51 protein-coding genes (1 of these 51 cut by a window edge) are annotated in these 57,671 nt (G+C 71.8%); 31 read left to right on the plus strand and 20 right to left on the minus strand.

What is annotated here, in order from left to right:
* Positions 1–195: 195 nt before the first annotated feature.
* The 5 genes from F5972_RS39020 to F5972_RS29230 all read right to left on the minus strand — a co-directional run bounded on the left by F5972_RS39020 (position 196) and on the right by F5972_RS29230 (position 4,933).
* Positions 196–816 (minus strand): hypothetical protein, encoded by a 621-nt coding sequence (locus F5972_RS39020; RefSeq protein ID WP_150937981.1) that lies wholly within the window; start codon positions 814–816, stop codon positions 196–198.
* A gap of 716 nt (positions 817–1,532) precedes the next feature.
* Entirely contained in the window at positions 1,533–2,045 is a 513-nt protein-coding gene (locus F5972_RS29215) for a hypothetical protein (protein ID WP_150937983.1), read from the minus strand.
* A 333-nt stretch (positions 2,046–2,378) separates the two neighbouring features.
* Entirely contained in the window at positions 2,379–2,849 is a 471-nt protein-coding gene (locus tag F5972_RS29220; protein ID WP_150937985.1) for a hypothetical protein, read from the minus strand.
* A 490-nt stretch (positions 2,850–3,339) separates the two neighbouring features.
* A complete protein-coding gene (locus F5972_RS29225) occupies positions 3,340–3,948 on the minus strand; it encodes a hypothetical protein (protein WP_150937987.1) in 609 nt (202 codons plus the stop codon).
* 400 nt (positions 3,949–4,348) lie between these two features.
* Positions 4,349–4,933, minus strand: a complete 585-nt coding sequence (locus tag F5972_RS29230) for a hypothetical protein (protein WP_150937989.1) — start codon at positions 4,931–4,933, stop codon at positions 4,349–4,351.
* Positions 4,934–5,325: 392 nt separating this feature from the next.
* On the opposite strand from F5972_RS29230, the gene F5972_RS29235 reads away from it, so the two are divergent.
* Both F5972_RS29235 and moeZ read left to right on the plus strand, forming a co-directional pair.
* A complete protein-coding gene (locus F5972_RS29235; RefSeq protein ID WP_150937992.1) occupies positions 5,326–6,243 on the plus strand; it encodes an alpha/beta fold hydrolase in 918 nt (305 codons plus the stop codon).
* A gap of 112 nt (positions 6,244–6,355) precedes the next feature.
* Complete coding sequence (gene moeZ / locus F5972_RS29240) at positions 6,356–7,534, plus strand: adenylyltransferase/sulfurtransferase MoeZ (RefSeq protein WP_150937994.1); 1,179 nt, start codon at positions 6,356–6,358, stop codon at positions 7,532–7,534.
* A gap of 72 nt (positions 7,535–7,606) precedes the next feature.
* Here moeZ and F5972_RS29245 read toward each other — a convergent pair whose 3' ends face one another.
* Positions 7,607–7,939 (minus strand): winged helix-turn-helix domain-containing protein, encoded by a 333-nt coding sequence (locus F5972_RS29245; protein ID WP_150938112.1) that lies wholly within the window; start codon positions 7,937–7,939, stop codon positions 7,607–7,609.
* Complete coding sequence (locus F5972_RS29250) at positions 7,939–8,406, minus strand: hypothetical protein (protein WP_150937996.1); 468 nt, start codon at positions 8,404–8,406, stop codon at positions 7,939–7,941. Before F5972_RS29250 ends, F5972_RS29245 begins: the two co-directional genes overlap by 1 nt.
* Positions 8,407–8,563: 157 nt before the next feature.
* Between F5972_RS29250 and F5972_RS29255 the strand changes: the two genes are divergently transcribed.
* The 11 genes from F5972_RS29255 to F5972_RS29305 all read left to right on the plus strand — a co-directional run bounded on the left by F5972_RS29255 (position 8,564) and on the right by F5972_RS29305 (position 24,390).
* Positions 8,564–9,283: a hypothetical protein gene (locus tag F5972_RS29255; RefSeq protein ID WP_150937998.1), complete on the plus strand. Its 720-nt coding sequence runs from the start codon at positions 8,564–8,566 to the stop codon at positions 9,281–9,283.
* The gene (locus tag F5972_RS29260) at positions 9,277–10,557 is read left to right on the plus strand and encodes a S8 family serine peptidase (protein ID WP_225311999.1); all 1,281 of its coding nucleotides are present in this window, start codon (positions 9,277–9,279) and stop codon (positions 10,555–10,557) included. The genes F5972_RS29255 and F5972_RS29260 overlap by 7 nt, the downstream gene beginning before the upstream one ends.
* Before the next feature lie 9 nt (positions 10,558–10,566).
* Positions 10,567–11,457, plus strand: coding sequence for a hypothetical protein (locus F5972_RS29265; protein ID WP_150938000.1), 891 nt, complete (start codon positions 10,567–10,569; stop codon positions 11,455–11,457).
* A complete protein-coding gene (locus tag F5972_RS29270) occupies positions 11,451–12,635 on the plus strand; it encodes a S8 family serine peptidase (RefSeq protein ID WP_150938002.1) in 1,185 nt (394 codons plus the stop codon). The genes F5972_RS29265 and F5972_RS29270 overlap by 7 nt, the downstream gene beginning before the upstream one ends.
* A gap of 101 nt (positions 12,636–12,736) precedes the next feature.
* The gene (locus tag F5972_RS29275; protein ID WP_150938004.1) at positions 12,737–13,105 is read left to right on the plus strand and encodes a hypothetical protein; all 369 of its coding nucleotides are present in this window, start codon (positions 12,737–12,739) and stop codon (positions 13,103–13,105) included.
* Complete coding sequence (locus F5972_RS29280; protein ID WP_150938006.1) at positions 13,098–13,409, plus strand: MGMT family protein; 312 nt, start codon at positions 13,098–13,100, stop codon at positions 13,407–13,409. Before F5972_RS29275 ends, F5972_RS29280 begins: the two co-directional genes overlap by 8 nt.
* A 202-nt stretch (positions 13,410–13,611) precedes the next feature.
* Entirely contained in the window at positions 13,612–16,470 is a 2,859-nt protein-coding gene (locus tag F5972_RS29285; protein ID WP_225312000.1) for a CDP-glycerol glycerophosphotransferase family protein, read from the plus strand.
* Positions 16,471–16,487: 17 nt separating this feature from the next.
* Complete coding sequence (locus F5972_RS29290) at positions 16,488–17,006, plus strand: signal peptidase II (protein ID WP_225312001.1); 519 nt, start codon at positions 16,488–16,490, stop codon at positions 17,004–17,006.
* 76 nt (positions 17,007–17,082) lie between these two features.
* A complete protein-coding gene (locus F5972_RS29295) occupies positions 17,083–17,652 on the plus strand; it encodes a Uma2 family endonuclease (RefSeq protein ID WP_225312014.1) in 570 nt (189 codons plus the stop codon).
* Between the two features lie 235 nt (positions 17,653–17,887).
* Positions 17,888–21,121, plus strand: a complete 3,234-nt coding sequence (locus F5972_RS29300) for an ATP-dependent helicase (RefSeq protein WP_150938012.1) — start codon at positions 17,888–17,890, stop codon at positions 21,119–21,121.
* On the plus strand, positions 21,115–24,390 hold the full coding sequence (locus F5972_RS29305) for an ATP-dependent helicase (protein ID WP_150938013.1): 3,276 nt from the start codon (positions 21,115–21,117) through the stop codon (positions 24,388–24,390). The genes F5972_RS29300 and F5972_RS29305 overlap by 7 nt, the downstream gene beginning before the upstream one ends.
* Here F5972_RS29305 and F5972_RS29310 read toward each other — a convergent pair.
* Positions 24,365–25,066, minus strand: coding sequence for a Uma2 family endonuclease (locus F5972_RS29310; protein WP_191910364.1), 702 nt, complete (start codon positions 25,064–25,066; stop codon positions 24,365–24,367). The two genes, F5972_RS29305 and F5972_RS29310, sit on opposite strands and share 26 nt — an antisense overlap.
* 244 nt (positions 25,067–25,310) lie before the next feature.
* On the opposite strand from F5972_RS29310, the gene F5972_RS29315 reads away from it, so the two are divergent.
* On the plus strand, positions 25,311–26,192 hold the full coding sequence (locus F5972_RS29315; protein WP_150938017.1) for a hypothetical protein: 882 nt from the start codon (positions 25,311–25,313) through the stop codon (positions 26,190–26,192).
* Between the two features lie 49 nt (positions 26,193–26,241).
* Here the strand turns inward: F5972_RS29315 and F5972_RS29320 are convergent, their stop codons facing one another.
* Positions 26,242–26,670: a hypothetical protein gene (locus F5972_RS29320; RefSeq protein WP_150938019.1), complete on the minus strand. Its 429-nt coding sequence runs from the start codon at positions 26,668–26,670 to the stop codon at positions 26,242–26,244.
* Between the two features lie 51 nt (positions 26,671–26,721).
* Between F5972_RS29320 and F5972_RS29325 the strand changes: the two genes are divergently transcribed.
* The 5 genes from F5972_RS29325 to F5972_RS29345 all read left to right on the plus strand — a co-directional run bounded on the left by F5972_RS29325 (position 26,722) and on the right by F5972_RS29345 (position 33,867).
* Positions 26,722–26,940: a hypothetical protein gene (locus tag F5972_RS29325; protein ID WP_150938021.1), complete on the plus strand. Its 219-nt coding sequence runs from the start codon at positions 26,722–26,724 to the stop codon at positions 26,938–26,940.
* A 630-nt stretch (positions 26,941–27,570) separates the two neighbouring features.
* On the plus strand, positions 27,571–29,730 hold the full coding sequence (locus F5972_RS29330; RefSeq protein ID WP_225312002.1) for a hypothetical protein: 2,160 nt from the start codon (positions 27,571–27,573) through the stop codon (positions 29,728–29,730).
* Positions 29,731–29,877: 147 nt separating this feature from the next.
* On the plus strand, positions 29,878–31,254 hold the full coding sequence (locus F5972_RS29335; RefSeq protein ID WP_150938023.1) for a multicopper oxidase domain-containing protein: 1,377 nt from the start codon (positions 29,878–29,880) through the stop codon (positions 31,252–31,254).
* A 97-nt stretch (positions 31,255–31,351) separates the two neighbouring features.
* Positions 31,352–32,095, plus strand: a complete 744-nt coding sequence (locus F5972_RS29340; protein ID WP_150938025.1) for a YcnI family copper-binding membrane protein — start codon at positions 31,352–31,354, stop codon at positions 32,093–32,095.
* Positions 32,092–33,867, plus strand: a complete 1,776-nt coding sequence (locus tag F5972_RS29345; protein WP_150938027.1) for a copper resistance CopC/CopD family protein — start codon at positions 32,092–32,094, stop codon at positions 33,865–33,867. Before F5972_RS29340 ends, F5972_RS29345 begins: the two co-directional genes overlap by 4 nt.
* Before the next feature lie 52 nt (positions 33,868–33,919).
* On the opposite strand, the gene F5972_RS29350 is transcribed toward F5972_RS29345, so the two are convergent.
* From F5972_RS29350 to F5972_RS29360, 3 genes are read right to left on the minus strand one after another with little or no spacing between them, the layout of a single operon-like run.
* Positions 33,920–35,152 carry a type III PLP-dependent enzyme domain-containing protein gene (locus F5972_RS29350; RefSeq protein WP_225312003.1) on the minus strand — a complete coding sequence of 411 codons (1,233 nt, stop codon included), beginning with the start codon at positions 35,150–35,152 and terminating at the stop codon, positions 33,920–33,922.
* Positions 35,149–38,484, minus strand: coding sequence for an IucA/IucC family protein (locus F5972_RS38455; RefSeq protein WP_225312004.1), 3,336 nt, complete (start codon positions 38,482–38,484; stop codon positions 35,149–35,151). Before F5972_RS38455 ends, F5972_RS29350 begins: the two co-directional genes overlap by 4 nt.
* The gene (locus tag F5972_RS29360) at positions 38,469–39,854 is read right to left on the minus strand and encodes an ATP-grasp domain-containing protein (protein WP_150938029.1); all 1,386 of its coding nucleotides are present in this window, start codon (positions 39,852–39,854) and stop codon (positions 38,469–38,471) included. The genes F5972_RS38455 and F5972_RS29360 overlap by 16 nt, the downstream gene beginning before the upstream one ends.
* Before the next feature lie 117 nt (positions 39,855–39,971).
* Here F5972_RS29360 and nudC point away from each other — a divergent pair, with 117 nt between their 5' ends.
* Positions 39,972–40,886: an NAD(+) diphosphatase gene (gene nudC, locus F5972_RS29365; protein WP_404803086.1), complete on the plus strand. Its 915-nt coding sequence runs from the start codon at positions 39,972–39,974 to the stop codon at positions 40,884–40,886.
* A 3-nt stretch (positions 40,887–40,889) separates the two neighbouring features.
* Here the strand turns inward: nudC and F5972_RS29370 are convergent, their stop codons facing one another.
* Positions 40,890–41,129, minus strand: coding sequence for a mycoredoxin (locus F5972_RS29370; protein WP_150938033.1), 240 nt, complete (start codon positions 41,127–41,129; stop codon positions 40,890–40,892).
* Between the two features lie 144 nt (positions 41,130–41,273).
* Entirely contained in the window at positions 41,274–42,311 is a 1,038-nt protein-coding gene (locus tag F5972_RS29375; protein WP_225312005.1) for an alpha/beta hydrolase, read from the minus strand.
* Positions 42,312–42,397: 86 nt separating this feature from the next.
* Between F5972_RS29375 and F5972_RS29380 the strand changes: the two genes are divergently transcribed.
* The 5 genes from F5972_RS29380 to F5972_RS37530 all read left to right on the plus strand — a co-directional run bounded on the left by F5972_RS29380 (position 42,398) and on the right by F5972_RS37530 (position 46,473).
* Positions 42,398–44,494, plus strand: coding sequence for an ATP-dependent DNA helicase UvrD2 (locus tag F5972_RS29380; protein WP_150938126.1), 2,097 nt, complete (start codon positions 42,398–42,400; stop codon positions 44,492–44,494).
* Between the two features lie 27 nt (positions 44,495–44,521).
* Positions 44,522–45,418, plus strand: coding sequence for an acyl-CoA thioesterase (locus tag F5972_RS29385; RefSeq protein ID WP_150938035.1), 897 nt, complete (start codon positions 44,522–44,524; stop codon positions 45,416–45,418).
* 141 nt (positions 45,419–45,559) lie between these two features.
* Positions 45,560–45,868, plus strand: coding sequence for a hypothetical protein (locus F5972_RS29390; protein WP_150938037.1), 309 nt, complete (start codon positions 45,560–45,562; stop codon positions 45,866–45,868).
* A gap of 121 nt (positions 45,869–45,989) precedes the next feature.
* Complete coding sequence (locus F5972_RS29395; protein ID WP_111697892.1) at positions 45,990–46,253, plus strand: WhiB family transcriptional regulator; 264 nt, start codon at positions 45,990–45,992, stop codon at positions 46,251–46,253.
* A gap of 52 nt (positions 46,254–46,305) precedes the next feature.
* The gene (locus F5972_RS37530) at positions 46,306–46,473 is read left to right on the plus strand and encodes a hypothetical protein (protein WP_191910369.1); all 168 of its coding nucleotides are present in this window, start codon (positions 46,306–46,308) and stop codon (positions 46,471–46,473) included.
* 552 nt (positions 46,474–47,025) lie between these two features.
* Here the strand turns inward: F5972_RS37530 and F5972_RS29400 are convergent.
* The 3 genes from F5972_RS29400 to F5972_RS29410 all read right to left on the minus strand — a co-directional run bounded on the left by F5972_RS29400 (position 47,026) and on the right by F5972_RS29410 (position 50,132).
* Positions 47,026–47,259: a hypothetical protein gene (locus tag F5972_RS29400; RefSeq protein WP_150938039.1), complete on the minus strand. Its 234-nt coding sequence runs from the start codon at positions 47,257–47,259 to the stop codon at positions 47,026–47,028.
* A 327-nt stretch (positions 47,260–47,586) separates the two neighbouring features.
* On the minus strand, positions 47,587–48,930 hold the full coding sequence (locus F5972_RS29405; RefSeq protein ID WP_150938041.1) for an ABC1 kinase family protein: 1,344 nt from the start codon (positions 48,928–48,930) through the stop codon (positions 47,587–47,589).
* Positions 48,931–49,049: 119 nt separating this feature from the next.
* Positions 49,050–50,132: a ThiF family adenylyltransferase gene (locus F5972_RS29410; RefSeq protein ID WP_225312006.1), complete on the minus strand. Its 1,083-nt coding sequence runs from the start codon at positions 50,130–50,132 to the stop codon at positions 49,050–49,052.
* 200 nt (positions 50,133–50,332) lie between these two features.
* On the opposite strand from F5972_RS29410, the gene F5972_RS29415 reads away from it, so the two are divergent.
* Complete coding sequence (locus F5972_RS29415) at positions 50,333–50,848, plus strand: M48 metallopeptidase family protein (protein ID WP_150938043.1); 516 nt, start codon at positions 50,333–50,335, stop codon at positions 50,846–50,848.
* Entirely contained in the window at positions 50,842–51,444 is a 603-nt protein-coding gene (locus F5972_RS29420) for a glycosyltransferase family protein (RefSeq protein ID WP_225312007.1), read from the plus strand. Before F5972_RS29415 ends, F5972_RS29420 begins: the two co-directional genes overlap by 7 nt.
* A 21-nt stretch (positions 51,445–51,465) precedes the next feature.
* Here F5972_RS29420 and F5972_RS29425 read toward each other — a convergent pair whose 3' ends face one another.
* From F5972_RS29425 to F5972_RS29435, 3 genes are all read right to left on the minus strand, one after another.
* A complete protein-coding gene (locus F5972_RS29425) occupies positions 51,466–52,464 on the minus strand; it encodes an endonuclease/exonuclease/phosphatase family protein (protein ID WP_150938044.1) in 999 nt (332 codons plus the stop codon).
* A 70-nt stretch (positions 52,465–52,534) separates the two neighbouring features.
* A complete protein-coding gene (locus tag F5972_RS29430; RefSeq protein WP_150938046.1) occupies positions 52,535–53,077 on the minus strand; it encodes an NUDIX hydrolase in 543 nt (180 codons plus the stop codon).
* A 30-nt stretch (positions 53,078–53,107) separates the two neighbouring features.
* Positions 53,108–54,382, minus strand: coding sequence for a zinc-dependent metalloprotease (locus F5972_RS29435; RefSeq protein ID WP_404803085.1), 1,275 nt, complete (start codon positions 54,380–54,382; stop codon positions 53,108–53,110).
* Positions 54,383–54,464: 82 nt separating this feature from the next.
* Here F5972_RS29435 and F5972_RS29440 point away from each other — a divergent pair, with 82 nt between their 5' ends.
* From F5972_RS29440 to F5972_RS29455, 4 genes are all read left to right on the plus strand, one after another.
* A complete protein-coding gene (locus F5972_RS29440; RefSeq protein WP_225312008.1) occupies positions 54,465–55,535 on the plus strand; it encodes an NAD-dependent epimerase/dehydratase family protein in 1,071 nt (356 codons plus the stop codon).
* A gap of 72 nt (positions 55,536–55,607) precedes the next feature.
* Positions 55,608–56,036, plus strand: coding sequence for a molybdenum cofactor biosynthesis protein MoaE (locus tag F5972_RS29445; protein WP_150938051.1), 429 nt, complete (start codon positions 55,608–55,610; stop codon positions 56,034–56,036).
* Between the two features lie 28 nt (positions 56,037–56,064).
* Entirely contained in the window at positions 56,065–57,117 is a 1,053-nt protein-coding gene (locus tag F5972_RS29450; protein WP_150938053.1) for a YlbL family protein, read from the plus strand.
* A 251-nt stretch (positions 57,118–57,368) separates the two neighbouring features.
* Positions 57,369–57,671: the 5' end (the start) of a UPF0182 family membrane protein gene (locus F5972_RS29455; RefSeq protein WP_225312009.1), read on the plus strand. The gene runs 2,688 nt beyond the window's last position; the window shows 303 of its 2,991 coding nt (coding positions 1–303); the start codon lies at positions 57,369–57,371; its stop codon lies off the right edge, out of view.

The following is a 57,671-nucleotide window of genomic DNA, read 5'->3' on the forward strand; positions in this document are numbered from 1 at the left end:
AACCTCCGCCGGAGCCCTTGTCTCATGCCACAGAGAATCGATGGACGATTATCCGCGCCGGACGCCCGGCACAGCGGAAATCGCTTGTCTGCACTCTTCTTCGTTTTCGTCGCGGGACGGAGGCGGGAGAGCGGGACCACTCACCCGCCCCTCCGTGCCCCGTTGAAGCGATACCGCGAGAACGGAGCAGCCCCGTTACTGGCGCAGGCGGTTCCAGTTGTTCCGGTCGAACCGGTCGTTGTTGTTGTACCAGCCGTTGTTCTGCCACCAGTTGTTGTGGAACCAGTTGTTGTCCCGGTTCGTCTTGTCCTGGAAGCCGAGGGCGACGTCCTTGGCGACGACGCCAAACGCGGAGTGGTCGTCCTTGCCGTCCTTGTAGAGGTTCTGGCCCCACCACCCCCGCTGGTCCCACCACCAGTTGTTGCCGTTGTTGAACTGGTTGTTGTTGAAGTGGTTGTTGTTGTTGGCGTTGTTGTTCCGGTTGTTGCCGTCGACGAAGGGGTTGGCGGTGGCGAAGGCAGGGAAGCCCCGGCCGTCACCGAGGCCGGTGTTCCCCTGGGCGATGCCGCCCGTGCCGCCCCGGTTGCCGTTGGAGACGCCGTTGTTGTCGGTGCCCGTGGTGAAGCCGGGGAAGAGCCCGTTGCCCAGGCCGGTGTTCCCCTGGGCGATGCCGCCCGTGCCGCCCCGGTTGCCGTCGGCGACACCGTCCCGGTCCCCGTCCCCGGCGCTGGCGGCCGTGGTCCCGAGGGCGATGGCGCCGCCGACGACCGCGGTGCTCAGAACGAGGCCGGTGATGACCTTCTTGAGGTTGGGCATTATGTGTCCTCCTTGACAGGATTCGATTGTCGATTGCCCGTAGTACCTGGCATTTCTCGCACATATTCCGGTTGTGAGAATTGCCAATATGGCCCTTATCGAGCCTTACTTCCGACGCTAGGGTGATTTCCTCTGTGCGGGTCTGACAAACGAGGATCTGATGCTTTTGGGTAATGATTAGCTGCCTATAGGATTGATTCGAGGGATAATGCGCCTTATGTGGAGAAAGGTACGATTTGCACCCAGCCTCTGAAGGGGGCGTCCGCGTCTCGTGCCGGCGGCGCGAACCGGGACGGGCCGGCGTGTGGCGGGGAGTGGTGCCGAGGCGGCGGTCACGGACCGGCGGTGCGCCGTACGAGGAGGGCCCTGAGGCGCGGCAGCGGTGGGGCCTGCGCCTGTGGGCCTGGGGTGGGGCGGGGATGGGGCTTGCGGGAGGACTGGGGGAGGGCTTCGGGAGGCTTCGAAAGGGGGTCCTACGAGGCAGGGCTCCGGCGGAAGGTCCCGCCGGAGCCCTTGGTGGTGCGTCGAGAGTCGGACGGCTGTCCTCGGTTCTCAGGCCGCTCCGGGAGCGGCCGATGTGCCGAGAGACCTGTTTCTGCACTCAACGGCGCCGGTCCGCCGGTCCGGGGCCGGAAGTTCCCGATGGCGCGTGGCTTCTTCCGTCACCTTCGCAGCGCGGCGTGGTCGTCTCGCAGGGCCGCTGGGAACCTGCCCTCTCAGCGCACGTTCTCGTTGTTGTTCCACCAGTTGTTCCGCTGGTCGCGGTTGTTCCACCAGTTGTTGTTCTGCCACCAGTTGTTGTTGAAGAAGGTGTTGTCGCGGTTGGTCTTGTCCTGGAAGCCGATGGCGACGCCCTTGCACACGATGCCGAAGCCGGAGGTGTCGTTCCGCCGGTCGGCGAACAGGCCCTGGTTCCAGAAGCCCTGCTGACCCCACAGCGAGTTGTTGTCGTTGTTGTTCTGGTTCTGCTGCAGGTTGTTCCGGTTGTTGTTCAGGTTGTTGTTCTCGACGGGCACCGCGAAGACCGGGAAGGCGTTCCTGCCGACCAGGTTGTCCTGGGCGATGCCGCCGGTGCCGCCCCGGTCGCCGTTGGCGATGCCGTCGGTGCCCGAGTCGCAGTCGCCGGACCCGCAGGAAGCGCTTGCGGCCGTGATGCCCATGGCGAGTGTGCCCCCGGCGACGGCGGCGCCGAGCGCGAAACCTGCGACGATCGTGGTGAGCTTGGGCATTGCGTGTCCCCCTTGACAGGATTCGATGTGCCCTGATTTCCCGGGGCCTTTCTCCGACGGTCCGGAGAAAGTGCCTCGGAGTCCCCGTGAGGCTTGAGGTCGTGTGGAGGTCAGGGCTCCGGCGAGAGAGAACCGCCGGAGCCCTTGTGAGTCACGCGTCGGATCGAACGGCCGTTCCCGTCTTTCCTGGGAACGTGTGACTGCGCTCAACTCGGGGCGCCGCGCCGGCGCCGGAGGGCGGGAGAACTCCGCGAGTGCCTGTCCGGGTCGTCCCGTCACCCGTCCGGAGCCCGAACGGCGCGGTTGTCTCGCAGGCCGTTGTGGCGGAGTGGTTTAGAAGCCGTTGCCGAGGTTGTTGTTCCAGCAGTTGTTATTGTTGTTGTTCCACCAGTTGTTGTTCTGCCACCAGCCGCTGTTGAAGAAGTTGCTGTTCCGCTTGGTGGAGTCCTGGAACGCGATGGCGGCGTCCTTGCCGATGACGGCGAAGCTGGAGTCGTCGTCGACGTTGTCGGTGAAGGCGCTCTGGTTCCAGAACGACTGGTTGTTCCAGAACTGGTTGTTGTTGTTGTTATTGTTCCAGCAACCGTTGCCGTTGCCGAGGTTGTTCCCGCAGTTGTTGTTGTTGTTGTTGCAGTCGGTGAACGGGATGAAGTTGTTGTTCATCATGGGCGGGCTTGAGAAGGCGAAGGTGCCGAGCCCGTTGTCGGTCCCCGCGCTCGCCGCCGTCGCGCCCATGGCGATGGCGCCGCCCGCGGCCGCGGTGCCGAGTGCGAGCCCGGCGATGACCCTCGTGAACTTGCGCATTGCTGTCCCCCTAAAGGATTGGATTTCCCCCGCATCCTTCGATATCTCTCGCCTGTCCGGCCGGAAGATATCTTTGAGGCCCCTCACGGGGCCGGGTTCCTGCGCTACGTTGATGTCCGTCGGTATCCTCGGACAAACTCTGCTCTATGCCTTTTGATCAGCCGATAGCTCTTTATGGCGCGAATTAGAGGATAAAAGTGTGACTTGTCCCCTAATGTCCGATTCTCGGGGTGGGTGGACCATCGGACGCAGGAACGGGGAGCGGGGCTCGGGCATCGGGGAGTCGGGGCGGGGAAGGCCGGGAGGGGCGGGAAAAGCCGGGGAAGACGAAAGTGCCCGTGCTCGGGATGTGGCCGGGAAACCGGTCCACACCGCGGCGAGCACGGGCACGTCCGTCCGGCGCCCGGGCCGGTGGCCCGGGGCCAGACGTGCTTGACACTCCCTGGGCGCGGCCGGTCGTCCCGGCCGGCCGCGCGGTGGTCGTTCAGGATCAGGGAACGGCCTCGAAGTCGTCCGCAGCCATGCCGTCCCTCTTCTTCATCTCCTTCTTGTCGATGTCGATGTCGGCGTCGACGTCGAGCTTCTTCGCCTTCACGTTGGGGTTGATCTCGGTCGCCTGGTTCGTCTTCGGGTCGGCGATCGAGGCCTGGCCCTGGCGCGGCAGGTTCTGCGACTGCGTGTTGTCGTACTGGCTCGAGTAGGGCAGCGCCTGCGTCTGGCTCCACTGGGCGTTGTACGGCAGCGCGGCCGAGCCGTTGGACGACTTCTGGAACGGCGTGAGCACGAGCGTGAAGTCCCGCATCAGGAACTGGTCCTGGAACTCGGACTGACGAGCGTGCTGCCACTCGTGGTTCTTGTTCTTGTTCTTGTTCTTGTTGCGGTTGGCCGCCTTGTGGCCCTGCCGCTGCGAGTTGTGGTTCCAGTTGGTGTTGTAGCTGCGCGGGTAGTAGCGGGCCGGAGCGCTCGGGGCGGGGATGTAGCCGCCCATGACGGTCGTCGCGCCGGCCGCGGCGCCGACGGCGCCGCCGAGCACGACGGCCGCGCCGCCCAGCGCGGTGCCGAGGGCAAGAGCCCCGGCGATGTTCTTCAACACGGACATCTGGTTGGTTCTCCTCTGAATATCGCGACCCCGCCCGGCCCCGTACGGAGACGGGCGGGGTGACAGCAGGTATGTCGCCGCCGTGAGGCGGCGCGATGCGATGACCCACGTCGGCGGCCCTCTCCTCGGAAACCCGCCGCCGGCGCTTGTTCCTCAACTGCTCACGCGTCCGCGTACGGAGTGGCGGCCCGGGTGACGCCGGTCCGCATCCGCGGGTCTCGGTCGCCGCCCGTCCCGCTCCCGCGGGTACGCCACCGCTCCGCCGCTCGCGCGTGTGTCTCCCCGGTCCGCGACCGCGGCCCCTCGCGAGGACTGCGGTCACGGGCACGGGGTGGGGCGCCCGGATGACGCGTCACCCGCCGGAGCGGGGACGTTCACCGGGCCGCCGGTCCGGGTCGCGTCAGGGCACGAACACGGGGTCCGGGTCCATGTCCCTCTTCTTCTGGATGTCCGCGTCCACGTCGAGGTCGACGTCCGCCTCCTTCTTCTTGATGCGCGGGTCGATCTCGGTGGCCTGGTTGGTCCTCGGCGTGGCCTGGGACGCCTGGCCCTGACGCGGGTTGTTGAGGGAGTCGGCGTTCGTGTACATGCGGTTCCACGGAATCGCCTGCGAGTTGCCGTTCTGCCAGTTGTACGGCAGGGCCCGCGAGTCGGTCTCCGACTTCTGGAACGGCGTGAGGACGAGCGTGAAGTCACGCAGCAGGAACTGGTGCTGGCCCTGGTTCTGCCGCTCGTGCTGCCACTGCTTCGTCTTGTTCTTGTTCTTGTTCTTGTTGCCGTTCAGCGCCTTGTGCTTCTGCCGCTGCGAATTGCGGTTCGAGTTGAAGTTGCCGTAGGGGTACGGGTAGCCACCGCCGCCCACGTAGCCGCCCATGACGGTCGCCGCGTTCGCGCTGCCGGCGACCGCGGTACCCAGCGTGACGGCACCACCGGTGAGTGCGGCGCTGATCGCGAGGATCCCGACCAGGTTGTTGAACTTGGGCATTTCATGTCCTCCTTGAAGGATTGTTGCCCCGACACTCCGGCGTTTTCCAAGTCGTTCGGAAAATGCCCTTACTGATGACCCTTGGTGGATCATCCCTGCATTGTCTTGATTTCCTCGGTGTCCGAGCGACAAACGGCGATCGGCGGCTTTTGCCTTCTGCTTATCGCTTTATTGGCTCCGTTGAACCGCTAGCGCTTGGTTTGCGTGGAATGTCATTCATATCCGCATTTCGAAATGTCCGAATGGGGTGGATATTGGGCTTATGTCGCGCCCGTCTGATCGGGACGAACCGGATGATCGTTCCCGTTCCGTCTGGGTAGGGGGAGCACCCGCCGAGGCGTCGTACGGGCGGGGTTATGGTCGGAAACGCGAGGTGAAGCGGGGGAGGACGCGTGGGAGACGAGCCGATTCCGGTGTGGCCCGGCCGGTTCATCGACGTGGAGGGCGGCGGCCGCCTCCATCTCCGGGCGACTCCGGAGGGGCCGCGGGAGACCGCCGTCTACGTCCACGGGCTGGCGGGCTCGGCGACGAACTGGACGGACCTGATGGGCGAGCTCGCCGGCGACGTGCGGGGCGTCGCGGTCGACCTGCCCGGGGCCGGGCACTCCCCGGAGCCGCCGGACGGCGACTACTCCGTCGCGGCCAGCGCCACCGCCGTGGTCAGGCTCGTCGAGGCGCTCGGGGACGGCCCGGTCCACCTCTTCGGTCACTCCATGGGCGGCGCGGTCTCGGTCCGGGTCGCGGCCACCCGGCCCGACCTGGTCAGGTCGCTGACGCTGGTCTCACCGGCGCTGCCCGACCTGCGGCCGAGGTACGGCCCGGCCAGGATCGCCCTGTCGGCCGCCCCGTCCATCGGCGAACTGGCCGTCAGGTGGCTGAGCGCCCTCCCGCCGGAGCGGCGCGTGCTGGCGACGGTGAGCATGTGCTACGCCGACACGGGCCGGGTGCATCCGGACCGGCTGCGCGAGGCGGTCGAGGAACTGCGCCGCCGCGACGCGCTGCCGCACGCGGTGATGTCCATGGTCGGCTGCACCCGCGCGATCGTGCGGGAGTACTTCAGGTTCGGCGACGACAACCTCTGGCGGCAGGCCGGGCGGGTGGCCGCGCCCACCCTCGTCGTGTACGGCCTGCGCGACCGCCTGATCCACGCGCGCATGGTGCACCGGTCGGGCCGGGCCTTCCGTGACGTGCGCCTCGTCACACTCCCGCACGCCGGGCACGTGGCGCAGATGGAGTATCCCGAGCTCGTCGCGCGTGAGGCGCGCCGCCTGCTGGCCTACACGAGGATGTCCCCCCGCCGAACAGCGTGATTGGGGAATGCGGGGCCACCCCGGTTAAGTTGTGAGAAGAGCTTGTGATGGGCCCATGGAGCCGAGCGCGACCATTGGCACGAAGACGGACACGCAAAGCAGGAGTGGAACTGTGTCGTTGCCACCGCTGGTAGAGCCGGCAGCAGAGCTGACGGTCGACGAGGTGCGCCGCTACTCGCGCCACCTGATCATCCCCGATGTGGGCATGGCGGGTCAGAAGCGGCTCAAGAACGCCAAGGTGCTGTGTGTGGGCGCCGGCGGCCTGGGCTCTCCCGCCCTGCTGTACCTGGCCGCGGCGGGGGTGGGCACCCTCGGCATCGTCGACTTCGACGTCGTCGACGAGTCGAACCTCCAGCGGCAGGTGATCCACGGTCAGTCGGACGTGGGCCGGCTGAAGGCCGAGTCGGCCGCCGCCAGCGTGCGTGAGGTCAACCCGCTGGTCAACGTCATCATCCACAACGTCGCTCTGACGACCGACAACGTGATGGACATCTTCTCCGGCTACGACCTGATCGTGGACGGCACGGACAACTTCGCCACCCGCTACATGGTCAACGACGCGGCCGTGCTGCTGGGCAAGCCGTACGTGTGGGGGTCCATCTACCGCTTCGACGGGCAGGCGAGCGTCTTCTGGGCCGAGCACGGGCCGTGCTACCGCTGCCTCTACCCCGAGCCCCCGCCGCCGGGCATGGTGCCGAGCTGCGCCGAGGGCGGCGTGCTCGGCGTGCTGTGCGCGTCGATCGGCTCGATCCAGGTGAACGAGGCCATCAAGGTCCTCACCGGCGTCGGCGAGCCTCTCGTCGGCCGTCTGATGATCTACGACGCCCTGGAGATGAAGTACCGCGACGTCAAGGTCCGCAAGGACCCCGAGTGCCCGCTGTGCGGCAAGAACCCCTCGATCACCGAGCTGATCGACTACGAGGCGTTCTGCGGCACGATCTCCGACGAGGCCCAGCAGGCCGCCGCGGGCAGCACGATCACCGCGGCCGAGCTCGAGGCGATGCGCGACCGCGGCGACGACATCATGATCATCGATGTCCGCGAGCCGAACGAGTACGAGATCGTCAGCATCCCCGGCGCCGTGCTGATCCCCAAGGGCGAGTTCCTGAACGGCTCGGCCCTGGAAGGGCTCCCGCAGAACCGGAAGATCGTGCTGCACTGCAAGTCGGGCGCCCGCTCGGCGGAGGTCCTCGCGGTGCTGAAGAACGCCGGCTTCTCCGACGCCGTCCACGTGGGCGGCGGCGTGCTGAGCTGGATCAAGACGGTCGACCCCAGCCTGCCGACCTACTGATCGCCGCAACGGCGATCCGCCACGACGGCCGCCGCCTCCACCCCGAGGCGGCGGCCGTCGCCGTCCCCGCTCTCAGCGCGGCCTGCCGGCCGCCTGGCCGCGTTCCTCCGGCGCCACGGTGAGACCGCTGGGCGAGACGATGCGCTGCAGGTTCGCGACGTACGCCGTGAACGCCGCCCGTCCCCGGTCCGTGAGCTTGAACCAGGTCTTGGGCCGCTTGCCCACGTAGCCCTTCCGCACCTGTATGTATCCCGCGGTCTCCAGCGCGCTGCCCTGCTTGGACAGGACCGAGTCGCTGACACCCAGGGTGTCGCGGACGAACCCGAACTCCGCCTCCTCGGCCGCGGCGAGCAGCGAGACGATCTGAAGCCGGGTCGGCGGATGAATGACGGGGTCGAGTTCCATCACGAGCCGCTCTCGATCCGGCGCGCCAGCAGCGCCGACATCCACCTGCCGACGAACGGCCCGGTGACCAGCAGGAACGCGGTCATGACCAGCCCGGCGTACGTCCGCGCGTAGGCCACCTCCGCCGCGTCGAGCCGGAAGGCGACGGCGAGGCAGAGCCCGACGCCCAGCGCGAGCCAGAGCATGAAGATGGCCATGACATTCGCCCGCACCAGGCTGCGGTGGGCCGTCATGGTGCGGGTGCGCACCAGCAGGGCGACCAGCGCACCCATGCCGGCGGCCAGCAGGAGGCCCGTGGCCACCGTCACCACGACGGGCGTGCCGGGCTCGGTGACGAACTGCACACCGGTCACGAACAGCCCGACCCCGGCGGCGTACCAGGTGGGGAACCAGGGCCGCGACCTGACCGCCTTCGCCTGGGTCCGCCGGATGAGCGCCAGGCTCCGCTCCGCTTCCTCGACGTTCATGGGGGCTCCGTTCGCGTGACAACCACTTTCCAGTATGGAAAGTACTTTCCACTTTCCATCACGTCAAGTACTTTCCTGTCGCATTTGGGGGTATGGCGGGCGGTTGGTCGCGTTAAGGTCACGTAGGAGAGGAGGCCGAGACGCGAACGGAGGCGCAGTGGGCGAGACCCGCACCTGGCCGGCCGTCGCCGTGGCCTCCGCGATCACCCTGATCTGCGCGATCGCCGGTGGCATCGCGGCGAGCGCGGCGGTCGCCGAGCTCACCCGGGGGCCCAGCCAGGCCGAGCTGCGCGAGGCGCAGGCGGCCGAGACGGCGCTGCGCTGGGAACGCTGGCCGGTGGGGCGCGTCTTCCCCGCGAGCCTGGCCTACAACAGCGAGCAGGGTGGCCGTGAGCTGGCGCGGCGGGTGGGCGTCTCCACCCGCACCGACTGCCGGTCGGCCGTCGACACCGCCGCCGTCAAGGCGCTGCGCGCGGCCGGGTGCCGGGCGGTCCTGCGGGCCACCTACCTCGACGGCCTGCAGGGCGTCGTGGTCACGATCGGCGTGGCGGCCTTCCCCGACGCGGCCCGGGCGCGCACCGCGCTCGCCGCCTTCCCCCGCGAGGGGGCGCCCGTCCCGGGCCTGCGCGCCCTCCCGTTCCCCGGCACCGTGACCGACCGCTTCACCGCGGGCGGGCGGCAGGCCGCGACCGTACGGCAGGCCGGGCCCTATCTCGTGCTCACGACGGCGGGCCAGGTCGACGGGCGGCCGGCCCGCGGGGTCGGGCAGCAGCGGGCGACGATCTTCTCGTTCGCGGGCGACCTGTCCGGGGACGTCGCCGCGATCCTGACCGCGCCGGTGTCCCCGGACTGCAGGGCCCGGGAGTGGCAGTGCTGACCCGGCGCGCACGTACGAGGATCAGGAGGTGCGTCCTGGCCGCGCTCGCGGCCGGGGCGCTCACCCTGCCCGGCGGGGCGTTCCTTCAGCCGGGGGCGGCCCGGGCCGACGACGTACGGCTCAGCCAGCAGGACGTGCTGCGGACCCTCGACGTCGACGACGCGTGGCAGCTGACGAAGGGCGCGGGCGTCACCGTGGCGGTCCTGGACTCGGGCGTGGACCCCGACCACCGCGACCTCGCCGGCTCGGTCGTCACCGGCAGGGACTTCACGACCGGCGCCAACCCCCGGGGGGTGCAGCCGGTGCGGCTGCACGGCACGTACATGGCCTCGCTCATCGCCGGGCACGGACACGGGCCGGACGGGGCCGACGGCATCATCGGCGTGGCGCCTGAGGCCCGGGTGCTGTCCGTACGGGTGATCCTGGAGGACGAGGAGCCCGGGTTCCGCACGTTCAACTCCGACGCGCGCTACGAGGGCGTGGTCGCCAAGGGCATCAGGTACGCCGTGGACCACGGCGCCGAGGTCGTCAACCTGTCGTTGTCGAAGGACATGCCGACGGAGGACGAGCGCGCGGCCATCCGGTACGCGATTTCCAAGGGCGTCGTCCTGGTCGCCGCGGCGGGCAACGACGGCGCGGGCAAGCAGACCGCGCCGTACTCCTACCCCGCGGCGATCCCCGGCGTGATCTCCGTGGCCGCGGTCACCTCCACGCTGCGGCGGGCCTCGTTCTCCAACCGCAACTCCTCGGTCATGGTGGCCGCCCCCGGCGTGGACGTCCTCGGGGCGGGCCCGGGCGACGAGTACTGGGTCGGCCGGGGGACCTCGCAGGCGACCGCGCTCGTCTCCGGGATCGCCGCGCTCATCAAGTCGCGCCATCCCCGGATGTCGCCCGCGCTCGTCGCGCAGGCGCTCACCTCGTCGCCCGCCCGCAAGGGGCCCTACAACACGGGCACCGGCTTCGGGGTGGTCAACGCGTACCGCGCGCTGAGCGTCGCGGCCACCCTCGCGCGGCATCGCGCCGTCGCGTCCGGCGCCGGCGTGCTGAACCCCGCGCGTCCCCTCCGTACGGCGGCAGGCGGCCAGGAGCCCATCGTGGTCGTACGGCGCGACACCGGCGCGATCCTGCTCTACGGCGGCATCGCGCTCGCCGCGTTCGCGGGCTCGGGCGCGGGGCTCGCGGTCCTGCTCGTGCTCGCGCGGAGGGCGAGCCGGCGGGAGCGGGAGGACGACGCGCTGCCTCCGGCTCCTTGGCCGTCGCGCCTGCCGACGTAGCATCGGAGTATGCCGCCCGAGCAGCCCCACAGTCCCAGGAGGGCCGGCCCCAGGAAGGCGCGGGTCCCGCAGACGGCCCGGCTGCCGCGCCGCGCCGCGCGGGCGCGGCCCTGGACGGCCTCGCGGGGACGCGCCGCCGCGGCGCTGGCGGCCCGCGAGCGGGCGGAGCTGGCGCGCGGTGTCCGGTTCCGGTCGGCCTACCTCACGATCATGGGTGTCGTCCTCGCCGTGGCCGCGCTCAACGTGCTGCTGGGGGCGTTCGGGCTCGTCCGCGAGACCCGGTCGAGGCCGCTCACCGACGCCGAGCGCGCCCGCTACGTCGCGCAGGACGTGGCCCGCCGATGGCGGGCCTGGCCCGCGGGCATGGTCTTCCCGGAGGAACTTCCGTACACCGGCCTCGGCCGGACCCAGCAGTACGCGCGCAGGGTAGGCATCGCGCCCGAGGCGGCGTGCGGGTCGGTGGTCGACGCGCCGGTGGCGCCGGTGCTGGGCGAGCACGGCTGCCGGACCCTGCTGCGCGCCACGTACGTCGACCAGACCGCCACGTTCGCCGTCACCGTGGGCGTCGCCGTCATGCCGAGCGAGGACGCCCGCGCCGACGCGGCGGCCGACCTGCCCGTGGACGACCGGGTGGGGGTGCGGCCGGTGGCCTTCCCCGGCACGGTCACCGACTCGTTCGGCGCGGCCCAGCGGCAGCGCACCGGCTGGGTGGGCGCGGGACCGTACATCGTCTTCCTCACAGTGGGGTACACAGACGGAAGGACACGCGCGTCCGTCCCCCTGGAGGAACAGGTGAACAGCGAGATGTGGCCCCTGGCGCAGACACTGGCCGGGCGCATCGCGCGTGCCCTCGGAGAGCCCCCGGACGTTCCCCGCTGTACCCAGGGGAACGCGTGCTGAGGGCGGTCTCGCTCGGCGCGGCGCTGGCGGCCCTCCTGCTCGGGACCGGCCCGGCGGTCTCCGCGGCGGCCCTGCCGGCGGCCACTCCTGGCGGCGGGGAGGAGCGCTGGGCGCTCGACGTCGTCAACGCCGCCGACGCCTGGAAGGTGACCAAGGGCGCCGGGGTGGTCGTGGCCCTCCTCGGCGGGGGCCAGCCCGACCCCGGGCTGCCCGAACTGGCCGGCCGGGTGGAGCGCGGCCCGGACATGACGGGCACGGTGCTCGGCGACGAGACGCAGCGTCCGGGCGACGACGCGACCGCGCTGGCGTCGGTGATCGCGGGGAGCGGAAGCGGCGGCGGGCTCTCGGGCGTCGCGCCGGAGGCGCGGGTGCTGTCCCTTCCCGTCGTGGTGAACCGGCCGGAGCGCGACTACGTCGATCCGGAGGAACGGCCGGAGGAGACGCGCGACAGCCCGCTCGCCCGGGGCATCCGGTACGCCGCCGCCCAGGGCGCGAAGGTCATCTGCCTGCCCGTCCCGGCGTACGGCGTCGACCGGGTGGAGCGCGACGCCATCTCGTTCGCGCTGGCCAGGGGCGCCGTGCTCGTGGCCGCGGTGGGCGACGCGGGCCAGTCGGCGTACGCGCGGCAGAACGGCACCTCCTTCTGGGCGTTCCCGGCGGGATATCCCGGAGTGGTGGGCGTGGGCGCGGTCGACCGGCGGGGCGGCAAGACCTCCGGCAGCAGCGACAACCTCTCGGTCCTGGTCGCCGCGCCGGGAGAGCGGGTGCCGGTCGCGCTTCCCGGCGGACGCCGGGGCACGGCGTCGGGCACCGGGGTGGCCAGCGCGATTGTCGCGGGAACCATCGCGCTTATTAAGGCGAAATATCCGGATTTGCCGCCGGAATTGGTGTCACGGGCGTTGACCGCGACGTCACGTCCCCATCCGCCCGCCGGTTATGACGACAAAGTCGGATTCGGCGTAGTGGACGCGGCGGCGGCTCTCGCGAAAGCCGGAGAGCTGGTCGGATACGGCCAGGCGTCGGCGGTCCAGGACGACGCGCACTTCGGCAAGGGCCCGGTCTCACGGGCGCCCGCGCGCCCGGGGCCGGATCCGGTTAGGCTCTGGGTCTACGGCATCGCCATCGTCCTCGGGATCGGCGGTTTCTGCGCCGGCGCACTCGCGCTCAGCCGCCGGTGATCACATGTTGGCCGCCGTTTGGCCGCATTTCGGGCGCGGTCTTCCTGTTGTTCGCGTTTCCCGTCACTAAGCCGGGTCAATTTTCGCTAAGGTCGCGGCTCATGGGGTACGAGCTGCGCGTAGAGCGTGATGCACCGCTCGCCTACGCCGAACTCGCGAGCATCTCGGCGCAGGCCGGATTCGAGCTGCGCGGGTCGCACGAGGCGGGCGAGGTCCTGGCGCGCCACGGCGACTCCGCACACCAGATCGCGACCTGGTCCGGACGGCTTGTGGGACAGCCGGGGTCGGACTGGCAGGTCGCCCAGCTCGCCCGGCTCACCGATCTCATGGGAGCCCGGCTGGTGGGCGAGGACGGCGAGGCGTACGGCATCCGGAACGGCGTCGTCGAGCAGATCAACGGGGCGGCGACCTACGAGTTCGGCAAGCTCGAAGAGATCATCGCGGCAGGGCCCGCCGACTGGAGTGTCTGAGACCGGCCGCGAGCCCCCGCCGTACGCGGAACGGGTGCTCGACGTGGTGGACCGGATCCCGGCCGGCAAGGTCATGTCGTACGGAGACGTCGCCGAGTATCTCGGCGAGGGCGGTCCCCGGCAGGTCGGCCGGGTGATGTCCCTGTGGGGCGGCGCCGTGCCGTGGTGGCGGGTCATCCGCGCCGACGGGACCCCGGCGGCCGGTCTGGAGGCCGAGTGCCTGGCGAGATGGCGGGCCGAGGGCACCCCGACCCGGGGCGCGCGGGCCGACATGCGCACGGCCCGCTGGGACGGCCGCGAGTGACGCTCCGGATCCGGCCGGGACCCTGACAGGTCACCCTTCGCCGTCGGCGCGTCACGCGCCGGATCACACGATATTCACAGGCTGTCCCAAGTCAGGTCTGGCAGTGTCCTGACAGCATTACCATTTTCTGAACACAGGTCTGGCGAAGGGCGGTGCCTCCCTTATGACACCCGCACCCACGAGCGACGCCGTCGCTGAACGATTGCGGGCTGTCCAGGAGCTTTACGACCGGGGCGAGCCCATCGACGCGTTGGTCGCGCTCGTGCGCGCGGAGGGCCTGAGCCCCGCGCAGCGCCGCGAGCTCGACCGTGAGGCGATCGTCGGCCCCCTGGGCCTGCGCCTCGACGCCGCGGCCAAGCGCGGGGCGGCCCGCCGCCGCCAGGCCGTCGACGTGCTCCGGCCGTACCTGGCGCAGGTCGATCCGAAGGTCAAGCGGGAGCTTCCGGTCGGGCGCCGGGTCGCCTGCCACCTCATCGAGACCCAGGATCCGGGCGCGCTCGCCGAGGGCGACGCGCTGGTCAAGCTGGCCGCCGCCGCGGCCGAGCCGTCCCGCCGGGTCCGCCGGGGCCTGCGGTGGTACGCCGACCTGCCGGTGGAGGTCGGCGATCCCTCGCTGCTGCGCCTGCGCGCGGCCGACCTCGTGCCGGTGACCCAGATCGACGACATCACCTGGGTGGGCAACCGGCTGCGGATCACCGGGCACGCCTACATCGCGGGCCTGTCGGTCCGCGGCCGGCGCTTCAACCACGCCACCGTCGTGCTGCGCGGCCCCCGCTGGCTGCCCCGGGTCACGCTGCGGACCCGGCGGATCTACCGCCCGGAGGCCACCCACGCCGCCCGCGAGCCCGGGTGCAACTACGACTGGGCGGGCTTCAGCGCCGACCTGCACCCGTTCTCGCTGCGCTGGCGGGCGGGGGTGCGGGCCCTGGTGCGCGGCGCCAAGCGCCTGCTGCGCCGCCGCCACACCGTCCAGGACACGACCACCTGGCGGGCCGAGATCGTCATCTGGAGCCGCGCCGCCCGGTCCAGGGGCGTGCTGCGCGGCCCCGTGATCGGCCGCACCGAGCGCCCGGCCGGCCTGCGGGTGCGCCCGCGCTGGTGGGTGCGCCCGGTGTGGACCTCCGACAAGGCGCTCCAGGTGGTCTACCAGCCCACCCGCGCGGAGCTCACCGGCGTCCGGCTGGACGGTGAGTGCGTCGAGCTCACCGGCTTCCTGCCGGGCCGGCCGGTCACCAGGGGCAAGGCCCGCGTCGGCGGGCACCGGATGTCGGCCGACTTCACCCCGGCCGAGGGCGGCAGCCGCTTCTCGCTCTCGCTCGCCGTCCACACCCTGCTCAGCGCCGAGTCCCGGCGGCTGTGGGTCGAGCCGAAGGGCGACCCCGCGGCGGCGGTGATGCTGGAGGGCGCGGAGGAGACCCGGCTGCTCGTGGGCGACCGCGAGATCACCGTGCAGGGCGACCGGCGCGACCGCGTCGTCATCTCCGGCCACAAGATCCTGCCCGTGGTCACCTCCGCCGTGTGGCAGGACGAGTCGCTCACGCTGACCGGGCGCTACCCCGACCCGGACCACGGCCCGCGCGACCTCGTGCTGCGGCACCGGGGCGGGCTCACCATCCGCGTCCCGCTGGAGCGCGACGGCGAGCGGTTCACCGTACGGCTGTCGCCCGGCGCGATGCCGCGCTTCGGCACAGCCGTGCCGCTGGCCGAGGGCACCTGGAACATCTCGGTGGCCCCGCCCGGCAAGTACGGCCCCGCCATGGTGCCCACCCGGTTCGACCACGCGGCGCTCGACGGGCTGGACGAGGGGCCCCGGACGATCGGCGGCCGGGTCTACCGGTTCGTCGCCACCCGGTTCGACGTGCCGGTGCTGGTCGCGGCCGAGGACCGGCCCGGCGACGAGCGCAGCGCGGCGGGCGTGTGGGCGCTCAGCCGCACGTTCTACCCCGCCGAGCGGGCCCGGCCGGTGCGCGACGCCACCGTCTACGTCTCCTTCGACGGCCGCGCCTACTCCGACAACCCCCGGGCGATCTACGAGGAGCGGCTGCGCCGCGGCGACGAGAGCGAGCACATCTGGGTCGTCAGGGACGGCGCGTTCGTCCCGCCGGGCACGCGCGAACTGGGGCTCGGCGACGGCGTGACGCCCACCGTCGTCCGCGAGGGCAGCCGGGAGCACTACGAGGCGCTCGCCCGGGCGCGGTACGTCGTCTCCAACGGCTTCCTGCCGCAGTGGTTCCGCGCCCGTGAGGAGCAGGTGTGCGTGCAGACCTGGCACGGCACGCCGGTCAAGCACATCGGCCGCGACCAGGCCCACATGAAGCGCGAGCCCCGGCCCCCGGTCTGGCACCGCCAGGCCGTCGAGGTGCGCGGATGGGACCTGCTGCTGTCGCAGAGCCCCTGGGCGTCGTCGGTGCTCCGCAAGGCGTTCGGCTACGAGGGTGAGATCCTCGAGTCGGGCTACCCCCGCAACGACGTGCTGCTCGCCGGGGACCGCGACGTCGTCGCGGCCGAGATCAGGCGGCGCATCGGCGTCCCAGAGGGCAAGCGGGTCGTCCTGTACGCGCCGACCTTCCGGGACTGGGACCGCAGGAACGCGGCGGTCAAGCTCGACCTGGCCGACGCGAGGCAGGCACTCGGCGACGACCACGTCGTGCTGGTGCGCGGGCACATGATGCAGGCCTTCCCGCACGTGAACGCGCAGGGCGGCTTCGCGATCGACGTCACGACCTACCCCGACACCGCCGACCTGATGCTGATCGCCGACGTGCTGGTGACCGACTACTCGTCGGTGATGTTCGACTTCGTGGCGACCGGCCGGCCAGTGGTGCTGTTCACGCCGGACCTGGGCAAGTACCGCTCGTCCAGGGGTATGTACCTCGACCTGGAGTCGCAGCGGCCGGGGCCGCGCCTGGAGACCTCCGCCGAGGTGGTGGAGACGCTCCGCCACATCGACACGGTCACCGCGAAGCTGCACGACCGCTACGCCGCCTTCGTCCGCACCTACGCCCCCCACGACAACGGCAAGGCCGCCGCCCGCGTCATCGACCACGTCTTCACGTCCTGACCGGCACCGAGAACATCGTGAACGAGGAGACGGGACCAGGATCGCGGCCGTACGGGCGGATGCTCGTGCTGGCCGCGGTGGTCCTCCTCCTGGACCAGGCCTCCAAGCTGTGGGCGGTCTCCGCGCTCTCCGGCGGCGCGGCCATCACGGTGATCCCGCGGCTGCTCCGCTTCCGGCTGCTGCTGAACCCCGGCGCCGCCTTCTCGATCGGCGAGGGCGCGACGTGGGTGTTCACCCTGGCCGCGGCCGCCGCGGTCGGCGGCATCCTGTACGTCGGGCGGCGGCTGCGTTCACCGGCCTGGACCCTGGTGCTGGGCGCGTTGCTGGGAGGCGCCACCTCCCATCTGCTCGACCGCCTCTTCCGTCCGCCCGCCTTCGCCCAGGGCCATGTCGTGGACTTCATCGACTACGGCGGCCTGTTCGTCGGCAACGTGGCGGACATCGCGCTGGTCGGGGGCTGCGCCCTCCTCCTGCTGCTCACCCTCCGCGACGTCCCCCTCGGAGCCGCGCCCGACAAGGCCCACCCATCCCCATAAGCGGGCCACCCCATTCGCCTGACCGAATCTCCGCGGCTGTTCGGTAACGGTAAGTAATATTGAGCGTGTGGCGTTCATGAAGCAGGACGACATCCAGCGTTTGTGCCAGGAGCTTAACGACGCCGGCTATACGGCCGAGATCACCTATGGCCGGGTCGTCGTGAGCCCGAAGGTCAGCCGGGAGCAGTCGAACATCACCTTCCGGCTGATGAACCAGCTTTTCGACTCGGTTCGTGAGAATCGGTGGGTTATCCACTCGAACTGGGGCGTTCACCTCCCGCCGTTCCCCGACATGCGGCTTCCCGACCTCATGATCGCGCCGCAGGACGCCGAGCAGTACGACGACATGCACATTTTCGGTGACGGCGCGTTGCTGGTGGTCGAGGTGTGCTCCAAGGGGACCCGGTCGATCGACTGGGACGAGAAGCCGCTGGAGTACGCCCGGGCGGGCGTGCCGCTTCTCCTGATCGTCGACCCCGTGACCGACCCAGCGACCGTCACGCTGATGCACGAGCCGCGCAAGGATCTCGCGGTGGACGACCTCCGCGAACCGTACCAGCGGGTCAGCGTGGCCGACGCCGGAGAAACACTCCGGCTGCCGGCGCCGTTCGACATCGACCTGGACACCGGGACGGTGTTCGCCTGACCGGGTCCGCCGCCGGGCCGTCGATGCGTGGACGGCGCGGCGGCGGGGCGGCCTATGAGGGGAACGGTCAGGCGGGAGAGCGCGGCGGGATGTCCATGAGGCCAGGCCGGGTCGATCTGGAGGCGGGTGGCCTGGGGTGATGACCATGGGATTCCGGGCGTCGGGCGAGACCGGATAGCGCTGTACTGGGCATTCGGGCACGATCTGCCGCAGGGATCTGGTGGAATGCTGTGTTGTGAGTGGTCAGAACTACCGGCTGGTGCGGCGTGGGGGCGTGGGGCGCCGCGTGGCTCCCGTGCTGGACGAGCACCAGAGGGCCGTCGTCGAGCATGAGAGCGGGCCGCTGCTCGTGCTCGCGGGGCCGGGGACCGGAAAGACCACAACGATAGTGGAGACCGTCGTCGACCGGGTCGAACGGCGAGGCGTGGATCCCGAACGGGTGCTGGTGCTCACGTTCAGCCGCAAGGCCGCCGGGGAGCTGCGCGAGCGGATCACCGCCCGGATGCGCCGGACCACCAGGACGCCGCTGGCCCTCACCTTCCACAGCTACGCGTACGCGCTGCTGCGGCGGGAGGCGGTGCTGGCCGGTGAGCCGCCGCCGCGTCTGCTGACCGGTCCCGAGCAGTTGCTGGAGATCCGGCGGCTGCTGCACGGCGAGCTTGAGGACGGCGCCCGCCACTGGCCGCCGGACATGCGGGAGCTGCTCAAGACCCGGGGGTTCGCCGAGGAGTTGCGCGACTTCCTGTCCCGGGCCGCCGAGCGGGGCCTGTACGGCGACGCGCTGGTGCGGCTGGGACGTGAGCACGGCAGGCCCGACTGGGAGGCCGCCGGGCTGTTCTCCTTCCGCTACCAGGACCGGTTCGACCTCGATCCCGTGCCCGCGCTGGACTACTCGGAGCTGATCCGGGAGGCGGCCGGGCTGCTGACGGACGGGGAGGTGCGGGAGCGCGAGCGGGCGGCCTACGACGTGGTGCTCGTGGACGAGTACCAGGACACCGACCCGGCGCAGGAGTTCCTGCTCAGGCAGCTCGCCGGGGACGGCCGCGACCTCATCGCCGTGGGCGACCCCGACCAGTCCATCTACGGCTTCCGCGGCGCCGACGTGCAGGGCATCCTGCGGTTCCCCGAGCGGTTCCCGGCCCGGGACGGCCGTGACGCGCCGGTGGTCGCGCTACGCGTGTGCCGCCGCAGCGGCCCCGCCCTGCTGGAGGCCTCCCGCCGCGTCGCCTCCCGCCTGCCCGCCGTACCCGGGCATGACAACAGGGCCGGCGGGCACCGCGACCTGATCCCGGTCGGGGACGCGGACCCGGGCGAGCTCAAGGTCCTCCTGGCCGACAGCGTCAGCCAGGAGGCCGCGGTGGTGGCCGACACACTCCGCCGGGCGCACCTGCTCGACGGGGTGCCGTGGTCGCGCATGGCGGTGCTCGTACGCAGCGCCACGCGGCAGGTGCCGCTGTTGCGGCGGGCGCTGGTGTCGGCGGGGGTGCCGGTCGTGGTCGCGGGCGACGAACTCCCGCTCGTGCAGGAGCCCGGCGTACGGCCGCTGATCACGCTGCTGCGGGTCGCCGTCTCGCCGCCCGCGCTCGACGTGGCGACCGCCGAGGAGCTGCTGACCGGTCCGCTCGGCGGCACCGACATGATCGGCGTACGGCGTCTGCGCCGCGCCCTGCGGATCGCCGAGCACGAGGCGGTCGCCGCGGAGGCCGCCAAGCAGGAGACCGCCGAGGGGGCGACGGCCCAGCCGGCGCTGCCCTTCACCCCGCGCTCGTCGGACGAGCTGCTGGTCGCGGCGCTGCGCGACGCCCGGGAGCTGACCGGGGTCGAGCCGCACGTCGCGGCCCCCGCGGATCGCCTCGCCCGGCTCCTCGCGACCGCCCGCGACGCCGTACGGCACGGCCGGGGCGCGGAGGAGGCGCTGTGGGAGATCTGGCAGGCCAGCGGGCTCGCGGAGCGCTGGAGTGAGGCCAGCCTCGCGGGCGGGGCGCGGGGCGCGCAGGCCGACCGGGACCTCGACGCCGTCGTGGCCCTGTTCGACCACGTCGCCCGCTTCGCCGACCGGCTGCCCAAGGCCGGGGTCGCGGTCTTCCTCGACGACCTGACGTCCCAGGAGATCGCCGGTGACTCGCTGGCCGAGTCGGCCCCCGAGGGCGACGCCGTACGGATCCTGACCGCGCACCGGTCCAAGGGCCTGGAGTGGGACGTGGTGGTGGTCGCGGGCGTGCAGGAGGGCCTGTGGCCCGACCTGCGGCTGCGCGGCTCGCTCCTCGGCACCGAGGCGCTGGTGGAGTTCGCGGGCGGGTCGGCGCTCGACAGCACCCAGGCCGCGGCGGCCGCGCTGGCGTCGAAGCTGCTCGCCGAGGAACGGCGGCTGTTCTACGTGGCGGCGACCCGGGCGCGCCGGAGGCTCGTCGTCACCGCCGTCGGCGGCGAGGACACCGACGAGCGGCCCTCGCGCTTCCTCACCGAACTGCTGCCCGGCGGCGTCGAGGCGGCGACCGTGGACGACCGGGCGCGGTGGCTCAGCATGTCCGCGCTGGTCGCGGACCTGCGCGCGGCCGTGTGCGACACGACCAAGCCGGAGGCGGTGCGCCGGGAGGCCGCCGCGCACCTCGCCCGGCTGGCCCAGGCCGGGGTGCCGGGGGCGAACCCCGGCGAGTGGTACGCCCTGACCCCGATCTCCGACGACCGGCCGCTCGGCTGGCCGGACGACATCGTGCAGATCTCGCCGTCGTCGGTGGAGAACTTCACCAAGTGCGGGCTGCGCTGGATGCTGGAGACGGCGGTCGGGGCGGGGTCGAGCAACGTCACCCAGAGCCTCGGCACGGTCGTCCACGCGATCGCCGCGATGGCCACCGAGGACGGGACCGACTACGTGAAGCGGCTCGACGACATCTGGGACCGGTTCGACTTCGGCGGGCTGTGGTTCAACCGCAAGCAGCGCCGCGTCGCCGAGCAGATGGTCGACCGCTTCGTCCGGTGGCAGAAGGACAAGCAGCGCGACCTGGTCGCGGTCGAGGAGGCCTTCACCGTACGGGTGCCGGGCCACGACATCCAGATCACCGGCCGGGTGGACCGGGTGGAGCGGGACGGCGCCGGCCGGGCCGTCATCATCGACATCAAGACCGGCGGCGGCAGGCCCAAGGACACCGAGATCGACCGGCATCCGCAGCTCGGGGTCTACCAGCTCGCCACGACGCTCGGGGCGTTCGAGCGGCACGGCCTCACGCAGCCGGGCGGCGCGTCGCTGCTGCACCTGGGCAAGGCGGCGGGCCAGGGCGCGGACGCGCGGGAGCAGGCGCAGCGGGCGCTCGCCGACGACTCCGCCCCCGGCTGGGCGGACGACCTGGTCAAGACGGTGGCGACCGGGATGTCCGCCAACGTGTTCGTCGCCACGGTCAACGACGGCTGCCGCAACTGCGCCGCCCGGATCGCCTGCCCGGTGAACGACAACGGAGGACAGGTGTGCTGACGCCGGGCGAGCTGGCCGGCCGGCTCGGGATCCTCCCGCCCACCCCCGAGCAGGCCGCCGTCATCGAGGCGCCGCTGGAGCCGATGGTGGTCGTGGCCGGCGCGGGCTCGGGCAAGAGCGAGACGATGGCCGGACGGGTGGTCTGGCTCGTCGCCAACGGCTACGCGCGCCCCGAGCAGATCCTCGGCCTCACATTCACCCGCAAGGCCGCCGCCGAACTCGCCGAGCGGGTGCGCCGGCGGCTGGCCGGGCTGGCGGAGGCCGGGCTGGTCGAGCCGGAGATGCTCGACTCCGAGCCGACGGTCTCCACCTACCACGCGTACGCCGCGCGTCTGGTGACCGACCACGCGCTGCGCGAGGGCCTGGAGCCCACGATGCGCCTCGTCACACCCGCCGTGGCCTGGCAGATGGCGGCACGGGTGGTCGGCCAGTACGACGGGCCGATGGACCGGGTGGATCTCTCCCCGCCCAGCGTCACCGCCGCCGTCCTCGACCTGGCCGGGGAGCTGGCCGAGCACCTGCGCGAGCCGGGGGAGGTGCGCGAGGTCGGCGACTGGCTGCGCGAGCGCCTCGCCTCGCTCACCGGGCGGATCATCAAGGACCAGCGCAAACCGGTCGACACCCAGGCCGTACGCGAGCAGTTGTTGCCGATGGTCGAGGCGTACGGACGGCTCAAGCGCGGCCGGGAGGTCATCGACTACGGCGACCAGATGGCGCTGGCGGCCCGGATCGCCTCCCGGCACCCGGAGGTCGGCGCGTCCGAGCGGTCGCGGTTCTCGGTCGTGCTGCTCGACGAGTATCAGGACACCAGCCACGCCCAGCTCGTGCTGCTGCGGTCCCTGTACGCCGGGGGCCACCCGGTCACCTCGGTCGGCGACCCCTGCCAGTCGATCTACGGCTGGCGCGGCGCGTCGGCGGGCAACCTTTCCCGCTTCCCGCAGGACTTCCCGGCGGCGTCCGGCGAACCGGCGCAGGTGCGACGTCTCTCGGTCAGCTTCCGCAACGGCGAACACGTGCTCGGCGTCGCGGCCCGGATCCAGGCGCCCCTGCGGCGGGAGGCCCGGGACGTGCCGGTGCTGGTGCCGGGCGGCAACCGGACCGGGCGCGGACGGGTGGTCTGCGCCTTCCATGAGACGGCCGAGGACGAGGCGGAGTGGATCGCCGAGGGCCTGGCCGCGATGCTGCACGGCGAGGGCGCCCCGGACGGGCTGCCCTGGGGTGAGGGCGAGCGGGCCAAGCGCGGCCCGGCCCTGCAGCCGCAGGACGTCGCGATCCTCGCCCGCAAGAGGTCGCAGTTCCCCGCGCTGCGCCGGTCCCTGGAGGCGCGGGGCATCCCGGTCGAGGTCGTCGGGCTCGGCGGGCTGCTGACCGTGCCCGAGGTGGCCGACATCGTGGCGACGCTGCGGACGCTGTACGACCCGACCGCCGGGGACGCGCTGGTCCGGCTGCTCGCCGGGCCGCGCCGGCGGATCGGCCCGGCCGATCTCAAGGTGCTCGGCGACCTGGCCCGCGAGCTCAACCGCGAGATCAGGGCGGCCAGGGGAGGGCCGCGGCCGGAGGACCCGCTCGACCAGGTCGTGGCCGACCTCGCCGAGGAGCGCGGCAGCCTGGTCGACGCGCTCGACGAGCTGCCCGACCGGCCCGACTGGCTGGCGCGGTTCTCCCCGCTCGCCCAGGAGCGGCTGCCCGCCGCCGCCCGCGAGCTGCGTCAGCTGCGCGCCCACGCGGGGCAGCCGCTGCCGGACCTCATCAGCGAGATCGAACGCCGCCTCGGGCTCGACGTCGAGGTGGCCGCCCGGGGCCGCGGCGGCGGCCCGCTGGCCGCCCGCGCCGACCTGGACGCCTTTCTCGACGCGGCGTCGCGGTTCGCCGGCGACTCGGAGGACCCGACGCTCGGCGCGTTCCTCGCGTACCTGAAGGCGGCCGAGAGCGAGGAGTTCGGCCTGGAGGCCGGGCGGGTCGGCGACAGCAACACCGTCAAGCTGATGACCGTCCACGCGTCCAAGGGCCTGGAGTGGCCGGTCGTGGTGGTGCCGGGGCTGTCGCAGCTCACCTCGCAGAAGGGCGGGCTGATCAAGGGCAGCGTGTTCCCGGCGACCCCGGTCACCAACTCCCGCTGGACGGAGAACCCGCGCAAGCTGCCGTACCCGCTGCGGGGGGACAGCTCCGACCTGCCCGAGCTGGCCGGGCTCGACCGGGAGGCACTCGGCGCGTTCGACGAGCGCTGCCGCGACCGCGACCTCATGGAGGAGCGGCGGCTGGCGTACGTCGCCGTGACCCGGGCGCACTATCTGCTCATCGCCTCCGGCTACCGCTGGGGGAGCTCGTCCCGGCCGCTGGAGCCGTCGGACTTCCTGCGGGAGATCCGCGAGGCGGGTGCGGGAGTCGTCCGCTGGGCGGAGGACGAGGACGCGCGGAGCCTGGAGAACCCCCTGCTGGCCGAGCCGTCGGCGGCCGAGTGGCCGTCCGTCACCGTCCACGACGCCATCCGCGACGGCGCCCGTCTCGTGGAGGAGGCGATGACCGGCGCCACGCCCGCGACGGCCTCGGCCGGCGACAGTCCCGCTCTGCTGCGGGACCGGGACCTGGAACGGATGCGGGCCTGGGCCCGCGACACCGACCTGCTGCTGCGCGAGCGCGAGACGAACCGTCAGAGAGCCGGCGCGGTGGTGGAGCTGCCGTCGCGGCTGTCGGTGTCGTCACTGGTGACGCTGGCCCAGGACCCGGCGGCGTTCGCCCGGCAGGTGCGGCGGCCGGTGCCGCGCAGGCCCGCCCCGCTGGCTCGGAGGGGCACCACCTTCCATCGGTGGCTGGAGTCGCGCTGGGGTCAGCAACGCCTGATCGACGATCTGGAGCTGCCGGGCGCCGCCGACGAACTGTCGGAGACCGATGTGCAGCTCGCCGAGCTGCAGGAGCGGTTCGAGGAGAGTGAGTGGTCCGTACGGGAGCCGGTCGACCTGGAGGTCCCGTTCGAGACGATGATCGGCGACCGGCTGGTGCGCGGGCGGATGGACGCGGTCTTTCGCGAGGGCGACGGTTACGTGGTGGTCGACTGGAAGACCGGCGAACGGCCGCACGGCCGGGCCGCCGACACCGCGTCGGTGCAGCTCGCGGCGTACCGGGTGGCCTGGGCCGCGCTCGCCGGAGTGCCGCTGGAGCGGGTCGGGGCGGCCTTCCACTACGTCCGCTCGAACGAGACCGTCCGCCCCGTGGACCTCCTCGACGCGGACGGCCTCACCATCCTCATTCAGCGGGTTCCTGAGGAGTAGTCTCCGGCTCGTCATCGTCGAACAGAGCACTCGTCTCGATCTTTATCCCGAAGGGCTCGGGCAGTTCCACGACCTCGCCCTCCTCCGCCGTGGCAATCTTCCGGTACGGCTGCCGGACGTCGAACGGTTCGAGGCCGGGAAGGGGATCGCTCATCAGCGTGACCCTGCGTGGAGTCGCCACCGGGTCCACGATCAGGAAGAGCGGCACACCCGCCCGCGCGTAGTCGAGCGGCTTCTCCTGCCAATCAGCCTTACGTGTGCCAGGCGAGCACACCTCCACCACAAGCAGGAGACTGTGCCCATGTACGCGCAGCGGATCGAGGTACTCGACTTCGCGCCGCGCGACGATCATGTCAGGCAACCGATGGTCGAGCAGTGGTGGAATATGCACCGCCCAGTTGTAGTGGAACCGCCAGCCGTTCACCAGCTTGAGAGGGATCAGAACGTTTGTGAGCCGGTCGATGATGTCGTTGCTTTCCTTGCTCATCCATGGGCTCACGACGATCTGCCCAGAGCGGATTTCCGCCCGGTAATCGGCGGCCTTGAGTTCGAGGCATAGTTGCAGCACCTCGTCGGGGAGCTCTTGGGGCTCGTGCTCGTCTGGGACGGAGTTGTCCTGTCTTGGTGGGACGGGGTGGTCGTGCCTGCCGCGACGGGTCGGCTTCGTAAGGGCCATGTCGCCATCCTCTCCTACTCCTCCATGTCGATGGTACGGAACGTTCTTGTGTCGACACGGAAGGTAACCGATACGTGATGGCACGGGTGCCTTAGGAGGCGGGTGAAGTGGAGGAACTTCCACCGGGGGAGGAGAACCACCTTGGTGATTTCGGTCATTGGCCGTAAATGCCATACCGGCAGTTTCTGAGAGTGATTGTCTCTTTTGTCGGCGGGGCCGGTTCATGATCGGCTATGAATGGCTTATGTCTGTTCTGCGGATGGCGTTGGTGATGGCCGGTGTCGTGGCGGCGGCCGGGTGCTCGGCGGCGGCGAATCCGCCGGATACTCACCTGCCTCTGGACGCCTACAGTCTCGGTGCCGAGGACCGGGCCCAGGTCCTGCGTGCTCGTTTCGCGCTGGCCGAGGAGTGCATGCGTCGTGCCGGGATCGATTTCCGTTTTCCCGCCGTCGAACCGGTGACCGACCTGCACAACATCGATTACCTCGGGTGGTTCGATCCCGGAGAGGCCCAGAAGTTGGGCTACGTGGGGGAACGCCGGAATGTGAGTGAGGACACGGGGATCCCCACGTACTCGGGCAGCGACGACGAGTTTCGTGTCCTGGAGGGAAAGGTGCGGCGGTACCACGGGCGGACGGTGCCGCCCGGAGGCTGCATGGCCGAGGCCGACGCGATCCTGAACCGCGGAGCGCGGGGCGTGACCCAGGCCGACGTCCGCAAGAAGTTCGACGACGACGAGGTCCCGCGTTACGCCGGCAGCGCGTCCGACGCCGCCTCCAAGGACCCGCGGATCGCGGCGGCCGAACGCGCGTGGAGCGAGTGCATGGAATCGAGGGGTTTCCACTACAGCGACACCGGCCAGGCCGGCGGAGACCCCCGCTGGGCGACGACCGCGAAGGACGACCAGATCGTCAAGCCACGCGGCACGCGGGCCGAGATCGACACGGCGGTCGCGGACGCGCAGTGCCGGGTCGAGACCGGCTACTCCGACGTCCGCCGCACGGTCTACGTCGAGGCCCAGCAGCGCGTTATCGACCGCGATCGTGCCCGGCTCGACGTCATCAGGTCGCTCAACGAGGCCCGCCTCGCCAACTCCGTTAAGGTTCTCGGCTCTCAGCGCAGGTAGTGGCGCTCCCACGGGCCCAGGCATCCGCTCCCGTCGGCCATCCGGAGCATCAGGCGTAATCGGCGCTCGAGCCGGCGTAGACGGAGTTTCCGGCGAAGGTCACGGTTCCTCCGATTCCGCGGCACGGCGGATTACGGTCGAACCTTGGTCTGGTGTACACAGTTCCCGAGAAGTTGCCGGTGGAGTTCGTCACCACGTTCTGGTGGATACCGATTGGGACACCGGTCAGTACGACTGTGACATTCGGCACCGGGAGACTGACGTCGGTCCTGACCAGGCGGCCGAAGACGGTGTCCGCACAAACCTGGCTGCCCAGCCAGTTCACCAAAGGACCACCGTCGACCTTGCTGAGGCCGACGAACCGCGTCGGGATCAGGGCACTGGCACCGGCATTGGCCGGCGTGGCGGTGAGAAGCCCGCTGAGCAGCACGCTGCCCGCAACGACGTAAGTGAACGCAGGGAAGCGACGACCACGCATGGGGCACTCCAGATATTGGGGACGGCTGCAGCGTTTTCAGTATGGGATGAGGTGATCAACCGGAACAGGCACATTCCTGACGCCGCGAGGACAGGAACTGGGCAGCACGGCGGGGCCGCACCGGGAGCTCCGGAAAGACGGAGCGCGTGCCGCAGTGATTTCGCCGTCGGCGACGTCGTCACCTTCGCCATGGCCGGCGCGTACGCCTGGAACATCTCCCACCACGACTTCCTCATGCACCCGAAACCCGAGTTCCACTACCTGCGCTGACGGTGACGGCAGGGCGACCGGTCACCGCGTCATGCGGCGGTGACGTGGCGGGCGAAGACGTCCTTGGAAGTGCAGCGCCGTCCCACCAGGGTCTCCAGCTCAGCGCGGTCCTTCTCCCACGCGGCCTTTGGCGTCTCATGAGTCGTGAAGGATGCCGGTGTGTGTCACGCCGTGCGTCCCGTCGCCGGCGATGGAGTAATCGGTGGACTCTGGCCGTTGGGCCACGTTACGCGGCTTGTTTCGGGTTTGTTGCGTCCGTTGTATTTGTCCATCAGCCGCCTGAGCGGCGCAAATCCCGCTCTGGTCAGTTCGACCTGAGCTTGGTGCTGAACCAACCCGATTCACGGCCCCGCCGCGCCACGTTGAGGCGTTCGTAACCGTGTTGCGCGTGAGCGCCCGTTCACAGCGAGTTAACTGCGCCTAGCCGCGCGTGAAACATCCGGCTGGCGTCATCATCTCACCCCACTTCAGGAGGAGTGCATGCATTCTCCCCCACGCGGCATTCTCGCCGCCCGACGCCGGGCCAATCGACGACGACTGGCTTGGCTGCTGACCCCGATCCTGGTTCTCGTAACAATAGGGGTCAGTCCTTCCTCATCCCAGGCGCTTCCGATCGGTGTAGGAACGCCGGTGCAATTCACGCTAACCGACAATCAGGGTGCGTGGTTCGACACCGGTGCGACGCTGTTCGGCACGCGGTCGCTCGGCGTCGCCGTGACGCCGAGGACCAAGCTCGCGTCGCTGCCGCTGGACACCGACACGCTGCTCAACGGTGATCTCGGCGGCGGCCTGCTCAACCTGCCGCTGCTCAACGGCGACGCGCCGCTGATCGGCAGCCTCGGTGTGAACGTCAACAGCCTGCTCAACCTCGACCAGCTCAACTCGGCGGTCGACGCGGCGGGCGGCGTGCTCGGATTCCTGAACCCGACGATCCAGCGTGCCAAGACGCAGATCAACCAGCTCAGCCAGCAGCTGTCGACGGTGCCGGACAGCAGCGCCACCCCGCTCGGCAGCCTGCCCGTGGGGCTCGACCTGATGCGCACGCTCAAGGAGGTCGCCGCGCTGGCGCCCACGGACCTGAGCCTCGCGCCGAAGGCGAAGTTCGCGGTGGCGGCACCGGCGGCCGCCTCGGCCCACTCGGTGACCAGCCTGATCTGGCCGGTCGGCGCGCAGCCGATCGACCAGAACAGTGCGTTCATCGGCAACGCCGAGGCCAACCTGACCGAACCGGGCCTGTACGCGTGGGCCTGCAAGATCCACCCGTACATGCTCGGCGCTGTGGTCGTGGACGACCCGCTCACGCCCGGCCTGGACTTCGGCAAGAAGCTCAACGTCAACGTCAAGGGCGGCATCGTCGTGCCCAGCTCGGCCGACGTGGTGCAGGAGCTCGTGCAGAAGTTCTTCCGGATCACCACGCCCGACAACTGGCAGGTCTACAGCAACACGCAGACCAAGAACTGGAACCCCTACTACCCGCCCGCGCCGATCCTGGAGTACGACGCGAACGAGCAGCCGGTGATCATCCCGAGCCTCGACGCGTACTACAACAGCAAGTTCAACGAGGGCGTCACGCTGCCCGCGCTGACCCAGCGGCCGAGCGTGCCCGGCGTCGGTGAGCTCTGGGTCGACACCCAGATGGAGCAGTACGCCGGCAAGGTCAAGTCCGGCGCGGCGACCAAGGTCGACGTGCAGAACTGGACCGTGGACCGGAAGGTGGCGCTACCACAGATCAACCTCAACAACCCGCACAACATGTGGTCGGATCGCGCCGGAAAGTACATCTATCAGACGGAATGGTTCTCCGACCGCCTGACCGTGTTCGACCGGACCACGGGTAAGCTCGTGCGAACTATCCAGGTCGGCCCGGACCCATCCCATGTGATGACCCGGACCGACACCGACCAGCTCCACGTCGCCATCAACGCCGGCAACGCGGTGGTCGAACTGAGTCCGGGTGCCACGCAGATCGACAGACGCATCCTGGTACAGGGTCCCGGCCAGACACCGGCCCACCCGCACGCGCACTGGATGAGCGCCGACGGGCACACCATGGTCACGCCGAACGTCAACCACAACAACTCGACGATCGTCGACGTGCCGTCGGGCTCGATCCAGGAGGTGCAGACCGAGCAGCTGCCCATCGCGACCGGCATGATGCCGGACTCCTCGAAGTACTACGTGGCCAACTTCCTCGGCCAGAGCGTCTCCTGCGTCTCGCTGGACGGGCCGGCGTGCCACTCCGACAGCGGCACGAAGGTCGGCTACAAGTCCATCAACCTGTGGGCGAACTACGACATGGTGACCGGGGCGACGACCGGGGGCTTCGGCGGCCTGCCGATCCAGATCCCGGTCAGCCCTGACGGCAACGTGGCGTTCGTGGCGAACACGCTCACGAGCAACATCGCCGTCATCGACACCAAGACCGACAAGGTCATCAAGTACCTGCCGTGCGACTCCGGCTGTCACGGCATCAACTTCGGTGCCAAGCGCGGCGGCGGCTACTACGCCTACGTGTCGAGCAAGTTCGCCAACACCCTCGCCGTGATCGACCCTGACCCCAACGGCGACGGCAGCCCCGCCGACTCCACAATCGTCGGCAAGATGGTTCTCGACTCGGCCGCGGGCACCGCCGTGGACGACGTCGTGACCGGCTACAACGGCATGGGCGGGCAGGGCGTCTTACCCTACCCGATCGTCTACAACGGCTGGGTGCAGAACGCCACGCCGGAGATGGCGGACCAGCTCACGTGTGCCCAGCTCAACCCCATCAACCAGGGGGTCTGCGAGTAACTGCGGGCCCGCCCTGCGGGGGAGGGACCGTGAAGCGGACGGTCCCTCCCCCTGACCAGGGCCCCCGATCGCGCACCACCCACGCCGGTCCATTCGGCCGCCGACACGTGGGCGCGTGCATTCCACAGTAGACGAGGAAGTACACCCATGTCTGATACGACCGCGCCGGAGCCCTTCGCGGCCCTCCGGCGTGCCCTCTCCGACGCCTCGCCACCGGTACGGCGGCTGATGCTGATCGGCGTGATCGCGCTCTCGATGCTGGTCTCCGGCGCGGCACTGTTCGCGCCGAAGGCCGCGAACAGTGCCACGAACCACACGATCGCGATCAAGAACTTCGCGTTCACGCCGGACGTGCTCACGGTGGCACCCGGCGACACGGTCACGTTCGTCAACCAGGAGACGGACGGTACCGTCCACGCCATCCGCGGCGACTTCACGTCCCCGGACCTGCCGCCCGGGGCGAGCTTCATGGTCACCGTCGCCGCCGCCGGCTCGTACAACTACTACTGCAGTTTCCACCCGTACATGACCGGCATCATCAACGCCGGGACGGCACCGCCGTCGCCGTCGCCGTCCCGCTCGCCGAGCGTGAGCCCGTCGCCGTCCCGCTCGCCGAGCGCGAGCCCGTCGCCGAGTGGCAGCCCGGGCGCGAGCCCGAGCGTCACCCCGACGACGCCGGCGCCCGGCTCCGCGCCCTGCGACAACCCGGTCCTCGGCGCCGACCAGGGCGATGGCACCCGGCTGGCCGCCTACAACCTGGTCGGCAGCGTCAAGGTGTTCAAGCTGTGCATGTCGCAGACCGACTGGGAGGTCTCGCCCGGGGTGGTGAAGCCGGCGTACACGTTCAACGGCATAGTGCCCGGCCCCACCATCAAGGTCAACGAGGGCGACCAGGTGCGGGTCATCGTGCAGAACGACCTGCCGGAGCACACGGCGGTGCACTGGCACGGCATGCAACTGCCGAACGCGCAGGACGGCGTGCCGGACATCACCCAGCCGCACATCATGCCCGGCAATACCTACACGTACGAGTGGACCGCCAAGTCGACCGGCACGCACTGGTACCACTCGCACATGGGTGGCGGCCAGGTCGGCCGGGGCCTCTACGGCGCGCTCCTGGTGACCCCGACGCTGGGCGACATCGCCGCCGACAAGCACTACACCATCGAGATCGGCGACGGTTCCAACGGGTTCACCTTGAACGGCAAGTCGTACCCGGCGACCGTGCCGCTGGCGGCGGCGGTCAACCAGAAGGTCCACGTCCGGCTGATCGGCACGGGCCCCGAGATGATCCACCCGATGCACCTGCACGGGGTGCCGTTCCAGGTCGTGGCCCAAGACGGCAACAAGCTCGCCTCACCGTACACCGTGGACACGCTCAACGTCGGCGTCGGACAGACGTACGACATCGTTTTCCAGCCCAAAGAGCCCGGGAAGTGGATGCTGCACTGCCACATCTTCTCCCACTCCGAGGGACCCAACGGCATGATCGGCCTCGTGACGATCGTCAATGTGACGCCGTAATCGCCGGCTGAACCCGCCTCCGAACCCGTGCCGGTCAGCCGTGAGCGCACCTGGCCGGCACGGGCTCCACATACCGATACGCGCAAGGAGTCCGCGCATGAAGCTCATCCGTGGCGTCGCCGCGACGCTCGTCGCCGGCATCGCCGTCCTGCTCGCCCCCACCTCGCCGGCGTGGGCCCACGTCACCGTTTCCCCCTCGGTCGCCACCACCGGCGGCTACGGCACGTTCGCGTTCAAGGTGCCCGACGAGCGCGCGGACGCGAAAACGACCCGCGTCGAGGTCGTCTTCCCGGAGAACGCCCAGCTCACCAGCGTCTCCCTGCGCCCCGTCGCGGGCTGGACGGCCACTGTCGCCACCCGGCAACTGCCGAACGCCGCGTCCGGCGGGGACGAGGACGAGGTCGCCAACAAGGCCGTCACGGGCATCGTGTGGGAGGGCGGCGCCATCAAGCCCGGCGAGTTCCAGGTCTTCGAGGTGTCCCTCGGTCCGCTGCCCACCACGCCCGGCCAGCTCGTGTTCAAGGCGCTGCAGACCTACAGCGACGGTGAGGTCGTCCGCTGGATCGACATCCCGGAGGCCGGCGCGCCACGGCCCGAACACCCGGCGCCGGTGATCGACGTCAAGCCGGCGGACGCACAGGCCGCCGCGCCCGCCGCGCCCGCCGCGGCCACCCCCACCCCCACCGGCGACGGCGTCGCTCGCCTGCTCGGCTGGGCCGGCCTCGCGCTCGGCGCCCTCGCGCTGCTGACGGCGGCCGCGACCGGGCTGCGCCGGCGCACCCCGGTGCCGGCCTCCGCGCCGCTCGCGGAGGCGGACACCGCCGCGCGGCTCTCGCCGTGACCCGCACCAGGACGCGCGGCGCGGGGCTCGCCGTCCTCCTCGCAGGGTTCGCCACCGCCGTGTCCCTCGTGGTGGCGAGCCCTGCCTGGGCGCACGCGGAACTGGTCGACGCCGCGCCGGCCAACGGCCAGATCTACCAGGACTCCCCTCGGACGCTGCTGCTGCAGTTCACCGACCCGGTGACCGTGCCGCCGGACGGCCTGCGGCTGTTCGGCCCGGACGGCGCCCGCATCGGCATCGGCGCACCGGTCCACCGCGTGGGCGACGACACGTCGGTGGAGGCCCCGCTGAACGGGAAACTCGCCGACGGCGTCTACACCGTCTCGTGGCGGGTGGTGTCCTCCGACAGCCACCCGGTGCAGGGCGCCTACACGTTCACCGTCGGTACGCCGGGCAGCCGCCCGGCCGGCGTCACGCCCCCGGGCGATCGTTCCGGCGATGCCGCGACGGCGTACGGCGCCGCCCGGTGGGCCGCGTTCGCGGGGTTCGCCGTGCTGCTCGGCACCGCGTTCTACCTGGTGTGGTGCTGGCCGGCCGGTGCGCGGCGACGGCCGGCCCGGCGGGTGTTGTGGGCCGGCTGGGGCGCCAGCCTCGCCGCCGCGATCGCCTCCGGCCTGTTGTACGGGCCGTACGTGGCCGACGGCGATGTGGCGGGCGCCTTCGACCCGCGGCTGCTGTCCACGACGTGGGACACCGGCCTGGGCCGTGCCCTCGGGATTCGCGTCGCTCTGCTGCTCGCCGCGGCGCCCGCGCTCGTCTGGTTGCTGAACCGCTACCCGGACGCGCCGGACCGCCGCACGCGGTGGACGGCCGCGGCGGCGGTGCTCTCGGCCGCCGCGGCGCTCGCCGCGACCTGGAGCATCGCGAACCACAGCGTGACGGGCGAGGCCGGCGGGTTCGCCGTGCCGGTCGACGTCGTGCACCTCGTCGCCACCTCGGTCTGGCTCGGGGGTCTCGTCGCGCTCGCCATGACGCACGTGCCGGCCCGCGACGCCGTGACCCTGCGCGTGGCGGTGCCCCGGTTCTCGCACACGGCGCTGGTGTGCGTGGCGCTCATCGCCGCCACCGGCCTGTTCCAGGCATGGCGGCAGGTCGGGTCGCCGCCGACGCTGTTCGCCACCGCGTACGGCCGGGTTCTGCTGGCGAAGGTCGCCCTCGTGGTCGTGCTGGTCGCGTTCGGCGCCGCCGCCCGCAGATGGGTCGCCCGCCACTACGGCGCGGGCGGCAACCGGCGCCGCGGCGGCCCTGACCCGCACCAGCTCTACGCGTTCTACCGGCGGCTGCTGGCCGAGATGGCGGTGGGCGCCGTCGTGCTCGGCCTGTCCGCCGCGTTGGTCGCAATGGAGCCGGCCCGCTCGGCGTTCGCCGAGCACCGCTCGACGGCGGCGCCCGCGAATACGGCGGCGCCCGCGAATCGAGCGGCGCCGGTGCCGGCCGTGCCCACACCCGTGCCGTTCTCGGCCGGCTCCGGCCCCGCCTCGCGCGGTGCGGTGCTGCTCGCGGTATTCCCGCCCAAGGTGGGGCCGGCGCAGCTGCACCTGTCGGTGCTCGGCCCGAACGGCGCGCCGCTCAACGTGCCGGAGGTGCACGCCGCCATGACCCTCACAGACCGGGACCTCGGGCCGATCCCGGTGGAGCTCCAGGGCGCCGGCGGGCACTACATCGGCCAGCTGAACCTGCCGTTCCCGGGTCGCTGGCAGGCCGTTCTCACGGTCCGCACCACGGAGACGGACCAGGCCACGGTTCGCGTCGTGGTCGACGTGAGCGCCTGAAGGGCGGACTCAACGCGGCCCGCCTCGCCAACTCCGCGAAGGTTCTCGGCCCTCAGCTCAAGTAGTGGAACTCGGGCTTCGGGTGCATGAGGAAGTCGTGGTGGGAGATGTTCCAGGCGTACGCGCCGGCCATTGCGAAGGCGACGACGTCGCCGACGGCGAGTGCGGCGGTGACGCGGCGGGCGAAGACGTCCTTCGGGGTGCAGAGCCGTCCCACCAGGGTCACCGGGCCGTCCTCGCCCTTCCCGCTTCGGGGCAGTACGGCGAACGGCTGGTCGTGGCCCTTCGTCACCGGCGTCCGCAGGTGGTGGGTGCCGCCGGAGAGCACGGCGAAGCGTTCCCCGTGGACTCGCTTCACGTCGAGCACGGTCGTCAGATACCACCCGCAGTAGGCGGTCAGGGCCCGTCCCGGCTCCACGCGCAGCGTCTCACCGGGCCGGGCGAGCTCCCGCAGGCCCGCGCCGTACGCCGCCCAGTCGAACCGCTCCTCGGGACGCATGTAGGAGACGGCCATCCCGCCGCCGAGGTTGAACTCCCGCAGGCCCAGGCTTCTGCCGTACGCGAGCACGGCCTCGGCGAGGGTGAGCAGGTCGGGGGCGGCCAGGCCGCTCGCCAGGTGGGCGTGGACGCCCCGCAGCCGCAACGCCCCCCGCCCGTCCGGCTCGCCTGAGAGGCCGCCTGAGACGTCGGCTGAGACGTCGGCTGAGACAGGGCCTGGCAGGCGCCTTGAAAGGCCGCCTGAGCGCCTCCTTGGGATTCCATCCGAGGCGGCGTCGCCGGGGGTGGAATGAGCGAGCAGGGCGAGGCATTCGGCGACCCCGTCCGGGTCCATGCCGAACGGTGTGGCGCCGCCGCCCATCGCGAGGGCCGCGCCGGTGACGGGCACGTCGAGGTTGACCCGCAGCAGCACGTCCGCCGGGCCGCGCAGGCGCCGCAGTTCGGCCGGGCTCTCGACGTGCCACCGGTGTGCCGAGGGGGCCAGGGCCAGCTCGGCGCCGGTCTTGCCCGGCCCGCCGAAGCTCAGCGGGGCGTCCGGCAGCAGCGCCCTGACGTGCTCGAACTCGCCGCCGGAGGAGACCTCGAACCCGTCCGCGTACGGCGCGAGAACCCGCAGCACCTCGGGGTCGGGGTTGGCCTTGACGGCGTAGCAGAGCTCGGTCCCGGCCAGTGCGGCGCGTACGGCCGCCGCATGGCGGGCGAGCCCGGCGAGGTCGTAGACGTAGGCGGGGACGTCGTCCAGCGACTCGGCGACCTGCCGCACGGCCGATGGGATGTCCATGCTCATCCGCGCCCCCTGGCGTGGGTCGGCTCGGGCCAGAGCGGGCGGGAGCGCAGCCCGGGTGGCGCGAGTGGGTTGGCGACGGGCACGTATCCGGCCTCCCGGTCGGCCGCCCTCGCCCACCGTACGGTGAGGTTCGCCTTGGCGGGCAGCGGCGCCCCCGCCAGCAGCCGGGTCAGCGGCACGAGGGCGTCAGGACCGGCGGCGTGGCTGTCCACGTAGCGCTCAAGGGACGCGCGGGCGGCGGCCCACAGGTCCCGCAGGAGACGCTCACCGCCCGCGTCCGCCAGCCGGGCCGTCGCCGGGTCCGTGGCCGGGCCTGTCGTCCGGCCCGTCGCCGCGTCGGCCACTGCGTCGGCCACTGCGTCGGCCACTGTGGCGGCGACCTCCGCCAGATGGTTGACGAACAGGCAGTAGGCCACCCGGTCCCAGCCGCGGCCGGCGTCGTACGACAGGGAGCCCGCCACCTCGGCCGGCAGGCCGGTCAGGTCGTGGCGGCCGGCGACCAGCTTGGTGCCCTCCAGGTCGCGGAAGACGACCTCGGCGGGCCACCCGTCCGCGTCGAACCCGACGAGCACGTTCTGCACGTGGGGTTCGAGCACGACGCCGTGCCGGATGTAGGCGTCGAGCACCGGGTATGCCACGCGCTCGGCGTACGCCTCGAACCAGGCGACCGGGTCGGCCGCCCGGCGGGCCAGGACGGCCTTCGGGACCCCTTCGCCGCCCGCCGCCACGGCCGCGGCGAGGACCGGCGTGACTCCCGGCCCGCACACGGCCCACGGCCCGGTACGGACGATCACCGAGAGCCCTTCCAGCAGCCGCGTGCCGAGCGCGGCCGACCGATAGCCGGGCTCGGGCAGCCAGCGGGTGCCAGGAAAACGCCTGTCCAGCAGCTCGAAGACGGGGGCGAGCCGCCGGGTCAGCTCCACCGCGCCGGCCAGCTCGTACCACGCGTTCTTGCGCACGCAGTTGGTGATCCGCACGTCGAGGCTGAACTTCAGGCACACGCCGGCGCCGGGGTCGTACACGGTCCGGACCGAGGAGGTGGGCACGACCGTGCGGGGGCCAGGCCCGAGGTCCACGAGCCGCCCGTCCGCGAGTGGCTCCCGCAGGTCGGCGGCCAGCAGACGGAGCTGCCACGGATGGGCGGGCAGCGGCAGGTAGCCCGGCGGCGCCTCGCCGAAGCCGTCCAGCGCCGTCGTGTCGCCCTCCTGGGCCACCAGGTCGGCGCGCACTCCGAGCAGTCGCGGCGTGAACCGCGCGTGCGCCTCGGGCGCGTGGTCCAGCCAGCCGTCACCCGCGCGGGCCTTTGGAGCCGGATGGAACGGGTGCCCGGCCACGAGCGCCTGCTCCGAGGCGAGCCAGGGGTCGGCGGGCGGGGCGGCCCGCTCGCGGGCGGCGAGGATCGCGACGGCCGCGTCGCGCCCGGCGCGGACCTGGTCGGCGAACTCCTCGTTGCCGCCGTCGAGATCGCTCTCCACGAGCGCGAGGAGGGAGGGCAGGTCGAGGGGCCGCCACCGCCCCTCCGCCAGGCACTCGGGCGGGCCGTCGAAACGCAGGGCGATGCCTCCGCGCGCGCGGACGCGCACCGGTGTCCCGGCCACCCGGAGCGTCAGATGCGGCCCGGCGGCGCGTACGTCGCCACGCGGGCCGCCGATCTCACGCAGCCAGCAGCGCAGCAGCGCCCCCAGCGCGGTCTCGTCGGCCTTCAGATCCGCAGCTGGGAGATCCACGCATGGGAGATCCACGGAGCGGGCGCCTCTCAGATAGTTGGGGCCGGTCGTTCCGTAGAACTTGTTGACGTCCCGGGCTCCGGTGCGCTCCTTCGCGACGAGCGTCCCGGCGACCACCATCGACTTGCCGGTCAGGCGGGCGGCGTCGAGGGTGCGGGCCCGCAGCAGCCGGGCCATCGGGTCGTCCCCGTACGGCTCCAGCGCGGCCGTCAGCGCCCGCCGGACCAGCGCGGCGCCGGAGCGGGGCAGCAGGCCGTGGGCCACCGCCATGGCGGCCAGGTGCAGGGTGATCGTCACGAAGACGTCGGCGAGCGAATAGGGGTCGTCGGTCAGCATGCGCGCGTCGTCGAAGTCCGGCGTGTCGAGCCCAGCGGCCCGCAACCGCCCGGGGGAGGCGAGCAGCCCGTCGTTGTCCTTGACCAGCAGCCGCATGGGCCCGTCGCCGAACAGCAGGGCCAGGTTCTGCTGGTGGGCCTCCAGCGCGACGCCGTACCGCACGAAGAGCGCGACGTTCCAGGCGAACAGCGCCGAGAGGTAGTCGTCCAGCAGCGCGCGCACGTCGCCGCCGTAGTGCCGCCCGGCCACCTCGTGCGCGACGAGCCGGTCGTCCCCGTCCGGCAGCGGCGCGAGGAGGGCCGCGACCGGGACGATCTCGCCCTCGGGCAGCCCGCGGACCAGCCAGCCCAGATATTCGTGCCCCGCGTGCCCGTACGTCTGCTCGTCGGCGAGCGTGGCGCGCAGGCCGGGCTCGCGCACCAGGATCCGGCGCAGCAGCGACTCGGCCAGCGCGCCGTCACGCAGCGTTCCCGGTTTGATCGACCTGCGGTTGCGCAGGCCGAGCGTGCTGGTGGGCAGCGGCACCTTGAGATGGACGCGCGGGCCGACCTCGACCGTCCGCATCGACAGGGTCGGCCGCACCTCCAGGTACGGACGCCGCCCCGGCACCAGCCCGGAGAGCCCCGCCACGAGCGGCTCCGCCAGGGGATGGACAGGGAACAGCACGTGCGTACGGGCGAGGCCGGGCGGCAGCCCGACATCTTCTGGCCGGGGCCACCACGCGGGCGGTTCCGGCCGCGACAGCGTCGCAAGCTCCCGGGGCACCGCCGTCCAGCGCATCGTGAACTCGGGCGCGAACTCCGGCGCGTACGACGGCAGGTCGCCGGGGTAGACGCCGAGGCGGCAGCGCGCCGTCGGATAGAGCGGATGGTCCACCGAGGCGGCCAGCGACTCGTAGCGGATCAGTCCGTCCCGCCCGCGCAGCCGCCGGGCCACCTCGCCGCGCAGCCGGTGCCGGGCCTTCAGGGCCGTGAGCGTCTCGCGGCACTCCCGGGCGAAGGCGGCGACCCCCTCGGCGTCGGCCGGGTCGGCGACCTCCCGCAGCGTGTCCAGCACCTCGGCCAGGCGCAGGCGCTCGTCAGGGGCCGTCGAGAAGTCCTGGAACGGGCTGCCCGGCGTGAGGCCGGCCCGCCGTCCCGAGGCGAGGACGATCGCGACGCCGTCCCTGTCGCGGGTCACTCTGGAGGAGACACCGCCGTAGTCCTCCCGCAGCAGCGCGTCGAGCACCCGCGCGGCGAGGTAGTGCTCCGCCGTCATGCCAGCACCCAAGGGTGCTCCTTCCGGAACGCGTCCACCGCGGCGTCGACGTGCTCCCGGTCCGGGCCGACGGCGCGGAGCAGGCCGAGATAGTCGCGGTTGGTGCCGGTCACCTCCACGTGCTCGCCGATCTGGCGCAGTGCCCGGTGCCACAGCCGTACGCCGTCCCCGGCACCAGCCGCCGAAAGACCCGATGCGGAAAGACCCGGCCCGGAAAGACCCGGCGCGAAGAAGTCCGGCGCGGGAATGCTGAGCGCGGGAAGGTCGGGCGGTGCGGCGGTGACCGTGCCGGAGCGCTCGGCCATGAGGCTCACGACAGACCCGTACGCCGGGCGCGGGCCGCCGACGTCGAGCGCAGCGTGGTCGAACGGACCGGCGGCGAAGGCGTCGAAGTCGAACGCGGAGAGAGGCTCACCGGCGTGGATCCGCAGGACCCATTCGTGCAGGGGCACGTTGAGGAGGTCGGCCAGCAGGAAGTCGCAGGTGTCGCCGATGAGCCGATAGTTGATCTCGATGATCCGCGGGCCGTCCCGGGTGACGGCGTATTCGGTGTGGCACACCCCGAAACCGACGCCCACGGCGTCCAGCGCGGCGGACAGGCGGGGGAGGTGCCCGGGGTCCGGGGGCCGCCAGTCCAGACGTTCCTCGACGAATCGCGGCGGCGGGCCGAGCGTGGTGGCGAACCCGCCGAGGACCCGCCGCGCGCCGCCGCTGTGACGCCCACCGCCGCCACCGCCGTCCCGGCCGCCGCTGTAACCGCCACCGCCATGGCCGCTGCTGTAACGGCCGCCGTCACCGGCGCCGTCGCCGAGGGTCTCCAGTGTGCGCACCGGCCCGTCCAGGAACTCCTCGGCCACCAGGACCTCTGCCGGGCGGCGCTCCCGGATCTCCGCCACCGCCGCGCGCAGCGCGTCCGGGCCGCCCACGAGCACGACGTCCTCGCTCGCCACGCCGAGCGCGGGCTTGACCACCACCGGGTACGGCAGGTCGCGCGGGAGGTCGCCGCCGGGAGGGATCCGTACGGACCTGACCGGTTCCACGGCGGCGAGGGCGCGGCGCGTGAGCGCCTTGTTCTTGGCGGTGACGCAGGCCCGCCAGTCCTTGCCCGGCAGGCCGAAATACTCGGCGGCGAGTGCGGTGGGGGCCTGGAGGTGGTCGGAGTTCGAGAAGATCGCGCCGGGCGGGTGATGGGCGGCCACGGCGTCGATCACGGCCCTGGCGTCGCGGACGTCGGCGGCGAGGACCTCGCATCCCGGGTACCCGGCATACCGATCAGGTTGGTCGGTGAGTATCGTCACGTCCCAGCCCAGCGCGGCCGCGGCGGGAAGGAAACCGCCGGTCACCGAGTCGGTCGGGTTGAGCGTGGTGAGGTACAGCCGCACCGGCCCTCCGATAGGTAAGGCTAACCTAAGTGAGTGCATCCTAGCGCGGTGACGCGAGGAACGGGCTTGACGGGGAGATTGCCGCGGCGGCGCCAGTGGAAGGATGACGGCGTGGAAATCGCGGACGGACTGCTCGGCCCCCTGCTCCTCGCGCGGAGCGCCATCGACCGATCGGCGGCCCTGCGCGGCGACGAGGAGTGGCTGCGAAGGGCCTGGGAGGCGGAGAAGACGAGGGTCCTCCTCGTCCACGACGGCCGCACGCTGATCAGCCGCTTCACCGACGGCGCGGCGCTGGTGCTCACCTCTCCGGCGGAGGCGCCGGAGGGCACGCGCTATCTCCTCGGCGTGGACGAGGACGGCGTGCCCTACTTCGCGGTCAACGCGCCGCTGCCCGAGCCCGCCCGGAGCGCCGGCGACGTGGCCGGCCTGCGGGAGGCCGCGGTGCTGCTCGACGACCGTGACGCGGGGCTGCTCGTCTACGCGGTGGCCCTGGAGGCCTGGCACGCCACCCACGAGTTCTGCCCCAGGTGCGGCGGCCCCACGGACGTGACCGCGTCGGGGCACATGCGGGTGTGCCCGCGCGACGGCAGCCAGCACTTCCCCCGCGTCGACCCCGCCGTGATCATGCTGGTCCACGACGACGAGGGCCGCGTCCTGCTGGCGCGCGGCCCGGCGTGGCCGGCGAACCGGATGTCGGTGCTCGCCGGGTTCGTCGAGCCGGGCGAGTCGCTGGAGCACGCGGTGGTGCGCGAGGTCCTGGAGGAGGTCGGCGTCGCCGTCGCCACCCCCCGCTATCTGGGCAGCCAGCCGTGGCCGTTCCCGCGCAGCCTGATGCTCGGCTTCTTCGCCCGCGCCGTCACGACCGACCTGCGCCCCGACCTGGACGAGATCGCCGAGGCCCGCTGGCTGTCGCGGGACGAGCTTGACGCCCAGGTGCGGTCGGGTGATCTGCTCCTGCCGCCCGAGGTCTCGATCGCCCGGCGGATGATCGAGACCTGGTACGGCGGGCCGATTTCCGACTCTGGCCGGTAGAGGTCAGCAGGCGCCCTGGAGGTGCCGCTTGACCTCGGCGACCGAGGGGTTCGTCATGGTGTGGCAGTCGGTGACCACGGTCGGCACGACCTGGTTGCCGTTGTTCACGCTCATGACGAACTCGGCGGCGTCCGGGTGGCGCTCGATGTCGACCTCGCTGTAGGCGATGCCCTCGCGCGTGAGCTGGCTCTTCAGCCGCTTGCAGGGGCCGCACCAGCTCGTGGTGTAAACCGTGAGCGCCATCTTCGTCCCTTTCCTGGGCCACTTCATGGGGCAACGCGTTGCTTGGGCAGTCATGGCAACATCGCGGACGCGCCGGCTGTTCCCCGGCTGTTCTCGGCGGCGCGATCCGGTCAATCGGTCAGGGGAGGCGGTCGGGTCGGGCGTTCAGCGGGCGGGCTGCGCCAGGCGGGCGGCGATCCACGCCCGCACGGTCTCGGCGACCCCGGGCTCCCGGTAGAGCGGCGCGCTGTGGAAGGTGCCGGCCATCGTCTTGACGGTCATCGGGACTCCGACGTTCTCCAGCGACTCCCTGAGCACCTCGCTCTGGTACGGCGGAACGAACTCGTCGGCCGAGTGGACCGCGAGCATCGGCGCGTCATGGGGGGTGGCGTGGAACGGCACCTCCATGCTCGACCAGACCCGCGGGCACCGGGCCGGGGAGCAGCCCCCGGCCAGCCGCACCGCCGCCCGGCGCAGCTTGCGCTGCTCGTACGTGCCGAACGCGGTGCCGTCCTCGTACGCCGAGAGCGGCGAGACGGGCGGCGAGATCCCGACGACCCCGCGCAGGCCCGGCCGGCCGTCGCCGTAGGTGCCGACGGCGGCGGCGAGGTGACCGCCGGCGGAGAACCCGAGGAGCACGTAGCGCCCGGGATCGGTGTTGAAGAGGGCCGGGTGCCTGCGCACGGCGGCGACGGCGGACAGGACGTCGGTGCGCTGGGCCGGCCACGGCGCGTCGCCCGACAGCCGGTAGTCGAGGTTGACGACGGTGTAACCCTGCTGGACGTAGTAGCGGGTGACCGACGTCATGTACTTCTTGTCGCCCCCCGACCACCAGCCGCCGTGGACGACGAACACGGCGGGACGCCGCGGGCCGGTGGGATGCCACCACACGTCCATGATCTGGCGGGGGTGCGGGCCGTACGAGTAGGTGTGCATCCTCGCGCCGGCGGGCGGGGTCGGAGACGCCGAAGGCGAGGCGGTGGCGGACGGTGTGGGCGGCGTGGCCGACCCGGACGGCGTCGCCGACGCCGACGACACGGGGGAGGCGGACGGAACCGGAGTGGCCGACGGCTGCGGCGCGGGGTTGCCGGCGGGGGCCACAGCGGCGGCCGAGGTGGCGGCCCGCGCGCCGGGTGAGGTGAGCATCAGCGTGGCGAGGGCGGCGGCGCCCATGCCCATGGCAGTTCGGACCGCGGTTCCCACGGCGTCATCCTCCCCGATGTCGCGTCGCTGTCGCGTCGTGCCCCGACCGGTCCATGGGACACGCTCGGTCTGCTGCTGCAAGGATGATGCCAGTAACAACGTCCGCCACGCATGTTGGGAGCCGCTCCTTGGACGTCCTCGACGGTCTGGATCCCGAGCAGCGCGAGGTCGCCCAGGCGGTGCGCGGACCGGTCTGCGTGCTCGCGGGCGCGGGCACCGGCAAGACCCGCGCCATCACCCACCGCATCGCGTACGCCGTGCAGACGGGGGTCGTCGAGCCGCAGGGGGTCCTCGCCGTCACCTTCACGACCCGTGCGGCGGCCGAGCTGAAGCAGCGGCTGCGCCGGCTCGGCGCGCCGGGGGTGCAGGCCCGCACGTTCCACGCGGCGGCGCTGCGCCAGCTCAGCTACTTCTGGCCCCGGGTGATCGGCGGCGACCCGCCGCAGGTGGTCGAGTCGAAGCTGCCGCTGCTGATCGAGGCGGCCCGGCGGCTGCGCAGGAACCCCGAGCGCGGCGAGTTGCGCGACGTCGCCAGCGAGATCGAGTGGGCGAAGGTCACCCAGGTCGGCCCGGAGGACTACCCGGCCGCCGCCGTCAAGGCGCGGCGCACCCCGCCGATCGCCCCCGAGGAGGTCGCGCGGCTGTACGAGGGGTACGAGAGCCTGCGCCGCCAGCGGAACCTGATCGACTTCGAGACGATCCTGGAGCTCACCGCGGCCGTGATGACCGAGCACCGGGAGGTCGCGGCGCAGATCCGCCAGCAGTACCGCTACTTCGTGGTCGACGAGTTCCAGGACGTCAACCCGCTGCAGAAGCTGCTCCTCGACACGTGGCTCGGCGGGCGCGACGACCTGTGCGTGGTGGGCGACCCCAACCAGACGATCTACTCGTTCACCGGCGCGACGCCCCACTACCTGACGAACTTCGCCGTCGAGCATCCCTCGGCGGCCGTGATCCGGCTGGTGCGCGACTACCGGTCGACGCCGCAGGTGGTCACGCTGGCCAACCGGGTCATGGCCCGCTCGCCGCACCGGCTGGAACTGGTCGCCCAGCGGCCGGACGGTCCCGAACCGGTCTTCACCGAGTACGACGACGAGCAGGCCGAGGCCCTCGGCGTCGCGCTCACCGTCAAGAAGCTGATGGCCGACGGCGTGCCGACCCGCGAGATCGCGGTGCTGTTCCGGATCAACGCCCAGTCGGAGGCGTACGAGCAGGCGTTCAGCGACTCCGGCGTGCCCTACCTGCTGCGCGGGGCGGATCGGTTCTTCGAGCGCCCCGAGGTGCGCCAGGCCGTGGTGCTGCTGCGCGGCGCAGCCCGCTCGGCCGGTGACGAGCCGCTGGCGCCCGCCGTGCACGCGATCCTCTCGGGCATCGGGCTGACCGCGGAAGCACCCGGAGGGGGCAAGGCGAGGGAGAAGTGGGAGTCGCTCAAGGCCCTCGCCGACCTCGCCGAGGACATGGCGGCCGAGGGCGCCGACCTGCCCCGCTTCGTCGGCGAACTGGAGCGCCGGGCGGCCGAGCAGCACGCGCCGCCGGTCGAGGGCGTGACGCTCGCCTCGCTGCACGCGGCCAAGGGCCTGGAGTGGGACGCGGTCTTCCTCGTCGGGCTCACCGACGGCATGGTCCCGATCGTCTACGCGGAGACGCCGGACCAGATCGAGGAGGAGCGGCGGCTGCTCTACGTCGGCGTCACCCGGGCCCGCGAGCACCTGCACCTGTCGTGGGCGCTCGCGCGGTCGCCCGGCGGGCGGCGCGCCCGCAAGCCGTCCCGGTTCCTCGACGGCCTCTCCCCGCGCACGGCGAGCGTGAGCCGGGCCGAGCGGCCCGCTGGCGGCGGGAGGGGCAGGCGCGCCGCGGCGGCGCCGCTGCACTGCCGGATCTGCGGCAAGACGCTGTCCGTCGCAGCCGAGCAGAAGCTGGGCCGGTGTGCCACCTGCCCGGCCGACTACGACGAGGCGTTGCTCGAACGGCTCAAGGCGTGGCGCACGGCGGCGGCGAAGGAGGCCAAGGTCCCGGCGTACGTCGTCTTCACGGACGTCACCCTGCAGGCCATCGCGGAGCGGGTGCCCACCGCCGAGGAGGACCTGCTCGCGATCGCGGGAATCGGGCGCGTCAAACTTGACCGGTACGGTGACGCGGTCCTGGGGCTGTGCCGCGGCGACGATAGTGTTACCGACGAGTAATTCCCCCGCCCGCGCTGGAGGCCTCCCGTGAACTCGGCCCTGAAGGAGCTGCTCGACCTGCTCGACCTGGAGCAGATCGAGCTCGACATCTTCCGGGGGCGCAGCCCGGAGGAGCGGTTCCAGCGGGTCTTCGGCGGCCAGGTGGCGGCGCAGGCGCTGGTGGCGGCCGGGCGCACGGTGCCGGGCGACCGCATGGTGCACTCGCTGCACGCCTACTTCATCCGGCCGGGCGACCCCGCCGTGCCGATCGTCTACAACGTGGATCGGGTGCGGGACGGCCGGTCGTTCACCACCCGGCGCATCACGGCCATCCAGCACGGCAAGGCGATCTTCTCGATGTCGGCGTCGTTCCACATCGAGGAGCAGGGCGTGAGCCACCAGGCGGCTCAGATGCCGGAGGCGCCGGCCCCCGAGACGCTGCCGACCTTCCAGGAGCGGATGCGCGACGTCTTCGGCGACGAGCCGGGGTGGCGCGACCTCCTGTCGAAGCCGCGCCCGGTCGACGCCCGCTATGTCAATGCGCTGCCCTGGGAGGCGGCCAAGGACCCGAGCCTGGTCACCCCGGAGAACCGCGTGTGGTTCCGGTACGACGCCGACCTGCCCGACGACCCGCTGCTGCACATCGTGCTCGCGGCGTACGCCAGCGACTTCACGCTGGTGGACACCGTGCTGCTGGCGCACGGGCTCGCCTGGGGGTCCTCCGCCGTGTCGGGCGCGTCGCTGGACCACGCCATGTGGTTCCACCGGCCCTTCCGGGCCGACGACTGGCTGCTGTACGCCCAGGAGTCGCCCTGGTCCGGTGCGGCGCGCGGGCTCGCCCGCGGGCAGATGTTCACCCCCTCGGGGGAACTCGTCGTCTCCGTGGTCCAGGAGTGCCTGATCCGGGTGTCTCCGGAGCCACATCCTCGTGTCACGAAGTCGTGAAAATCGCAGGTAGAAAATAGGTTGCCCGGTCTGCTGCGGCGGTTTAGGGTCTTGGACAAGTCAGCCGGACGCTTCTGCCCGGCGAGAACGCACAGCGAACAGTAGAGCGCACAGGAATCGGAGGTGAGTCCAGTGAGGAACATGACGACGTCCCGCGTGCTGTGGCTCGTCTCCGGGCGCCCGGCCGCCGTTGTCGCGTCGACTGCCACGCCGGCTGGAACGCCGGTGAAACTGCGGCGTGACGAGGCCGTCGCCGCCCTGGCTCCGGTGAGCGGAGTCGCGGGCTCGGCCGCCTTCGGCGCGTTCGCCGGCCGTACCGGCCACAGCACCCCCACCCACCTTCCGGTGTATGTGAACCGGCCGATGGGTGATGAGCAGATCCGCGCCGCCGCTCGCGGCGGCGCCGCCCAGGGTCCGCACCACGCCTGGAGAGAACCAGTCATACCCTGACCGGTCTCCCTCTCCGGGCCGCGGATCCGCACCAGGATCCGCGGCCTTCTTGTTTGTCGGCCACGAATCCACACCCCGTAACGAGGACACCAGACCAGAAACACTCGAAGAGGTGACGCAGATGGCGGCCCCGGTCATGGACCTGATCGAAGCCGAAATCCCCTGCCGTACCGAGCCCGACCTGTGGTTCGCCGAGTCCCCCGAGGACGTGGAGTTCGCCAAGGCGCTCTGCGGCGGCTGCCCGATCCAGAAGGCCTGCCTGGCCCGCGCGCTGGAGCGCGAGGAGCCGTGGGGCGTCTGGGGCGGGGAGCTCATCCTGCGGGGGGTCGTCGTACCCCGCAAGCGTCCCCGTGGGCGCCCGCGCAAGACCCCTGTCGCCGCCTGAACCGCACGGCATCCACTCCGGAAGGAAACCGACCGAAATGAACATCGCCCCCATGACGACCATGTATCTGCATCAAGAACTGGTAGACGAGCGAATACGCACCCTGCACCGCGAGGCGGAGCAGGAGCGGCTCGCCGGCCGGGTCAGGAGCGTCGAGAAGGCGCGCCGGGAGGTCGAGCGCGCGTCCCGCAGACTGAGGTCCGCGCTGGCGCGCGTCTGACGCCCGGATAAGAGTGACCAGACCAGACTGACCAGATCAGAGTGAACAGAGAAGGCCCGGGCCAGGGTGAACGGCCCGGGCCTTCGCCCATATCGGGCATCTAACCCTGCCTGTCGCAAAGATTGAGTCATCGGTCGCGCAGCAGAGCGCCTGCCGCGGGAGGTGCTCCGGGCCGCGGGGTATGAGCCGGTCGGCCCTTCACGACACCGGGCGGAAGCGACGGCGGGTGGCAGGTGATGGCGGACGAATGGCGGGGCGAGCGGCGGACGGGATGCGGATGAGCGACAGGGCAAGACGTTTCCGCGGCCCGATCACCGGACCATGGCAGCCGCCCACCACCCCGATCGCCGGCCCAAGCACCGGCCCGCCCGCCCGCCCAATCACTAGCCCGAGTACCGGCCCTAGCGCCGGCTCGATCGCCGGGGGCCTGATCGCCGCCGGCCTGATCGTCGTCAGCCTGCCGCTTCTCTCCGTGCCGACGGCCGGCGCCGCGCAGGTCCCTCCGAGCCTGCGGTCAGCTCGCCACGCTCATGCCCGCGCTCACAGCAATGATCACGGCGGTGGGCACGGACGCGGGGCGACGCAGAGCACCGGCGGCACCGGCACCTCGAACTCGCCCAGCATCGGCAGCCCCGCACGGCAGGTCGCGACCGGACGGCGCAACGTGAACGCTCCGGCGGCCAACAGCGCCGTCACGTTCGCCGGCATCCAGCAGGTGTCGAGCGTCAGCGTCTTCACCAACACCGTCAACGGCAACTGCAGGCGGGGCATCAAACGCTGCGTCATCAACCAGACCCTGCGGGCCGTCGAGGGTCGCGGCGGCCACGCCCACGCAGGCTAGGTCGCTGTCCGCCGACGTTTCGCGGGGCTGGAGGGAGCGGAGCGGAAGGGAGCGAGGACCGCAGGCGAAGGCCCAGCGAAGCGGGCTTCGCGAGGACCGGAGGTTCCTTCCGGCGCAGTGACCGACTTGGCCAAGGGAGGGCCGGGGGTTTCCGGGGCAGTGACCGACTTGGCCAAGGGAGGGCCGGGGGTTTCCGGGGCAGTGACCGACTTGGCCAAGGGAGGGCCGGGGGTTTCTTCCGGCGCAGTGACCGACTCGGCCAGGACCCTCCGCTAGCCGAGGGCGAGGGGGGCGGTCTCGGGGGCGCCGGGGTCGTCGGCGAAGCCGGGGACCCAGCGGACGACCTCGTCCCGGAACCTGGCCGTCGCGCCGAGCTGGCAGAGCACGCCGACGCCCGCCGCGTGCACCCGGTGGATCAGCACGTACGACGCGGGGAGGTTGAGCTGGCGGACCACGTTGTTCGGGCGAAGGTCGGCGACGTTCGCCGCCTGCTCGCGCAGCCACTCCCTGCTGAAGCTGAACTCCTCCACGCGGGTGGGCTCGACGTACGGCGCGAGGAACGCCCGCAGGGCGTCGACGTCCACCTCGATGTGCGGGCGGATGAAGCCCTCCGCGCGCAGCCCGCGCACGACGCTGTCCATGTCGCCCTGGTTGAAGATGCGGGTGAGCCGGCCGAAGGCGACGGGATGGCCGCCGGACATCCGGTTGACGGCGCCGAAGTCGAGCACGCCGAGCCGCCCGTCCTCCATCAGCCGGAAGTTCCCGGGGTGCGGGTCGGCGTGCAGCATCCCCACCCGGGCCGGGGAGCAGAACAGGAAGCGGACGAACAGCAGGCCCGCGTGGTTGCGCTCCTCCTGCGTGCCGTCGGTGATGATTTTCGACAGCGGGGTCCCGGTCATCCACTCGGTGACCAGCACCTGCTCGTTGGCGGCGATGACCGCCGGGACGCGGAAGTCGGGGTCGTCGCGGAACTCCTCGGCGAAGGCCTGCTGGGCCTCGGCCTCCTTGAAGTAGTCGAGCTCCTCGGCCACCCGCTCCTTGAGCTCGGCCAGCACCGGTTTGAGGTCCAGGCCCGGCAGCAGCGCGCCGAACAACTTGCCCAGCCGCGAGAGCTGGTTGAAGTCCGAGATCAGGGCCTTGCCCGCGCCGGGATACTGGATCTTCACGGCGACCTCGCGGCCGTCGTGCCACACCGCGCGGTGCACCTGTCCGATGGACGCCGCGGCGCTCGGCCTGTCGTCGAACTCCAGGAAGTTCTCCCGCCAGTCGTCGCCGAGCTGTTCGGTCAGGACCCGGTGCACGACGGAGGCGGGCAGTGGCGGCGCGGCGTCCTGCAGCCGCGTCAGCGTCGCCCGGTACGGCCCGGCGACCTCGGGCGGCAGCGCCGCCTCGAAGATCGACAGGGCCTGGCCGAGCTTCATCGCGCCGCCCTTGAGCTCGCCGAGGACCTTGAAGACCTGGTCGGCCGTGCGGCGCTGGATCTCCTGGGCGACGATCTCCGCGGAGGCGCCGCCGATCCGCCTGCCCAGTCCGAGCGCGGTACGGCCGGCGAACCCGAGGGGGAGCGTCGCGAGCTTTGCCGAGCGGGTCACGGCACCGTGGGGAACGTCACTCACTCAACCATTCTTAGCGATGGCGGGGCCTTTCGACCACAATTCCCTGTTCGTATCCCCCTCCAGGGCCCGGGGACGCCAACGGCGGGCGAGGAATCCGTCAGGTGTGTCATTCGTCACAGTCACGCTCGATCTCCCTCGTGGAGGCCGGCGACGTCCTCGCCGAGGCAGCCGCATCCGGGGTGGGCGTCGAGACGGCGGTGCCGCCAGCGCCAGCCGGGCGACACCTCCGTAAGGCCGCCCGGCACGCTTCCCTCGTCGAGGTAGGCCAGCGCCTGACCGGCCGCCTGCGCCGCGACCAGGCAGGCGAGGGCGACGTCGCAGGCGATCTCACCGGCGGGATAACCCCCGAGCCGGGCGCCCACCACCGGCCAGGACGGGTCCCGGTCGCGGCGGGCGAGGTCGAGGCACCGCAGGCAGGGCGTGAGCCCCGGGACGACGAACGGACCCGTCGAGCCGTACCCCTCGAAGGCGCAGGCGAGCAGGTGCGGCACACCCGAGGCGACGATCTCGCCGACCAGCGTGGCGCTGAGCGGGGTGGTCGGAGCGAGGATCACGAGGTGGGGGCGCGCGCCGCCGTCCGCCAGGCGGGAGGCGGCCCGGCCGGGCCAGGCGTTGACGCCGGGGGCGATCCGCCGGGCCGCCAGCACCGCGGCGTCCTCCCGGGACATGCCGGTGTCGGACCGGCCGAGACCGCCCGGGACCACGTCGCCCGGCCCGGCCGCGGCGGGATCGACCACGCAGATGTGCCCGACCCCGGCCGCGGCGAGCAGCGTGACCACCTGGGCGCCCACCCGGCCGGCGCCGTACACGCGGACCCGGGCCGCCCGTCTCGCGGCCAGGCCGCTCACGCCGCCGTCGGAGCAGGTCAGCGACAACCTGTCCAGGTCGGGGCGGAGCCGGTCGCGCTCGGCCGGCGGCAGGTCGGCGAGCGGGCCGGGCCGGGCCGCGGCGTCCTCGATGAGGCCGTGCGCGGTGAGCCGGGCGACCACCTCGTGGGCGGACGCCTCGTCCAGCCCGCTGCCGGCCACCGCCTGCCCGAGCGTGCGGGTGCCGTCGAGCCCGTCGATCAGGCGGCGGACCGGTGGTTCGACACCGGTCAGGACGACGGCCCGCAGCGGGTGGACGCCGAACTGCAGCGTGCCGCCGTCCCGCTCCACTCTGCGCAGCACGGGCTTGAGGCGTGGTCGAATGGTCTGTCCCATAGTCGCCAGACCTTGGCACAGCCGGGCGCGGCCCGGCGCCGGAACCGCCGGGGCTGTGGATAATTACCGGGGTGATCGTGGTTGGTGAACATCCGCAACCCCGTAACTTCCACGCCCGCAAGGTAACGTTCGCCCGATTGACCAGGGAGAACGTGTACCACCCCCTGTGGAAATCGGCGTCTGTCGGCTACCTTTCATATGTGCCCCCCGAGACAGTCGAGGTTCGTCGGAGCGCACGACGGCGGCGAACCGTTTCCGCGTACCGCGATGGCGACAAGACCATCGTGCTGCTTCCGGCCGGTCTGAGCACGACCGACGAGGAGCAGTGGGTACGCCGCATGCTCGACCGGCTTGCGGCCAAGGAGCAGCGAAGACGTCCGAGCGACGACGACCTCCTCGAACGGGCGAGCGAGCTGTCCGCGCGCTACCTGGACGGCAAGGCCGTCCCGGAGAGTGTGCGGTGGGTGGAGAACCAGCTCCACCGGTGGGGTTCGTGCACGCCCGACCACGGCACGATCAGGCTCTCGGTGCGGCTGCGGGGCATGCCGGCCTGGGTCGTCGACTACGTCATCATGCACGAGCTCGTCCATCTGCTCGTGCCGAGCCACGGACCGCGCTTCTGGGCGCTGGTCGAGCGCTACCCTCGCGCGGAACGTGCCAGGGGGTTCCTCGAGGGTTTCTCGATGGCGGCCAACGGTTCGACGGAGGAATGTTGACCCGCGTGGTCGCGGTGCTGGTCACTCCCGGCATGGCCGGCGCGGCTCCGCCCGGCGTCGACCCGGCCGAGTTCCTGACGGCGATGGCCGAGGACACCTACGAGATGGTCGCCGGGCTCGAACTCGTGCGGCCGGTGATCCTGTCGGCCGGAGTGCCGGGGCTCGCCGAGATCGCCTGGCCGGGCACGCCGGTCCTGCCGATCGGCTCGCCCACCGGCGCCTTCGCGGCACTGGCCGCGCTGAACGAAGCGGGGGCGGAGACGGCGGACGAGGCGGTCGTCGTCAGCGGTGACGCCCCCGACCTGCCGCCGCTGCTGATCGGCAAGCTGTTCCGCGAGCTGGGCCGGGCGAATCTCGCCGTCTGCCCGGCCGAGGGCGGCGGAGCCGTGGCCGTCGCTGCCCGCCTGCCGGTTCCCGGCTGGGCCGCGCCCGACCTCGACGAGCCGGACGTCGTCGCGGCGATGCGCCGCCGGGCGCCGGGGCCGCGCATGGTCGCCACGGGTCCCGGCTGGCACCGCCTGCGGAAGCCGGAGGACGTGGCCCGCCTCGACCCCGGCCTCGAAGGCTGGGACAACACCCGCGCCCTGCTCATGTGACCTTCACGACGGCCGGCGCCGTCACAGGCGTCCGGGGAGGCGGATCTCGGCGAAGAACGCGCGGTGGTCGCTCTCCGGCACGGTGTGGACGCCGGCGTCCACCGCCGCCGCCCTCCGGTCGTACAGCACGTGGTCGATCGTGATCAGCGCCGGGAACCGCCTGTTCGCGGGCCAGGTGGCCGCCAGGCCGTGCCCTGTCGCGCCGGCCGCGTCCGCGTACCCGCGTGCGAGGACCGCGCGCAGCGCCGCGTGGTCGAGGCTGGCGTTGAAGTCACCGGCCAGCACGCGTACGACGCCGGGGGAGGCGGACGGCAGCGCCGCCAGGTCGGCGGCCCACAGGGCCACGTCGTGCTCGACCGGCGAGAGGGTGTGCACGTCGACGATCTCGACGGGCGGCCCGGAGGGCAGGGCGATCCGGGCCCGCGGCATGCGATGGCTGCCCTCGGGCGCGAAGTCCGGCAGCCTGGTCAGCGGGTGACGCGAGTAGAGGCCGCTGCCGGACGCCCCGGGACCGTCCTCCAGATGCCGGTACGGCAGCAGTCTGCCCAGACCGGCCGCGTCGAGGGCCTCGACAGCCTGGGGCGTGAGCTCCTGCGTGCTGAGCACGTCCGGGTCGAGCCTGCGGACCAGGCCGACCACGGCCTCGGCGTCGCCGACCCCGTAGAAGAGGTTGGCGGTGAGGATCCGCAGCGTCGGCCCGGTGGCGGTGGCCGTGGGCGCCGATCCGACCGCCCGGGGCAGGACCACGGCCGCCAGCGCGGCCGTCGTCGCGACCGCGGTCGCGATCACGATCCGGCGGCGGCTGCTCAGCGCGGCCAGGACCGCCACCACCGACGCGGCGGCGACGTACGGCGTGCCGGTCATGATCGAGACTCCCACCCCGGCGGCGTCGAGCCCGGCCAGCCGGGCCACCGCCCACAGGGCGAACGGCGTCACCGTGATCCACGCCAGCGGAGGGGAGACCCGCAGCCTCCGGCGGGGCGGAACGACGATCTCACCGCCCACGTCCACCTTGGTCATGACCCGACCCTAATGAACACCGTCGAAAGCGGGCGTAACGCTGACGTGCGCGAACGGTGCGGAACGGTGGTCAGGCGCGCAGCAGGGCCAGGGAGCGGCGGACCAGCCGCCGGGTGGCCTCGTCGCTCAGCTCCGGGATCTCGTCCACCGGGAACCAGCGCAGGTCGAGCGACTCGTCGCTGATCACCGCCTCGGCCCCCGGCGGCGCGACCGCGCCGTACTCGACGTCCAGGTGCCAGCTGTGCGGCGGGTGGCACCACACCTTGTGCCGGTCGAGGGCGAGCGGGCCGTCCAGCAGTGTCAGCCCGGGGATGCCCGACTCCTCGGTGGCCTCACGCAGGGCGGCCTCCCCGAGCGTCGTGTCTGACACCTCGCAGTGCCCGCCCATCGGCAGCCACATCCCGGCCTTGGCGTGCAGGGTCAGCAGCACCCGCGCGCCGTCGTGGGAGAGGACGGCGGTGGTCGCCGTCAGGTGCCCCGGCACGCACTCGCGCCACATCGCGTCCTCGTGGGCGTCCAGGTGCGCGAGGAAGTCCACACGGAGCCGTTCCTCTTCCGGAGTGGGGGCCGTCCATCCGGTCAGCACGGCCTGCGCGTCGCGATTCAGGCTCACCCGGCGCAGCCTACCGGCCGCCGCGGGTATCTATCGGTCGCTCTCCGAGCCAGGACCGGGTTCCCCCGCTTCGCCCGGCTCTTCGAGAGCGGACAGGTCGAACGCGGCGCCGCCCTTCACGAACGGCCCGGGGTTGTCGAGGTCGTCGGCCGTGGGCATCAGGTCGGGGTGCCCCCAGACGGCGTCCCGGCCGTCGACGCCGCGCTCGTCGCCGAGCGCCCTCCAGAGGGCGGCCGCCTCACGCAGCCGCCTGGGCCGCAGTTCCAGGCCCACCAGCGTCGCGAAGGTCCGCTCGGCCGGCCCGCCCGTGGCGCGGCGGCGCCGTACGGTCTCGGCCAGAGCCGCGGCGGACGGGAGCTTGCCCTCGGCGGCGGCGTCCACCACCGTGGCCACCCATCCCTCGACCAGCGCCAGCGCGGTCTCCAGGCGGGCGAGGGCGGCCTTCTGCCGCTCGGTCTCCTCGGGCTTGAGCAGCTCGCCGCCGCCCAGGACCTCCTGGATCCGCTCCGGGTTGCTGATGTCCAGCCCCTGGAGCTTCTCCTCCAGCGCGGAGACATCGACCGTGATGCCCCGGGCGTACTCCTCGACCGTGCCGAGCAGGTGCGCCCGCAGCCACGGCACGTGCTGGAACAGCCGGTGGTGCGCCGCCTCGCGCAGCGCGAGGTAGAGCCGGATCTCGTCCGAGGGCGTCTCCAGGCCCTTGCTGAAGGCGGCCACGCCGCCGGGCAGCAGGGCCGCGGTGTCGGACAGGGGCAGGCCGATGTCGGAGGAGCCGACGACCTCCCGGGCGAGCGAGCCGAGGGCCTGGCCGATCTGCTGGCCGACCATCATGCTGCCCATCTGCTTCAGCATGCCCATCAGCGGCCCGGCCACGGCCTGCGCCTCCGGCGGCAGACCGGCGGCGCCGAGCGTGCCGCCCATCGTCTCCACCATCTGGGCGGCGACCGGATCGCACAGCTGCTTCCACACCGGGACCGTCTTCTCGATCCACTCCGACCGGCTCCAGGCCTGGGGCGCCGTCACGCCGCCGGGCAGCGTGGTCACCTCGTTCAGCCACAGGTCGGCCAGGTTGAGGGCCTCGGCGATCTGCCGCCGCTCGCCCTCCATGACGCTCGGATCACCCTCGGCGACCACGGCGTGCCGTGCGATGTTCTTCGCCATGTCCCAGTTGACGGGCCCGGCCTCCGGCGAGGCCGACAGCATGTCGGCGAACTGCCGCATGGCCGCGGCCATCTGCTCCGGACTGCCGAACATGGCGAACGGATTGTCGTTGGGGTCGTTTTCGCGACCTGGCAGGTCAGTCACCGCGCCACCTCGTGCAGGATGGAGGAGTCCACAACCGCCACGTTAGCCGCCGTGGGGCGGATCAGTGCAAAGTGAGGACCTCGTGCCTACCTCGAAACGCCTGCGTCCCCCCGTCGTCGCGGTCACGGGCGCCGCCTCCGGTCTCGGCCGGGCGTTCCTCGCGAAAGTGGCCTCGTCTGCGGATTTCCGCCGCGTCGTGGCGATCGACGAGCAGCGCGGTGACGTCCAGGACGTCACCTGGCGAGTCCTTGACATTCGTGATCCGCTCTTGGCGAACCGGATCTCCGACGTGGACGTCCTGGTGCATCTCGGCGCGGACGAGTCGCTCGACACCGACGCCGGCGAGCGCCGGCGCTACAACATCCGGGCCGCCCAGACCGTGCTGACGGCCTGCGCGGCGGCGCGGGTGCGCCGGGTCGTGCTGGTCACGAGCGCGATGGTGTACGGCGCCGCCGCCGACAACCCGGTCCCGCTGCCGGAGGACGCCCCGGTCGCGGCGGAGCCCGACACCGGCCTGGTGGGCGACCACCTGGAGATCGAGGCACTCGTACGCCGGTCGCTGCGGTCGCATCCCGGCCTGGAGGTGACCGTGCTGCGGCCCGCCGCCCTGGTGGGCCCGGGCGTCGACACCGTCATCACCCGCCACTTCGAGGCGCCCCGGCTGCTGGTGGTGAAGGGCTGCCTGCCCCGATGGCAGTTCTGCCACGTCGACGACCTGGTGTCGGCGCTGGAGGCCGCCGCGCTCGGCCGGGTCTCCGGGGTGGTGGCGGTCGGCTCCGAGGGCTGGCTGGAGATGGACCAGGTGGAGGAGATCTCGGGCCTGAAACGGTTCGAGCTTCCGGCGGGGGTGACGTTCGGCACCGCGCAACGGCTGCACCGGCTCGGCATCACCCCGACCGCGGCCACCGACCTGCACTACGTCGTCTATCCCTGGGTGGTCGACGGCGTGGCGCTGCGGGAGGCGGGCTGGAAGCCGGCCTGGTCCAACGAGGCGGCCCTGCGCGAACTGCTCGAACTGGTGCAGGGCAGGCACGCGGTCGTCGGACGCCGCCTGTCGGGCAAGGAGGCCACGATCACCGCCGCCGGCGCGACCGTGGCGGTCATCGGCACGGCCGCGATCGTCCGCGCCGCCCGTCGCAAGCGCCGCACCTGACCCCGGTGCGGATCGAGGCGGGTCCTCCGGTCCCGGCCCCCGGTCACGTGAGGATCACGTACTACCCTCGGGATGGTGGACGTCATCCGATTGCTGGGGATCCGCGACACCCCCCTGTCCGTCGACGAGGTGCTGGGCGCCGTCGAGGACCACGCGGCCGGAGGCACGGCGGTCTTCGTCGGGACGGTGCGCGAGCAGGACGGCGGGAGGCCGGTGACGCTCCTGTCGTACTCGGCGCACCCGTCCGCGGAGGAGCACCTGCGCAGGGTCGCGGAGAAGGTGGCCGCCGATCACCAGGTGACGGCGCTGGCGGCGGTCCACCGGGTGGGGGACCTGCGGCTCGGCGAGATCGCCGTGGTCGTGGCCGCCGCCTGCCCGCACCGCGCCGAGGCCTTCGACGCGTGCCGCAGGCTGATCGACGATCTCAAGCACGAGGTGCCCATCTGGAAGCACCAGGTGTTCGCCGACGGCGGCGCCGAATGGGTCGGTGCCTGCGAATAGAGCCGTCCGGAACGCATAGAGTTCGTCCATGTCCCGACGCGCTCTGACCCTGCTGGTCGCGGGTTTCCTCGCGCTCGCGTTCGCGGTGATCGGCGCCATGGTCCCGGTGCCGTACGTCGTGCTGAGCCCCGGGCCGACGGAGAACACGATCGGAGACGTCAAGGGCAAGCCGGTCATCTCGATCTCGGGGCATGAGACGTACCCGACGCAGGGCAGGCTGAGCATGGTCACCGTGGCCTACCAGGGCGGGCCGGGCAACCGCCTCGACCTGGTCACCGCGCTGCGCGGCTGGCTCGACCCCACGGTCGCGGTGGTGCCGGAGGAGTCGCTGTTCCCCAAGACCTCCACGCCGAAGGAGGTGGAGGAGCAGAACACCCAGGAGATGACCACCTCGCAGGAGTCGGCCACCGCCGCCGCGCTGAACGCGCTCAAGATCCCCATCGAGAGGACGGTCAAGGTCGTCTCGACGAACAAGGGGGCGCCCGCCGACGGGAAGCTCAAGCCCGGCGACGAGATCACCGCGGTGGACGGCACCCCGGCGACCGCGCTGGACTCCGTCGCGGGAGCCGTCCGCAAGCACAAACCAGGCGAGCAGGTGACGTTCACCGTCAAGCGTGGGGACTCGGAGACGCAGATCCCCGTGTCCACCATCGCCGGCAAGGACGGCACGACGATCGTGGGCGTCACGATGCAGCCGTCGAGCGGCTACCGGTTCCCGTTCAAGGTCGACATCAGCGTCGGCGACATCGGCGGGCCCAGCGCCGGGCTGATGTTCTCGCTGGGCATCTACGACAAGCTGACCCCGGGGGCGCTCACCGGCGGCATGTCCATCGCCGGCACCGGCACGATCCGGGCCGACGGCAAGGTCGGTCCCATCGGCGGGATCGAGCAGAAGATGGTCGGTGCGCGCCGGGCGGGCGCCACCGTGTTCCTCACCCCCGCGGACAACTGCGCCGACGCCGTCAAGGCCGTGCCCGAGGGGCTGCGCCTGGTGCGGGCCGACACCCTCGAAAGCGCGGTCAAGGCGATCGACGCGCTGCGTGACCACTCGGGCGAGGTGCCCGCCTGCCCCGCCGCCTGACCGTACGGCGGGCTCGCGGGGTGGCTGACCTGCCCCTTCCGCCCCCGGCCCGCGTTCGTTCCGCGTTCGTCCGAGGGCGACGTGGCGCCGCCATAACGATCAGATCCGTTACCGCGCGCACGCTCCCCGCAGTGTAGGTTTCCAAGCACGGACCGTTTGCGCCGCGACAATCTGACACCCATCTGAGTTTCCGACAATCCGAGACAAGGGGTTGAGCGTTGAGCTTCCGGAGCCCCGGAGCCGGACGGGCGGTGCGCTTGCCCCGACGGCCGCGCCTGCTGATACCCGTACTGATCGCCCTGGTGGCGATCGTCGTATTACTGCTCGTCTTCGCGGGGATCTACACCGACTACCTCTGGTACGACTCGGTGCACTTCTCCTCGGTGTTCTCCACGATGCTGCTCACCCAGGTGCTGCTGTTCGTCGTGGGCGCCGCCCTGATGCTGGTCATCGTGGGCGGCAACATGGTGCTCGCGCACCGCACCCGCCCGATGTTCGGCCCGGGGATGTTCGGCGCGCCGCAGGGCGCCGACCGCTACCGGGTGGCCCTCGAC

This window comes from Microbispora cellulosiformans, assembly GCF_008728085.1.
Classification (GTDB): Bacteria; Actinomycetota; Actinomycetes; order Streptosporangiales; family Streptosporangiaceae; genus Microbispora; species Microbispora amethystogenes.

Bases quoted from the DNA above. Each gene is read 5' to 3' on its own strand.
- F5972_RS29395 (WP_111697892.1), top strand. From the start codon at position 45,990: ATGGCGGCCCCGGTCATGGACCTGATCGAAGCCGAAATCCCCTGCCGT.
- F5972_RS29350 (WP_225312003.1), bottom strand. From the start codon at position 35,152: ATGAGCATGGACATCCCATCGGCCGTGCGGCAGGTCGCCGAGTCGCTG.
- F5972_RS29370 (WP_150938033.1), bottom strand. From the start codon at position 41,129: ATGGCGCTCACGGTTTACACCACGAGCTGGTGCGGCCCCTGCAAGCGG.
- F5972_RS29225 (WP_150937987.1), bottom strand. From the start codon at position 3,948: ATGTCCGTGTTGAAGAACATCGCCGGGGCTCTTGCCCTCGGCACCGCG.
- F5972_RS29335 (WP_150938023.1), top strand. From the start codon at position 29,878: ATGTCTGATACGACCGCGCCGGAGCCCTTCGCGGCCCTCCGGCGTGCC.
- F5972_RS29310 (WP_191910364.1), bottom strand. From the start codon at position 25,066: ATGGCCCTTACGAAGCCGACCCGTCGCGGCAGGCACGACCACCCCGTC.
- F5972_RS29245 (WP_150938112.1), bottom strand. From the start codon at position 7,939: ATGGAACTCGACCCCGTCATTCATCCGCCGACCCGGCTTCAGATCGTC.
- F5972_RS29275 (WP_150938004.1), top strand. From the start codon at position 12,737: ATGGGGTACGAGCTGCGCGTAGAGCGTGATGCACCGCTCGCCTACGCC.
- F5972_RS29340 (WP_150938025.1), top strand. From the start codon at position 31,352: ATGAAGCTCATCCGTGGCGTCGCCGCGACGCTCGTCGCCGGCATCGCC.
- F5972_RS37530 (WP_191910369.1), top strand. From the start codon at position 46,306: ATGACGACCATGTATCTGCATCAAGAACTGGTAGACGAGCGAATACGC.
- F5972_RS29380 (WP_150938126.1), top strand. From the start codon at position 42,398: ATGCCAGTAACAACGTCCGCCACGCATGTTGGGAGCCGCTCCTTGGAC.
- F5972_RS29400 (WP_150938039.1), bottom strand. From the start codon at position 47,259: ATGACGCAGCGTTTGATGCCCCGCCTGCAGTTGCCGTTGACGGTGTTG.
- F5972_RS29265 (WP_150938000.1), top strand. From the start codon at position 10,567: ATGCCGCCCGAGCAGCCCCACAGTCCCAGGAGGGCCGGCCCCAGGAAG.
- F5972_RS29450 (WP_150938053.1), top strand. From the start codon at position 56,065: ATGTCCCGACGCGCTCTGACCCTGCTGGTCGCGGGTTTCCTCGCGCTC.
- F5972_RS29445 (WP_150938051.1), top strand. From the start codon at position 55,608: ATGGTGGACGTCATCCGATTGCTGGGGATCCGCGACACCCCCCTGTCC.
- F5972_RS39020 (WP_150937981.1), bottom strand. From the start codon at position 816: ATGCCCAACCTCAAGAAGGTCATCACCGGCCTCGTTCTGAGCACCGCG.
- F5972_RS29315 (WP_150938017.1), top strand. From the start codon at position 25,311: ATGTCTGTTCTGCGGATGGCGTTGGTGATGGCCGGTGTCGTGGCGGCG.
- F5972_RS29410 (WP_225312006.1), bottom strand. From the start codon at position 50,132: ATGGGACAGACCATTCGACCACGCCTCAAGCCCGTGCTGCGCAGAGTG.
- F5972_RS29320 (WP_150938019.1), bottom strand. From the start codon at position 26,670: ATGCGTGGTCGTCGCTTCCCTGCGTTCACTTACGTCGTTGCGGGCAGC.
- F5972_RS29390 (WP_150938037.1), top strand. From the start codon at position 45,560: ATGACGACGTCCCGCGTGCTGTGGCTCGTCTCCGGGCGCCCGGCCGCC.
- F5972_RS29425 (WP_150938044.1), bottom strand. From the start codon at position 52,464: ATGACCAAGGTGGACGTGGGCGGTGAGATCGTCGTTCCGCCCCGCCGG.
- F5972_RS29295 (WP_225312014.1), top strand. From the start codon at position 17,083: ATGAAGCAGGACGACATCCAGCGTTTGTGCCAGGAGCTTAACGACGCC.
- F5972_RS29230 (WP_150937989.1), bottom strand. From the start codon at position 4,933: ATGCCCAAGTTCAACAACCTGGTCGGGATCCTCGCGATCAGCGCCGCA.
- F5972_RS29220 (WP_150937985.1), bottom strand. From the start codon at position 2,849: ATGCGCAAGTTCACGAGGGTCATCGCCGGGCTCGCACTCGGCACCGCG.
- F5972_RS29420 (WP_225312007.1), top strand. From the start codon at position 50,842: ATGTTGACCCGCGTGGTCGCGGTGCTGGTCACTCCCGGCATGGCCGGC.
- F5972_RS29250 (WP_150937996.1), bottom strand. From the start codon at position 8,406: ATGAACGTCGAGGAAGCGGAGCGGAGCCTGGCGCTCATCCGGCGGACC.
- F5972_RS29215 (WP_150937983.1), bottom strand. From the start codon at position 2,045: ATGCCCAAGCTCACCACGATCGTCGCAGGTTTCGCGCTCGGCGCCGCC.